This is a genomic window from Nocardia sp. NPDC004718 (genome assembly GCF_053601535.1).
In genome coordinates, this window is sequence record NZ_JBSGCA010000005.1 from 1 (window position 1) to 57,671 (window position 57,671).

At 69.0% G+C, this 57,671-nt stretch carries 44 protein-coding genes and 2 pseudogenes (1 of these 46 running past the window's edge); 20 read left to right on the forward strand and 26 right to left on the reverse strand.

Annotated elements, in window-relative coordinates; genetic code table 11:
- The 6 genes and pseudogenes from ACWEH3_RS05630 to ACWEH3_RS05655 form a co-directional block, all read right to left on the reverse strand.
- Window positions 1-5,594 (reverse strand): amino acid adenylation domain-containing protein (locus ACWEH3_RS05630; RefSeq protein WP_450023472.1); only part of this gene is annotated, 5,594 nt, incomplete at its 3' end.
- Window positions 5,595-6,003: 409 nt separating this feature from the next.
- Window positions 6,004-6,753, reverse strand: a complete 750-nt coding sequence (cobM, locus tag ACWEH3_RS05635) for a precorrin-4 C(11)-methyltransferase (protein WP_450023470.1) — start codon at window positions 6,751-6,753, stop codon at window positions 6,004-6,006.
- 24 nt (window positions 6,754-6,777) lie between these two features.
- Window positions 6,778-7,203, reverse strand: a complete 426-nt coding sequence (locus tag ACWEH3_RS05640; RefSeq protein ID WP_450023468.1) for a PPOX class F420-dependent oxidoreductase — start codon at window positions 7,201-7,203, stop codon at window positions 6,778-6,780.
- A gap of 170 nt (window positions 7,204-7,373) precedes the next feature.
- The gene (locus ACWEH3_RS05645; RefSeq protein WP_452358271.1) at window positions 7,374-7,715 is read right to left on the reverse strand and encodes a hypothetical protein; all 342 of its coding nucleotides are present in this window, start codon (window positions 7,713-7,715) and stop codon (window positions 7,374-7,376) included.
- A gap of 99 nt (window positions 7,716-7,814) precedes the next feature.
- On the reverse strand, window positions 7,815-8,432 hold the full coding sequence (locus ACWEH3_RS05650; protein WP_450023464.1) for a response regulator: 618 nt from the start codon (window positions 8,430-8,432) through the stop codon (window positions 7,815-7,817).
- Between the two features lie 215 nt (window positions 8,433-8,647).
- Window positions 8,648-9,805 (reverse strand): annotated as a pseudogene (locus ACWEH3_RS05655) (sensor histidine kinase); the annotation flags it as partial.
- Window positions 9,806-9,935: 130 nt separating this feature from the next.
- Here ACWEH3_RS05655 and ACWEH3_RS05660 point away from each other — a divergent pair.
- The 3 genes from ACWEH3_RS05660 (at window position 9,936) to ACWEH3_RS05670 (ending at window position 12,670) form a co-directional block, all read left to right on the forward strand.
- Window positions 9,936-10,982 carry an ABC transporter permease gene (locus tag ACWEH3_RS05660; protein ID WP_450023462.1) on the forward strand — a complete coding sequence of 349 codons (1,047 nt, stop codon included), beginning with the start codon at window positions 9,936-9,938 and terminating at the stop codon, window positions 10,980-10,982.
- Between the two features lie 96 nt (window positions 10,983-11,078).
- Window positions 11,079-11,822 carry an ABC transporter ATP-binding protein gene (locus ACWEH3_RS05665; RefSeq protein WP_450023460.1) on the forward strand — a complete coding sequence of 248 codons (744 nt, stop codon included), beginning with the start codon at window positions 11,079-11,081 and terminating at the stop codon, window positions 11,820-11,822.
- 371 nt (window positions 11,823-12,193) lie between these two features.
- Window positions 12,194-12,670, forward strand: coding sequence for a hypothetical protein (locus ACWEH3_RS05670; protein ID WP_450023458.1), 477 nt, complete (start codon window positions 12,194-12,196; stop codon window positions 12,668-12,670).
- 9 nt (window positions 12,671-12,679) lie between these two features.
- Here the strand turns inward: ACWEH3_RS05670 and ACWEH3_RS05675 are convergent, their stop codons facing one another.
- The 4 genes from ACWEH3_RS05675 to ACWEH3_RS05690 form a co-directional block, all read right to left on the reverse strand.
- Window positions 12,680-13,612 (reverse strand): hypothetical protein, encoded by a 933-nt coding sequence (locus ACWEH3_RS05675; protein WP_450023456.1) that lies wholly within the window; start codon window positions 13,610-13,612, stop codon window positions 12,680-12,682.
- Between the two features lie 41 nt (window positions 13,613-13,653).
- Window positions 13,654-14,016, reverse strand: coding sequence for a hypothetical protein (locus tag ACWEH3_RS05680; RefSeq protein WP_379250625.1), 363 nt, complete (start codon window positions 14,014-14,016; stop codon window positions 13,654-13,656).
- A 192-nt stretch (window positions 14,017-14,208) separates the two neighbouring features.
- Entirely contained in the window at window positions 14,209-14,385 is a 177-nt protein-coding gene (locus tag ACWEH3_RS05685; RefSeq protein WP_452358272.1) for a hypothetical protein, read from the reverse strand.
- Entirely contained in the window at window positions 14,382-14,579 is a 198-nt protein-coding gene (locus tag ACWEH3_RS05690; protein ID WP_450023452.1) for a hypothetical protein, read from the reverse strand. Before ACWEH3_RS05690 ends, ACWEH3_RS05685 begins: the two co-directional genes overlap by 4 nt.
- Window positions 14,580-14,837: 258 nt before the next feature.
- Here ACWEH3_RS05690 and ACWEH3_RS05695 point away from each other — a divergent pair, with 258 nt between their 5' ends.
- The 3 genes from ACWEH3_RS05695 to ACWEH3_RS05705 all read left to right on the forward strand — a co-directional run bounded on the left by ACWEH3_RS05695 (window position 14,838) and on the right by ACWEH3_RS05705 (window position 18,584).
- Complete coding sequence (locus ACWEH3_RS05695) at window positions 14,838-16,154, forward strand: helix-turn-helix domain-containing protein (protein ID WP_450023450.1); 1,317 nt, start codon at window positions 14,838-14,840, stop codon at window positions 16,152-16,154.
- Window positions 16,155-16,355: 201 nt separating this feature from the next.
- The gene (locus ACWEH3_RS05700) at window positions 16,356-17,660 is read left to right on the forward strand and encodes a helix-turn-helix domain-containing protein (protein ID WP_450023448.1); all 1,305 of its coding nucleotides are present in this window, start codon (window positions 16,356-16,358) and stop codon (window positions 17,658-17,660) included.
- A gap of 264 nt (window positions 17,661-17,924) precedes the next feature.
- Window positions 17,925-18,584 (forward strand): QsdR family transcriptional regulator, encoded by a 660-nt coding sequence (locus ACWEH3_RS05705; protein ID WP_450023446.1) that lies wholly within the window; start codon window positions 17,925-17,927, stop codon window positions 18,582-18,584.
- A gap of 368 nt (window positions 18,585-18,952) precedes the next feature.
- Here the strand turns inward: ACWEH3_RS05705 and ACWEH3_RS05710 are convergent, their stop codons facing one another.
- Window positions 18,953-19,273, reverse strand: coding sequence for a cupin domain-containing protein (locus tag ACWEH3_RS05710; protein ID WP_450023444.1), 321 nt, complete (start codon window positions 19,271-19,273; stop codon window positions 18,953-18,955).
- 72 nt (window positions 19,274-19,345) lie between these two features.
- Here ACWEH3_RS05710 and ACWEH3_RS05715 point away from each other — a divergent pair, with 72 nt between their 5' ends.
- Entirely contained in the window at window positions 19,346-20,746 is a 1,401-nt protein-coding gene (locus ACWEH3_RS05715) for an aminotransferase-like domain-containing protein (RefSeq protein ID WP_450023442.1), read from the forward strand.
- Between the two features lie 87 nt (window positions 20,747-20,833).
- On the opposite strand, the gene ACWEH3_RS05720 is transcribed toward ACWEH3_RS05715, so the two are convergent.
- From ACWEH3_RS05720 to ACWEH3_RS05765, 10 genes and pseudogenes are all read right to left on the reverse strand, one after another.
- Window positions 20,834-22,474, reverse strand: a complete 1,641-nt coding sequence (locus tag ACWEH3_RS05720) for an MFS transporter (RefSeq protein WP_450023440.1) — start codon at window positions 22,472-22,474, stop codon at window positions 20,834-20,836.
- A complete protein-coding gene (gene egtD / locus ACWEH3_RS05725; RefSeq protein WP_450023474.1) occupies window positions 22,471-23,445 on the reverse strand; it encodes an L-histidine N(alpha)-methyltransferase in 975 nt (324 codons plus the stop codon). The genes ACWEH3_RS05720 and egtD overlap by 4 nt, the downstream gene beginning before the upstream one ends.
- Window positions 23,446-23,484: 39 nt before the next feature.
- The gene (locus ACWEH3_RS05730; RefSeq protein ID WP_450023438.1) at window positions 23,485-24,672 is read right to left on the reverse strand and encodes an MFS transporter; all 1,188 of its coding nucleotides are present in this window, start codon (window positions 24,670-24,672) and stop codon (window positions 23,485-23,487) included.
- A 63-nt stretch (window positions 24,673-24,735) separates the two neighbouring features.
- Entirely contained in the window at window positions 24,736-25,800 is a 1,065-nt protein-coding gene (locus ACWEH3_RS05735) for an ATP-grasp domain-containing protein (RefSeq protein WP_450023436.1), read from the reverse strand.
- 642 nt (window positions 25,801-26,442) lie between these two features.
- A pseudogene (locus ACWEH3_RS05740) lies at window positions 26,443-26,604 on the reverse strand (LysR family transcriptional regulator); the annotation flags it as partial.
- Between the two features lie 95 nt (window positions 26,605-26,699).
- Window positions 26,700-27,512: a class I SAM-dependent methyltransferase gene (locus ACWEH3_RS05745; RefSeq protein WP_450023434.1), complete on the reverse strand. Its 813-nt coding sequence runs from the start codon at window positions 27,510-27,512 to the stop codon at window positions 26,700-26,702.
- A 10-nt stretch (window positions 27,513-27,522) separates the two neighbouring features.
- Entirely contained in the window at window positions 27,523-27,984 is a 462-nt protein-coding gene (locus ACWEH3_RS05750; RefSeq protein WP_450023432.1) for a GbsR/MarR family transcriptional regulator, read from the reverse strand.
- 31 nt (window positions 27,985-28,015) lie between these two features.
- On the reverse strand, window positions 28,016-28,159 hold the full coding sequence (locus ACWEH3_RS05755; RefSeq protein WP_450023430.1) for a hypothetical protein: 144 nt from the start codon (window positions 28,157-28,159) through the stop codon (window positions 28,016-28,018).
- 2 nt (window positions 28,160-28,161) lie between these two features.
- Window positions 28,162-28,956 (reverse strand): alpha/beta hydrolase, encoded by a 795-nt coding sequence (locus ACWEH3_RS05760; RefSeq protein ID WP_450023428.1) that lies wholly within the window; start codon window positions 28,954-28,956, stop codon window positions 28,162-28,164.
- A gap of 98 nt (window positions 28,957-29,054) precedes the next feature.
- Window positions 29,055-29,969, reverse strand: coding sequence for a LysR family transcriptional regulator (locus ACWEH3_RS05765; protein ID WP_450023426.1), 915 nt, complete (start codon window positions 29,967-29,969; stop codon window positions 29,055-29,057).
- A gap of 141 nt (window positions 29,970-30,110) precedes the next feature.
- On the opposite strand from ACWEH3_RS05765, the gene ACWEH3_RS05770 reads away from it, so the two are divergent.
- Together ACWEH3_RS05770 and ACWEH3_RS05775 are read left to right on the forward strand one after the other, a co-directional pair.
- Window positions 30,111-31,487, forward strand: a complete 1,377-nt coding sequence (locus ACWEH3_RS05770) for an MFS transporter (RefSeq protein WP_450023424.1) — start codon at window positions 30,111-30,113, stop codon at window positions 31,485-31,487.
- Entirely contained in the window at window positions 31,484-32,230 is a 747-nt protein-coding gene (locus tag ACWEH3_RS05775; protein WP_452358273.1) for a 3-hydroxybutyrate dehydrogenase, read from the forward strand. Before ACWEH3_RS05770 ends, ACWEH3_RS05775 begins: the two co-directional genes overlap by 4 nt.
- 8 nt (window positions 32,231-32,238) lie before the next feature.
- On the opposite strand, the gene ACWEH3_RS05780 is transcribed toward ACWEH3_RS05775, so the two are convergent.
- A complete protein-coding gene (locus tag ACWEH3_RS05780) occupies window positions 32,239-32,832 on the reverse strand; it encodes an SACE_7040 family transcriptional regulator (RefSeq protein WP_450023420.1) in 594 nt (197 codons plus the stop codon).
- 93 nt (window positions 32,833-32,925) lie between these two features.
- Here ACWEH3_RS05780 and ACWEH3_RS05785 point away from each other — a divergent pair, with 93 nt between their 5' ends.
- The 10 genes from ACWEH3_RS05785 (at window position 32,926) to ACWEH3_RS05830 (ending at window position 46,735) form a co-directional block, all read left to right on the forward strand.
- Complete coding sequence (locus tag ACWEH3_RS05785; RefSeq protein WP_450023418.1) at window positions 32,926-34,524, forward strand: carboxyl transferase domain-containing protein; 1,599 nt, start codon at window positions 32,926-32,928, stop codon at window positions 34,522-34,524.
- Between the two features lie 5 nt (window positions 34,525-34,529).
- Window positions 34,530-36,578: an ATP-binding protein gene (locus ACWEH3_RS05790; RefSeq protein WP_452358274.1), complete on the forward strand. Its 2,049-nt coding sequence runs from the start codon at window positions 34,530-34,532 to the stop codon at window positions 36,576-36,578.
- Window positions 36,575-37,735, forward strand: a complete 1,161-nt coding sequence (locus ACWEH3_RS05795) for an acyl-CoA dehydrogenase family protein (RefSeq protein WP_450025552.1) — start codon at window positions 36,575-36,577, stop codon at window positions 37,733-37,735. The genes ACWEH3_RS05790 and ACWEH3_RS05795 overlap by 4 nt, the downstream gene beginning before the upstream one ends.
- Entirely contained in the window at window positions 37,732-38,217 is a 486-nt protein-coding gene (locus tag ACWEH3_RS05800) for a MaoC family dehydratase (RefSeq protein WP_450025554.1), read from the forward strand. Before ACWEH3_RS05795 ends, ACWEH3_RS05800 begins: the two co-directional genes overlap by 4 nt.
- Before the next feature lie 52 nt (window positions 38,218-38,269).
- Entirely contained in the window at window positions 38,270-39,082 is an 813-nt protein-coding gene (locus ACWEH3_RS05805; RefSeq protein ID WP_450025556.1) for an HpcH/HpaI aldolase/citrate lyase family protein, read from the forward strand.
- Between the two features lie 31 nt (window positions 39,083-39,113).
- Entirely contained in the window at window positions 39,114-41,063 is a 1,950-nt protein-coding gene (locus tag ACWEH3_RS05810; protein WP_450025558.1) for an acetoacetate--CoA ligase, read from the forward strand.
- 154 nt (window positions 41,064-41,217) lie between these two features.
- A complete protein-coding gene (locus ACWEH3_RS05815; protein WP_450025560.1) occupies window positions 41,218-42,582 on the forward strand; it encodes a cytochrome P450 in 1,365 nt (454 codons plus the stop codon).
- 278 nt (window positions 42,583-42,860) lie between these two features.
- Entirely contained in the window at window positions 42,861-44,102 is a 1,242-nt protein-coding gene (locus ACWEH3_RS05820; RefSeq protein WP_450025562.1) for a TetR/AcrR family transcriptional regulator, read from the forward strand.
- Window positions 44,103-44,251: 149 nt separating this feature from the next.
- Window positions 44,252-45,496, forward strand: coding sequence for a TetR/AcrR family transcriptional regulator (locus tag ACWEH3_RS05825; protein WP_450025564.1), 1,245 nt, complete (start codon window positions 44,252-44,254; stop codon window positions 45,494-45,496).
- A gap of 351 nt (window positions 45,497-45,847) precedes the next feature.
- Window positions 45,848-46,735, forward strand: coding sequence for an aldo/keto reductase (locus ACWEH3_RS05830; RefSeq protein WP_450025566.1), 888 nt, complete (start codon window positions 45,848-45,850; stop codon window positions 46,733-46,735).
- Between the two features lie 211 nt (window positions 46,736-46,946).
- Here the strand turns inward: ACWEH3_RS05830 and ACWEH3_RS05835 are convergent, their stop codons facing one another.
- Together ACWEH3_RS05835 and ACWEH3_RS05840 are read right to left on the reverse strand one after the other, a co-directional pair.
- The gene (locus tag ACWEH3_RS05835) at window positions 46,947-47,213 is read right to left on the reverse strand and encodes a hypothetical protein (protein WP_450025568.1); all 267 of its coding nucleotides are present in this window, start codon (window positions 47,211-47,213) and stop codon (window positions 46,947-46,949) included.
- Between the two features lie 6 nt (window positions 47,214-47,219).
- Window positions 47,220-47,408: a hypothetical protein gene (locus tag ACWEH3_RS05840; RefSeq protein WP_450025570.1), complete on the reverse strand. Its 189-nt coding sequence runs from the start codon at window positions 47,406-47,408 to the stop codon at window positions 47,220-47,222.
- Between the two features lie 67 nt (window positions 47,409-47,475).
- Between ACWEH3_RS05840 and ACWEH3_RS05845 the strand changes: the two genes are divergently transcribed.
- The gene (locus ACWEH3_RS05845) at window positions 47,476-49,011 is read left to right on the forward strand and encodes a helix-turn-helix domain-containing protein (RefSeq protein WP_450025572.1); all 1,536 of its coding nucleotides are present in this window, start codon (window positions 47,476-47,478) and stop codon (window positions 49,009-49,011) included.
- Between the two features lie 71 nt (window positions 49,012-49,082).
- Here the strand turns inward: ACWEH3_RS05845 and ACWEH3_RS05850 are convergent, their stop codons facing one another.
- Together ACWEH3_RS05850 and ACWEH3_RS05855 are read right to left on the reverse strand one after the other, a co-directional pair.
- Window positions 49,083-49,301 carry an MbtH family protein gene (locus ACWEH3_RS05850; protein ID WP_355074840.1) on the reverse strand — a complete coding sequence of 73 codons (219 nt, stop codon included), beginning with the start codon at window positions 49,299-49,301 and terminating at the stop codon, window positions 49,083-49,085.
- A 38-nt stretch (window positions 49,302-49,339) separates the two neighbouring features.
- Window positions 49,340-57,671 carry the 3' end of a non-ribosomal peptide synthase/polyketide synthase gene (locus ACWEH3_RS05855; protein ID WP_452358275.1) on the reverse strand. It continues 16,904 nt past the right edge of the window, so the window shows 8,332 of its 25,236 coding nt (coding positions 16,905-25,236); the start codon falls outside the window, past its right edge; the stop codon is at window positions 49,340-49,342.

Here is a 57,671-nt window from a genome sequence, read left to right on the forward strand (position 1 = left end):
GCGGTGGAGAACTGCCGGAACGCGGTGACGGTCGCGGGCGGCAGCGCCTCACCGGCGACCAGAACCGCGCGCAGCGAGGCGCATTCGGCGGTGTCGGCGGATCCGGCGAACACCGAGAGCATGGACGGCACGAACGAGGTCATGGTGACCCGGTGCCGTCCGATGATCTCCGACAGGTAGATCGGATCGCGGTGGCCGTCGGGCGCGGCGATCAGCATGCGGGCGCCGACGGCCAGCGTGCCGAACAGCTCCCACACCGACACGTCGAAGGTGACCGGCGTCTTCTGCAGGATCACATCGGCCGGGCCGATCCGGTATTCGGCGGTGATCCAGGCGATCTGGTTGACCACCGACGCGTGGCTGACCGCGACGCCCTTGGGGCGGCCGGTCGAGCCGGAGGTGTAGAGCACGTAGGCGGTGTTCGCGGCGCGCAGCGGGGCGCGGCGCTCGGCGTCGGTGACGGGCTCGTCGCCGAATCCGCTCAGGTCCAGGGTGTCCAGCGTCAGCACCGGGATGTCGGCGGCGGTGACGTTGTCGCCGGTGGTGGTGAGCACGCACACCGGAGACGAGCTGTCGAGCACGTATTCGGTGCGCTCGGCCGGGTGGTCGGGGTCGATCGGCACGTAGCCGCCACCGGCGGTCAGCGTGGCGTAGATCGCCACCAGCATGTCCACCGAGCGGCGGATGCCGACCGCGACCAACGTCTCCGGGCCGACACCCGCCTCGATCAGCTTGCGCGCCAAGCGGTTCACCCGCGCGGCGAACTCGGCGTAGGTCAGCTCGATCGGCGCGCCGAACTCCTCCGCGCCGCGCGTGCCGCCGTCGAACAGGACGGCCGGGTCGTCCGGCCTGCCCCGCACCTGCTCCTCGAACAGCTCGAGCACGGTGGCGGCGGGCACGTCGTGCCCGGTGTGATTCCACTCGGTCAGCACCCGGGCGCGCTCGGCCCCGTCGAGGATCTCGATGTCGCGCACCGTGGTTCCCGGCGCGGCGACGGCGGCTTCCAGCACGCGCAGGTAGCGGCGGCCGAACTCGGCGACGGTGGGCGCGTCGAACAGGTCGGTGGCGAAGGAGATGACCGCGCCCATGCCGGCGGGCTCACCGTTCGCGCCGCGTTCCTCGGTGACCGTCCATTGCAGGTCGAACTTGGCGATGTCGACCTCGAGCTCGTCGGCGGTGACCGAGAGCCCGGGCAGTTCCAGGGTCGCGTGCGACATCTCCTGGAACGACAGCATCACCTGGAACAGCGGGTGCCGCGCCTGGGAACGAGTCGGGTTGAGCACCTCGACCAGCCGCTCGAACGGCACGTCCGCGAATGCGAACGCGGCGAGATCGGTTTCCCTGGTGCGGCCGAGGAATTCGGCGAAGGACTCGCTGCCGTCCACTTCCGAACGCAGCACGAGGGTGTTGACGAACATGCCGATCAGGTCGTCGAGCGCCTGCTCGCCACGCCCGGCCACCGGGGTGCCGATCGCGATGTCGCTGGTGCCGGACAACCGGGCCAGCAGCACGGCCAGCGAGGCGTGCATGACCATGAAGAGGCTGACGCCTTGGGCGCGGGCCAGCGCGACCAGCCGCCGGTGCAACTCGGCGTCGATGTCGAAACTCACCCGGCTGCCGTGGAAGCTCTGCACCGGCGGGCGCGGGCGGTCCGCGGGCAGGTCGAGCTGATCCGGCAGACCCGCCAATGCCCTGCGCCAATAGGCGATCTCGCGCGCCGCCATGGACGCGGGATCGGATTCCGCGCCGAGCAGCTCGCGCTGCCACACGCTGAAGTCCTGGTACTGCACCGGCAACGGCGCCCAGCTCGGCGCCTCGCCCGCGCTGCGGGACAGGTAGGCGGCGGCCACATCGCGCGCCAGCGGGCCGAAGGAGAAGCCGTCGGCCGCGATGTGGTGCACGACGAACGCCAACGCGTAGTCGGCCGCGCCGTTGCCACGCCCGCCGGTGACCGCGAAGACCCGCACCCGGATCGGCAGCTCGGTCGAGACGTCGAAGCCGCACGCGGCGAATTCGGCCAGCGCGCCGTGCAATTCGGCCTCGTCGATCGGCTGCACCTCGATGCCGAGATCGACCTGATCGACCGGAAGCACCTGCTGGTAGCCGCCGTCGCCGGACTCGGGGAAGATCGTGCGCAGCGACTGCTGCCGCTCGACCACGTCCAGCAGCGCCGACTGCAACGCGTCCAGGTCCACCTGGCCGCGCAACCGCACCACGAACGGCAGGTTGTAGGTCGGCACGGTCGGGTCGAACTGGTTGATGAACCACATACGCTGCTGTGCCAGCGACAGCGGCACCCGCTCCGGCAACTGCTGGGCCACCAGCGGCGGACGCGATTCGCCCACGGGCGCGGCGTTTTCCGCGCGCGCGGCGATACCGGCGACGGTCGGGGTCTCGAACAGCGCGCGCACCCCGATCTGGGCGCCGAACGCGGCGCCGATGCGCGCCACCACCTGGGTGGCGACCAGCGAGTTGCCGCCCAGGTCGAAGAAGTTGTCGTCGATGCCGATGCGGTCCTGGCCGAGCACGTCGGCGAAGATGCCCGCCACGATCTGCTCGGCCTGGGTGCGCGGCGCGCGGAAGTCGCCTGCGTCGGCGCTGAACACCGGCTCCGGCAGCGCCTTGCGGTCCAGCTTGCCGCTGGTGTTGAGCGGGAAGGCGTCCAGCACCATGATCGACGCGGGCACCATGTAGCTGGGCAGCTGCTCGGCGGCGAACCTGGTCAGCTCCACCGGTTCCACGCTGTGGCCGGGAGCGGGCACGACGTAGGCCACCAACTGCTGACCGGTCGCGGTGTCCACCACCAGCACGACGGCCTGGCTGACCGCGGGGTGGGCGAGCAGATCGGTCTCGATCTCCCCCAGCTCGATGCGCTGGCCGCGGAACTTCACCTGGAAGTCGGTGCGGCCGATGTATTCCAGCGTGCCCGCTTCGTTCCAGCGCACGAGGTCGCCGGTGCGATACATCCGCTCACCCGTGCTCGACAGCGGGTTCGCGACGAAGCGATCCGAGGTCAGGTCGGGACGTCCGCGGTAGCCGCGGGCGAGCTGACGCCCGCCCAGGTACAGCTCACCGGGCGCGCCGATCGCTGCCGGGCGCAACCGCGAATCCAGCACGTAGACCTGGACGTTCCACTCCGGGATACCGATCGGCACGGTCACCGTGTCGGCGGCCGTGGCCTCCCAGTAGGTCACCGAGACCGCGGCCTCGGTCGGGCCGTACAGGTTGTGCAGCCCCGCGTCGGTGATGGCGCGGAAGCCCGCGGCGGTCTCCGGCGGCAACGCCTCGCCGATCACGAAAACCGCGCGCAGCGTCGCGCATTGGGCCTGCGTGGCGTGCGCGACGAACACCGTCAGCATGGACGGGACGAAGTCGGTCACGGTGACGCCGTGCCGTTCGATCATCTCCGCCACATACAGCGGGTCGCGGTGCCCGTCCGGCGACGCGATGACCAGCTTCGCGCCCACCATCAGCGGCAGGAAGTAACCCCACAGCGACACGTCGAACGTGGTCGCGGTCTTCTGCAGGTACACGTCTTCCGCAGTCAGCCGGTACTCGTCGAGCATCCACAGCTGCTGGTTGACGATCGCGTGGTGGGTGACCGCCACGCCCTTGGGGCGGCCGGTCGAACCCGAGGTGTAGATGACGTAGGCGGTGTTGTCCGGACGCAGCGGCGCCAGGCGGTCGGCGTCGGTCACCGGGTCGGCGGAGTACGCCGAGGTGTCCAGGGTGTCGATCTCCACCCGCCGCACCGCCTGCGGCAGCTCCAGCTCGTCGGCCGAGTGCGTCAGCACGCACACCGGCGCGGCGCTGTCGAGGATGTAGGAGGTGCGCTCGGCCGGATGATCCGGATCGATCGGCACGTACGCGCCACCGGCCTTCAGCACCGCGTGCATGCCGATCACCAGCTCCAGCGAGCGGCGCATGCCCAGCGCGACCAGCGACTCCGGGCCCACACCGTCGGCGATCAGGAAACGGGCCAGCCGGTTGACCCGCGCGTCGAACTCCCGATACGTCAGCGTCGCGGAGCGACTCGATGAGGGGTGGTGGTCGGGCGACGGGTGGGCCAGGGTCGCGCCCTCGAAATCGAGCGCGATGTTGTCCGGCGTCCGCGACATCTGCGCGTCCAGCAGCGCCGCGAGCGTGGTCTGCGGAACGTCCTGCTCCGAGTCGTTCCACTCCAGCAGCGTCCGCTCGCGCTCCTCGGCGGTGGCGACCGGAAGGCCCCACACGGTGTCGTCCGCCTCGGCGGCCAGGAAACGATCGAAGAACTCCAGGAAGCGGCCGTGGTGGCTGCGCGCCTCGTCCTCGGTATAGAGGTTGGGATTGGTCTCGAAGTCGATATGCGAACGCGTGCCCGCGACCGATTGATAGAAGTTGACGCCCAGATCCTCGATGCTGCCGGTCGACAGCACGCTGAGCTGGCCGACCATCGGGCCGAGCACGATCTCGTCACCGAACAGCATGATGTTGACCCACGGTCCGAAGAACTCCGTGGTCACCACACCGTCACCGGCCGCGTCGCGGCGGATGTCCTCGTGCCGGTACCGCTGGTGCCGCAACGCGCCCGACACCTCGACCGCTACCTGCTTGAGCAGCTCCGACACCGTCGTGTCGTGGCCGACGTGCAGCCGCAGCGGCACGATGTTCGACGACACACCACCCGAGCGGCGCATCGCCGCGGTGGTGCGCGCGGTCACCGGCAGGCTCAGGATGACGTCCTCGACGCCGTTCCACTGCGCCAGGTACGCGGCGAAACCGGCCAGCAGCAGACCGGCGGGCGAGGAATCGTGCCGCGCGACCGCCGCGTCCAGCAAACTGTTCTGCTCATCCGACAGCGCGGCGCTGGCGATGCCGTTGATCGCCGCGGGCGGCGCGGAACGGCCGGTCAGGCTGGTGCCTTCCTCCAGCCCCGCCACCCGCTGCGCCCAATACTCCTTGTCGGAGGCGAAGCGGGAACTCTCCCGATAGGCGATCTCCTGCTCGTACAGCGTGTGCAGGTCGGTGGCTTTGGAAACAGCCGGTTCGGTGCCGTTGACGTAGGCGGTGTAGAGCTCCGCGATGCGGTTGAGGTTGGTCATCGCGCCGAAGCCGTCGAGCGCGATGTGGTGAGCGCGGGAGTACCAGTACCAATGATCGTCGGCCAACTGCAGCGCCGCGACCTTGATCAATCGGTCGTTCAGCAGGTCGAACGGACGGCTGTACTCCGCGCGCATCCACGCCATCGCTGCGGCGGCCGGATCGGCCTCGCCGCGCAGATCGACGTACACGACCTTGTCGTAATCGGCGATCGAATGGTCGACGAACTGCAGCGGCTCGCCATCGCGCTCGACGATCCGCAGGAACCCGGAACCCAACTCGTGCGACGCGTCGATGCTGGCCCGCTCGAGCACATCGACATCCAGCTCACCGTGCAGGTCGACGTACTGCGCGATCGTGACCGGCACCTGCGGGTCGACGTGCTGCGCGTACCAGATGCCCAGCTGAGCGGGAGACAACGGGAACGCACCCGACAGGTCGGGTGCTACCCCAGACGCAGCGTGTGCCCGTTCGCCACCAGTTTCGCCGTTTCCGCCGAAATCCAGCCGGTCCAACCGTAACCTCGCTTCCGGAACACCACGCAAGCGCTCCCCGACCACACCCGGAGAGGGCGCTCCACCTATCCGAGCGTGGCGCCTGCGTCTCCAGGTTCAGTTCTCACATCAAATCAGGCAAAAATGTTCAATTGAACTATCTGTCCAACCGGCCGGGCACGTTACATGGGCCCGCCCGTGCCCAGAACCCACCGACCGGCTCCGCCGGGACCTTCTTTGCGAATCACCGGATCAATCTACCGTCGCCCCCGGCAGCCGACCAACCAATCGTCATAGCGGACGAACATCAACGCAGGTAGTGGAGCCGTAAGCGGTTTGCCAGGAGGATGTTGCGGTTCTCACATGCGTCACCCCCGCCCCAAACCGGCGCTTTCGCGCCGCAGGAGGCGGGCGCCTATGGCACCCGCCGTCACGACCCGCGCACCCGCGCCGGGTCATAGAGGTGGGATTCCGCGCACGACACCGCCGGCGTGAGCGCGCGGCCCACCAGGATCACCGCGGCATGCCGCAGTCCGGCGGCCTCGACCTGGTCGGCGATGTCGGCCAGGGTCCCACGCAGGATCAATTGCTCGGGCTGGCTGGCGCGGTAGACGACAGCGACCGGGCAGTCCGGGCCGTACTCGGCGGCCAGTTCGGCGGCCGATGCGCGGGTGCGGGTGACGGCCAGGTGCAGCGCGAGAGTGGCGCCGGTGGCGGCGAAGTTCGCCAGCGCTTCCGACTCGGGCATCGCGGTGGAGCGGGCCTGCGTCCGGGTCAGCACGACCGACTGGACCAGCTCCGGCACGGTCAACTCCGCACCGAGCACCGCCGCCGCGGCGGCATAGGCGGGCACGCCCGGTGTGACATCCCACGGCACCCCGTGCGCGTCCAACCTGCGGGTCTGCTCGGTCAGCGCCGAATACAGCGACGGGTCGCCCGAGCACAGGCGGGCCACGTCCTGTCCGGCCCGGTCCGCGCGCACCAGACGCTCGGTGATCTGGTCGAGGTCCAAGCGCTGGGTATCGACCAGTTCGGCGTCCGGCGCGCAGTACGCCAGCACGCCGGGATCCAGATAGGTCCCCGCGTACAGGCACACCGGCGACGCGCGGAGCAACTCGACCGCGCGCACCGTCAACAAATCGGCCGCGCCCGGCCCGGCCCCGATGAAGTGCACGGTCATGCGCGCGAGTGTATTGACCGCCGCTCAGGCGGTGGCGTCGAAGTGGGCGATCACCTTCTCGGGGCGGAGGCGGACGACGAGTTCGCCGGGGACGCCGTTGCGCTTGCCGAATTCCTCTGCACGGTCGGCGCCCATGTAACGGCCGGCGATCTCGGTGGCGGTGCGCAGCAGTTCGTCCGGGTCTTCCGAGAGCGTCACCGTGCCGCGCAGCTGGACCGACGCGTAGGGCGGTTCCTCCAAGTCGACGCACACCGAGACGCGGCCGTCCCGGGCGAACGCCTTGCCCTTCGCGGTGGACTTGCCGGTGTTGAATACCAGTTCGTCGCCGTCGACGATGAACCACACCGGCGTCACCATCGGCCTGCCGTCAGCCGTCACGAACGCCACCTTGCCGGTGCGGGTGCCATGGGTCAGAAACTCGCGCACTTCGGGATCGGAAAGAGAGGCCATCCGCTCACCCTAGGTCGTGACTACCGACAACTCGGCTCGGTTGGTTCGATCGGCTCCGTTCGGCTGAGTTCGGCCGCGCGATGCGCTCGTTGCGTCGGTATCGATCGCGGTGGAAGGCGATCGGCGCGCACCGTGCCGGACTGCCGACCCACTGGCTGTCTCCGGTGGACTCAGCGCTGCCAGTTGGTGTCGTGGTTGGGAGCGGGCTGCTGGGGCCACTGGGCGTTGGGGCCGCCCGCGGCAGGCTGCTGGTACTGGGCGGGGCCCATGGTCTCGGCGTTCGCGCGGGCGAGGAGGTCGGGCACCTGCGGTCCGGCGACCGGTGACGATGCGCCGCACCACGTGCACTCCAGGTGATGCTTGGTGCTGAGCGGGAAGAGCGGAATGAAGAAGAGCGTGAACTTGGTGACGAGCTTGCGCAGCGCGTGCGCGGCGGGATTGCCGCAGCGGCCGCAGATCAAGGTGATCATGGCGAGCGTGTGGATACGCTTCTGCCAGCCCCAGATCAGCATGTGAGACCCCCGAAGATAGAAAATCCGATGTCGGTCACAGTAGTCGATCGGCGCAGCGTCGGCTCCAGTGAAGAACGGCCGTTCCCGCGCGCGTCCGCGTCACAGCATGCCGCGCTCGCGGGCCCGCGCCACCGCGGAGGTGCGCGAGCGCACGCCGAGTTTTCCGTAGATATGCACCAAGTGGGACTTGACGGTGGTCTCGCTGAGGAACAACTGTTTGGCGATCTCGCGGTTGGACCGGCCGTCGGACACCAGCCGCAACACCTCGATCTCGCGCCTGCTCAGCGTGGTGTCGGCGCGGCGCACCCTGGTCATCAACTTGGACGCGACCGCGGGCGAGAGCACGCTGTCGCCCGCCGCGGCCGACCGCACCGCGGAGAGCAATTCGCCGGGCGGTGTGTCCTTGAGGATGTAGCCGCACGCGCCGGCCTCGACCGCGCCGAGGATGTCGGCGTCGGTGTCGTAGTTGGTGACCACCAGGACGTTCGGCGGGCTCGGCAACTCACGCAGCCGCGCGGTCGCCTCGACTCCCGACCGGCCGGACCCGAAACTCAGGTCCATCAGCACGAGGTCGAGCGGCGTGGTCGCGCAGAACGCGACGGCGGCCTCCGCGGTGGCCGCCTCGCCCACGACGGTGATGTCGTCGGCGACGTCCAGCAGCGCGCGCAATCCGGCGCGGACGATCGCGTGGTCATCGGCGAGCAGCAGGCGGATCACTCGGAACCCTCCGCGCCGAGGTCGCGCGAGTCCGTGCCTCGGGTGTCCGTTCTGCCCTGGTCGGGGGGACCGGTCTCGGGCCCGCCGTGACTGCCGGAGACCGGCCCGACCGGGTCCGAGGCAGTCGATTCCGTCCGGGCCGGTTCCGTGCGCGGCGGATGCGCCATGGCGAGCGGCGCCGCGCCGCGTTCGCCCGCTTCGAGTTCGGCGCAACCTGAGGCAGTGTCGAGCGGAAAGGACACGGTGACTGCCGTGTGCCCCGGCTCGGACTCGACCGCCATGACGCCACCCTGCTCGTGTACCCGCGACCGCATGGCGGCCAGCCCGAACGATCCCGACGGGCTTCGCTCCAGCAGTTCGGGAGCGATGCCGACGCCGTCGTCCACCACGTCGAGATGAATCGCGTCGTCCGCATAGGTGAGCGTCACGCGCATCCGGCCAGCACCGGCGTGCCGGATCACGTTCGAGACCGCGCCCTGCGCGATCCGGACCAGCGCGGCCTCGATCGGCATGGGCAGTCGCTCCGGCGGACCCTCCACCACAAACCTGGCATTCAACCCGGGCGCGGCGGCGCGCTGAGTGATCCGCTCCAGCGCCTCGGCCAGTGACTGTCCCTCCAGCGCGGCGGGAGCCAGTTCGGCGATGAGTCGCCTGGTTTCGGCGAGGTTCTCCGCGGCCGCCTCCCTGGCCAGCCGGATCCGTTGCAGCGCGGGGTGATCCGGCGCTTCCCGCTCGGCCGCGTGCAGCAGCAGTTGAATGGAACTCAGCCCCTGCGCGACCGTGTCGTGGATCTCGGCGGCCAGCCGCTCTCGCTCGGCGAGCTTGCCCGCCGTGCGTTCCTGTTCGGCCAGTATCGCTCTGGTACTCAGCAATTCGTCGATCAGTCGCTGTCGTTCCGCGGCCTCGCGGAACAACGCCTGATAACCGAGCCCGATCCCGACCGCGACGGCGGCTCCGATGACCGGGCCGACCACACCGGCTACCGACCAGCCCCGATGCAGGCCGAAGCCGACTACCGCCACGGCGGTCGCGGCGGCCACGGCGCAGAGGTTCCATGGACGCGGCAGCAGGTGCAGGTACAGGAAGAACAGGCCGAACGCGAGATAACCCGCGTCTGGCGCGAGTACGACCAGCCCGAGCCACAGGACCGTCAGCGCACCGAGCCACACCGGAATCGCGCGCCGTTTCCCCGCGAACCCCGCGCCCGCGAAATAGGCCACGAGGAAGGCCGCGGCGAGACCGACGGTCGCGGCCGGATGTGCCGCGCCGGGCAGCACCGCGCGCACGGCGACTACCACCGCCAGACCGGTCATCAGCACGTGCAGGCCGAGCCGCAACGTGGTGAAAACCGGGGTCAACGGGGACGAGTGCACGGTGCCAGCTTATGTACGGCTATCGCCGGGGCATCCATCGAAAGGTGGAAAACCACCGCCGACTTTCGCTCATCCGCGCTTCCTCCTCCGGCGCGATGGAAACGGCCCGGCGCGGCACGAGGGTGGAGACATGTTCGTCGCACTCCGAGACCTGCGCGCCGCCCGCGGCCGGTTCGCACTGATCACACTCGTCGTCACGCTGGTGGCGGTTTTGGTGAGCTTCCTCAGCGGGCTCACGGCCGGGCTCGCGCACCAGAACGTCTCGGCCGTCGAGTCGTTGCCCGGCGACACTGTCGTCTTCGCCGACACCGGCGGCGCTCCCTCGTTCGACGGATCCATGCTGACCGGAGAGCAGATCGCGACTTGGCGCGCCGCCGCCCGCGGCGTGACACCGGTGGGCATCGCCCGCGGCAAAGCGAAAGGTGACGGCTCCGCCCCCGCGCAGGTCGCCTTATTCGGCACGGACACGGCATTCGGCAACCGCCCGGCGACCGATGCGGGCACGGTGCTGCTCAGTACCGGCGCGGCCGCCGATCTCGGTGCCGCGCCCGGCGGTTCCGTGGTGATCGGCGGCCGCGCGTTCGTCGTGTCCGCCGTGCGCGGCGACGACTGGTACAGCCATACGCCCGTGGTCTGGATGACGCTCGCCGACTGGCAGGCGCTCAACCCTCGGTCCGGCGCGGCCACCGTGCTCGCGGTATCGGGGGCGACCGATCCGGAAGCGGTGAACGCCACCGCGCACACCCGGACCACCGACTTGTCGGGAGCGCGCTCGGCGATCGCCTCCTACCAGGCCGAAAACGGCTCGCTCACCCTGATGACCGCCCTGCTGTTCGCCATCTCCGCGCTGGTGATCGGCGCGTTCTTCACCGTGTGGACGATTCAGCGGATGCCCGACATCGCCACGCTCAAAGCGCTGGGGGCGACTTCGGGGTCGCTCATCCGCGACGCACTCGTCCAAGCCGCCACCGTGCTCACGGCCGGTATCGCGACCGGCCTCGGGATCACCGTCGCCGCGGCGACATCGCTCGGCGATGCGGTGCCGTTCGTGCTGAGCCCGGCCACCACGCTGCTCCCCTCGCTCGCGCTGATCCTGCTCGGCTTGCTCGGCGCGGCTTTCGCCCTGCGCTTCCTGTTCACCGCCGACCCGCTCACCGCGCTCGGCGCGGGCCGCTGAACGCAGGCCTGCGCACGGCACGATCGCCAACCGCCGCACCCGGATCGCCTCATCAGCGCACCCGAACCGCCCGACCGCCCTCAGCACGGAGTTTCGATGACACCCACCACCACGCTCACCCTCGCGGACGTGACGCTCACCTACCCCGACGGCACCGGCCGGCTCACCGCCCTGGACCGAGTGAACCTGCGGGTCTCCGGCGGCGAGATCGCCGCCATCACCGGCCCGTCCGGCTCCGGCAAGTCCAGCCTGCTAGCTGTGACAGCCACCCTGATCCGCCCGGAATCCGGGCACATCCGTCTCGTAACCTCCCAGGGCACAACCGATCTCGCTGACGTGACCCGTCGCGAAGCCGCCGCACTACGTCGCTCGTCGATCGGCATCGTCTTCCAACAACCGAACCTGATCCCGGCACTCACCGCCGTCGAGCAACTCGAGGCGATGGCGCATCTCGGACAGCGGATCATCACGTCACGCCGACACCGCCGAACGACCCGCGACCGCGCACTGGCACTACTGGACTCGGTCGGGCTCGCCGACCAGCGAGACAAGCGCCCCGCGCAACTGTCCGGCGGTCAACGGCAACGAGTGAACATCGCCCGCGCCCTGATGAACGCACCGTCCCTTCTGGTGATCGACGAACCCACCAGCGCACTGGACACCGAACGCGGCGCCGCGATGATCGACCTGATCCTGTCCGTCGCCCACGAACACGAGGCCGCCACCCTCCTGGTCACCCACGACCGCTCCCACCTACACCGCATGAACGCCGTCTACCGCATGGTCGACGGACGCCTCACTCCGGAGACCGCAACGGCCGCGGCCCCAGTGACGCCATAGGTCGACAGCTGACGGACCGCCCGGGTTGGCAACAGGACGCAGCGGACTCCTCGCGCCTCTGACCCTTTCGAGTTCGGCGGACACCTGTCGCGGTTAGTCCGTCGACCAGGTACAGCTCGACGGCGGATAGCAACTCCATTGGTGTACAGCCAGTTTCGCGAGTGGCTGCCGCATGGCTCGCCGCGGTGCCGACTCCGACCGACTACAGCAAGACGCCCGCTGTGCAACCACTCGGATCCAGTCGATCGATACGACAAATCGGAGCACTGCCGGTGGTAGGCGCGGGATGGTGCGGGTTCGATGTACCGCCGGCCGCGAAGACCAGAAGGTGAGGGTTGGCGATTCGATAAGCTTGTGCATATCATCTACTCATGCTTACCAACTCTAGCGAGAACCGTTCCGGCGACCCGCACAGCGGCACGGATGAACAGCCGTTTTCCGACGGAACCATGCTCATGCCCTGGCAGGCCGGGCCGCTGCACGACAGCCGGGGCCCGGTGTTCGTCAGCGTGACCGACTTTCTGGCCGCCTCCGAAGAGGATGTTCAGGCGATCTACAAGACGGGAATGCGGCTGGGCCGGAACTGGCCGGTGATGCACGGCGCGGTCGGCCTGTGGCTGTGGGCTCGGCCGTCGGAGTCACGCGGCGGCTCGATCTCGGTGTGGGAAACCGAGCAGGACATGCGGCGGTTCGTGCGCTGGCCGGTGCATGCCGACATCATGCGGAAGTGGCGCGGTCGAGTCGGTCTCGCCACCGACTCGTGGCAGGCCGCCACGTTCGAGAAACAAGAAGTGTGGGCACGGGCGCGCGACACGATCGAGCGGCGCCCGCACCCGCAGGCCGGATGACTCAGCGGATCAGGGTGGCAGCACGTTGGCGTCGGCCGGGATCATGCCGAGCTCACGTATCTTCTCCAGCCGGGTCACCGCGCCGCTGATGGCATTGTCGTGCAGACCGGCGTCGCCGAGCGCCGCCCGAAAGCGGTCCATGTCCACATTCTGCACCGCGCGAAAGACGTCGTCTTCGAGACGTTCACCCTTCTGCGCCGTGACGAAGTCGGAATCGATCTCGATTTCGAGCGGCCGAGGCGACAGCGGGAACGATCGACCGTGATCGATGGCCACCACTTCCAACTGCCCACCGCGTTCGACAGTGCGGTAGTTGCCGGGATGGCGATCCATGGCCCCGATGATGTAGTCGAGTACCCCGACTTGCTGCTGCTGAGTTCTCGAATACTCGCCCACCGGCCTGAACGGCTCGGACTCGACGAATTGCTGAATCATGCCCGGCCTGGGGCGGCCGTCCGGTCCCATCACACCGTCGGTCCGTGCCGTCGGCGGCACTCTGCCGAAGCCGAGCAGTTCGTCCACACGGTATGCCGCGATCTCCCGGCTCGTGAGCGCACCGGGCGCGTGCACGAAAGGTAATCCCGCGTCATATTTCTCGCCATCGATCGGTTTGTAGACGTTCAATTGCCCGTCGTCGGAGAGCATCTTCCGCACTGTGGTGGAGCTTTTCGCCACGGCTTCTCTCATATCGCCGTCGAAGCCGACATCGGTCGTCAACCGGCGCGCACGCATGGCGGATTCGGCGGCACTGGGCTGATAATTCCACCTCTGCCGAGCCGCCTGCGCCGGGTGCGACCGCACCTGGGTGCGCGCTTCTTCCACCAGACGCGCGGACCGCTCGTCGACTGCCCGGAACTCGCGAGCACCGAGATCCAGCGTGCTGCTGGTGCGCCGGTAGGTGCCCGCCGCGGTCCGGGTCCCCAGATCGAGGGTTCTGGTCAAGCGCCGGGTGATATTGCGAAGTAGAGGGGTGACAGCGTCTCTCACCGAGCGGGCGGCGGGGCCGCGCCGTCCGAGCCCGGTGCCGGGATCGCGGACCAAGGCGTGCGCACGCCGGGCCGCTCCGGCTCGTCCGGGGTTTCATCGATGACGCGGTAATAGCTCATCGCCTGCGCATCGAGCAGCGCGCGCAGGAAACGCGGACCTTCGTCCGGCGTTATTCGCGCGGGCGAATCGAAGACTTTGATACCGCGCTCGTACAGCCTTTCAGCGAGCGGGCATCCGTTCCGATCGGTCACCGCGAGCGTCACGCCACCGCCGGGATCCAACCTGAACTCGGCTACGCGGCGCGTCCGCGAATAACCGACGTCGTAGATCGCGACCAGAGTCGGCGTGTACTCGGCCATGAACCCTCACCTTCACCTGCGACGAACCGCCCGGCAGCGGTCCAACATCCGACCGGAGCAAGCTTCCGGACCGGAATGTTGACGTCTCACGAAGGCAACCTACTACCGAACGGTCTGTTTATCCCAGCAAGGTCCCGCACGCTCAGCGCGATCGAACGGCGGCCGTGCCCACGGGCCGCGTGAGTTCGCGGATCAGCGCTGCCAGGGCAGGCAGCCCGGGCCCGGGAAACCCGGGTGCGGCGAGGCGGCCGGACGCCGACCGGCGATGCCGGGCGGCGGGAGGTGCCGGGAATCGAGCGTGATCAGCGCGCACACCGCCATGATCTCGTCCGCGCGGAATTGCACATGGTCGAGCGCGGGCGTTATCACCGCGACCGCGCCGACGCGGCCGACCACGGTGAGCAGCGCCGCGAGCGAAGCGGCGCGGTCGGACCGGCGACCAGCGTTCGTGCCAGATCGAAACCCGACGACTTCGCCATAGCGCGAATTTCCATCTCGTGCCTGCGCGTGCGCTGCCCGGAGATGTCGCGGCGCAGGTACCCGACCACTTTCGGCTTCATCATCACCTCTCGTTCGATGGGAACGCCCGCCGCCGGGGGCTTTCGCCACCGTTCGCGGCTCACCGCGTCCGGAGTGCCGTGCCCGGCACGGCATCACCCCGACGGCGCGCGCATCCCGAGCCTCGAGGAACGGGAGGCGCATCGCCACGCTGTCAAGTGCACGAGACCAAGTGCGCGATATCTGCGCTTGTCGCTCCCCACCTGCGCGATCGTGCTTAAAGTCCGCTCATAACATCGGATTTCGGGGTCAGGGGGACGAAAGTGACGGACAACGAGATCGACGGCATATGGAAGTCGCCGCGCTTCCGCAAGTTGCTCGCCGAGGGACGCCCCGGGCAGGCCCTCGCCCTCGTCCGCAAAGAAATGGGGCTATCCCAAGCCGATTTCGGCGCGCTGCTGCACTGGGACCGCACCCACGCCGGACGGGTCGAGCGCGGAGAAGTGGGAACCATCTTCGACATCCGCGAACTGGTCCGCGCCGCCGACGCGCTGGGCGTACCGCGCAACGCGTTGCTGCCAATCTTGCTCGCCACCCCCGACACGGGGACCATCGACAACGGGGCCTGTGAAGGAGTCGATGACGTGGACCGCAGACAATTCGGCCTGGCAGCGACAATGACGGCGGTGGCGGGTGTCTCCATACCGCCGACCAGGAACGCAGAACCGGTTCGCGTCGGCACCGGGCATATCACGTACATCCGTATGCTCACAGAGCGACTGTGGCAGCACGACCATCATCGCGGTGGCGGCGCGATATTCCTCTATGCAACAGGGCAATACGCCTCCGTACGGCGGCTACTGGACTCCAGGTCCTACGGCCACCGCATAGGTGCCGAATTGGTCAGTGCGACGGGATGGCTGTCGAATACCGTTGCATGGTTGGCTCGCGACAGTAATCGCCCCGGCACGGCCCGGCGGCACCTCACGGAATCGGTCTTGCTCGCCGAACAGTGCGGTGACAATGCCTTATTGGCCGCCGCCCTCGGTGATCTCGCGAATCTCGCCGCGTCCTCGCCCGCTTCATTCGCCGAGCCCGTGCGCCTCGCACGACGTTCGACGGAACTCGTCAGGGGAATACCGTCGGCTCGTATGAACGCGCTGAAGGCCGCCGAGGAGGCGACAGCCTACGCGGCCGTCGGCGACGAGCAGGAGTTCAGCCGGGCGATGGCGCGAGTCTGGCGCGAAGCCGATCGGGGGCTCGACAGCCCGGACGACCCGGCATGGCTGGAGCACGTCACCGAAGCCGAACTGCGCGCCCACGAGGCGCGAGGACTCGGCATGCTCGGACACCACAGCCGGGCGGTGCAGCTGTACCGCGAGAGCGTCGGCCATGAGAACTGTTTCCCACGCGACGAAGCGTCGTACCGCGCCTACTACGCCGCAGCCCTCGCCGGCCTCGGTGACACCGCCTCCGCCATCACCGAAGCACACACCGCCCTCACCCTCCTCGAAGGCCCCGTCAACTCCCCACGCCTCCTGGCCGAGCTACGCCCCGTCCGCGCCGCCGCCACCCACACCCACGGCGACAAAGCCGAACACCTCCGCCACCGCTTCGACACACTCGCCCGCACGGCGTGACGTGACATGTGACTTCGCAGCGCAGCCACCATAATGGCCCGAAGTCGACTGCATCGACCGAGTGAAGCCACATGGAGCCCCTCCAGAGATTGTCAACTGCGAGGGAACAGCCGTGCGATATCTGCGATTGTCCCTCCCGACCTGCGCGATCGTGCTTAAAGTCGCGCCATCACAGCAAATTTCGGGGTCAGGGGGACGAAAGTGACGGACAACGAGATCGACGGCGTATGGAAGTCGTCGCGCTTCCGCAAGTTGCTCGCCGAGGGACGCCCCGGGCAGGCCCTCGCCCTCGTCCGCAAAGAAATGGGGCTATCCCAAGCCGATTTCGGCGCGCTGCTGCACTGGGACCGCACCCACGCCGGACGGGTCGAGCGCGGAGAAGTGGGAACCATCTTCGACATCCGCGAACTGGTCCGCGCCGCCGACGCGCTGGGCGTACCGCGCACCGCGTTGCTGCCAATCTTGCTGGGTCCGGCCGATCCGAGGACCATCGAAGATGGGGGTAAAGGAGCCGACGACATGGACCGCAGACAATTCGGCCTCGCTGCGACGATCACCACCTTGGCGGCAACAGCTCCGGCGGCCACGGTGCCGACGCGAGTCGGGTCCAGCCATGTCGACTACTTGCAGACGCTGACGCAACGCATGTGGCAGCACGACAATCACTTCGGAGGCGGGGACATCGCCGAATTCGCGCTTCGCCAATACGGTTTGGCTCGTCGCCTGCTCGACCACGGCACCTACGGCCGGGAAACCGGCGTGCGGCTGTTGGCCGAGACGAGCCGACTCGCTCGATGCGCGGGCTGGCTTTGTCTGGACGCCGGTCGCCCAGCCGTCGCCCGGCGGTGCTACGTCGAAGCGGTGCTGATGGCCGAGCAGGCCGACAACGACGAACTGCTCGCCAATGCGCTGGCCAGCTTGACGTTTCTGACCACAGACCGGCCGACCAGCCGAGAACCGGTGCGGCTGGCACAGCGGGCCAGTCACCTTGCTCGCCGGATCCCATCGGCTCGGCTGAATGCCGTTCGCTCCGCGCGGGAGGCCGTGGCGCATGCGGCGATCGGCGAACGACAGGACTTCGATCGGGCGATGACGCGCGCCTGGCGCGAGGTCGATCGAGGGCTCGACGATGTCGACGAGCCGGTATGGCTGCACCACGTGACGCCGTTCGAGATTCGATCCATCGAGGCCAGGGGCCGGGTCTATCTGGGCCAGCACGACCGGGCGGTGGGCATCTACCGGGAAACTATCGGCACCCGCGGCACTCAGCGTCCACGCGACGAAGCGTCGTACCGCGCCTACTACGCCGCAGCCCTCGCCGGCCTCGGCGACACCGCCTCCGCCATCACCGAAGCACACACTGCAATCAGCCTGCTCGAAGGCCCCGTCAACTCCCCACGCCTCTTGGCCGAACTACGCCCTGTCCGCGCCGCCGCCACCCACACCCACGGCGACAACGCCGAACACCTCCGCCACCGCTTCGACACACTCGCCCGCAGGGCGTGACCTGGGCTCGACAAGACATGTGACTGCGCAGCGCAGCCGCCGAGACCGAATGCGTCAGATCGGCGGTTGTCCCTGCGCACCTGCACGATTGTGCTTAAAGACCGCTCATGCCACCGGGTTCGGGTCAGGAGGCCGAAGTGGCGGATAGTGGTTCAGTTTTGCACCAAAATAATCATCCGTGGCTGTATTGCAATGTTTCTCCGAAATGTAGCATACTGTGCCGGTCGGCATGTATTCCGAGACAACCGCAGGGAGGTGCGCAGGATGGCAAGGCAGGACCCCCGCTCCGCCGACACACCGTTGCGGCGCCATCTCGACGGCACCGCGACGTCGCGTCCGACCGCTCTCGACGCCTTCCGCGAAGCCCGCAAAACCTTCCTCGCCGGCGACCGGGTGGACATGCAAGCGCTGGCCAAGGGTCTCGACGTGGACCGCGCCACCCTGTATCGCTGGGTCGGCTCCCGCGACCAATTGCTCACCGAGATTCTCTGGTCACTGATCGAACCGACCCTCGCCCGCTCGCGGAAGGCCCACTGCCACTCCGGACCCCCCGCCGCGCCCGGTCAGTCCCCGGCCGCAGCCGTCATGAACGAGGCCATGCGCGCCGTCAACACGAATCCGGGCATGCAGCGCTTCATCGACCGCGAGGGCGACCTGGCCCTGCGCCTGCTGACAACCAAGGCGTCCGGTTTCGAGGCTCGACTGATCGAGCTGATCGCCGAGATCGTCCGCGAGGAGACCGCCGCTGGTCGCCTGCGGTCGTCGATTCCTTCCGAAGATCTGCCGTACGTACTGGTCCGCGTCATGGAGTCCTATACCTACCTAGGGCTCATCACCGGCCAGCAGCCCGACCATGATCGTTCCGCCAGGGTTGTCAACGCACTCCTACCCTGCGGGAAGACCAGCGGTCCGGATGCGGAGTAGGCCACCGGAAGCTGCGTGACGACAGGTGTACACCTCTTCAGCGGAATCCCCGCTTCCCCGCGAACCCGACGTCCACATCAGGTTTACCGGACCTGCCGGCGTATTCGACTACATAGCTTGCCGAACAGCAGTCCGAAACCTGTTGCGAAAGTGGTCCGAGAGTCACTGTCCGGAAGTATCGGCATTCGAAGTCGGCGATCAAAGCACTGAATATGATCGGCTGCCTTGTGAACGACTGTGGCTACTTCCCTGACTGCCACGGATATGCAGTCTGATCCTCGCCGGGCGCTCAGGTCATGCCGTGCGGGCGAGTGTGTCGAAGCCATTCAGCGCGTCGCAGCTTCTACCGCTGTCGCGTGCGTCCTCGGCTAGTTGCCGTATTGCCTGGTTTCCGGCCGTTCGATCATGATCGCGTGAGCTGGTTCCTCGGCCACCGGCCGGTGCTCGACTCCGCGAGGAACCACGAAGATCTCGCCGGGACCGAGTGTTACCGCCGCATGGTCCTGCAATTCGATGCGGAAGGTGCCGTTCCAGCAGAGGAACAGCTCGTCTTCGTCGTGGTGATGCCAGGGGAACGCGCCGTGCAGGCGAGCGATGCGCACCACGGCGTCGTTGGCGGTGGCCAGGTCGCGCGGCTGCCAAGGACCGCTCAGGTCGTCGACGACATCGGTAATGGAGATCTTGCTCATGGGTTCATCGTCGCCGTGGCGAGGTCGGGACCCTAGAGCCAATCAGGCAGAATTGGTTTGTATATGGAGCCAATGGAACTCGCTGATCGGCTCGGTCGCTGGTCGACCGACCGAGGTCCGCTCTATGTCCTGCTGGCGCGGCGACTGCGGGCGTTGATCGATGACGGTGAGCTGCGGTCGGGCATGCGGCTGCCGCCCGAGCGCAAATTGGCGAAGGCTCTCGCGGTCGGGCGCAGTACGGTGGTAGCGGCATACGATCTGCTCGGCGCGGAAGGTCGCGTAGTGCGCCGGCAGGGCAGTGGCACCCGGGTCGCGGGACCCGAGACGGTCCCGGCTCGCGAGACCACCCATTCCCCAGCCTTTCTGCAACTGCTCGAGCCGAGCGCCGATGTCATCGCGCTCGCTTGTGCCGCTCCGGGGAAACCGCCGCCCGAGCTGGCCCAGGCATATCGGCACATCGCGCCCGAACTCGCCGCGGTCGCGGGCGACATCGGTTACCACCCGACCGGACATCCGCTGTTGCGCCGGGCGATTGCCGACCGATACCGAGCACGTGGCGTGCCGACCGATCCGGAGCAGATTCTCGTCACCGGCGGCGGACAACACGCGCTGTCGCTACTCGCCCGCGCACTGCTCCGGCCCGGTGACCACGTCCTGGTCGAGGCGCCGACGTACCCCGGCGCGCTCGAGGCGTTTCGCGAGGCCGCGACGGTACTGCGGACAGGCCCGGTCGGCTTGGGCACGGTAACCTCGGCAGCGCTCGCGTATGTCGTCGCGACATGCCACAACCCCACAGGTGCGGTGCTTCCCGCGCCGAGGCGGCGGGCCCTGGTCGAGTCGGCGAGAAGGGCCGCGGTGCCTTTGGTCGATGACGAGGTGCTGGCCGATCTCGGATTCCCTGGCACCGATCCGCCACCACCGCCGTTGGCCCACTACGACAAATCGGTGATATCGATCGGTTCGCTCAGCAAGGTCGTCTGGGGCGGGTTGCGTGTCGGTTGGGTGCGGGCACCGGTCCCGGTGATCGCCCGGTTGTCTCGGCTGCGCGCGGTGCACGATCTCGGCGGCAACATCCCAGCACAGTTGGCCGCCACCTGGCTGCTCCGCGATCTCGACCGATTGCGGGAACGAATCTCGCAGCAGCGCAGAGAAGGTCACGACCTGCTGGTGGCCGAACTGGCCGCGCGTCTACCGGAATGGGAGATCCCCACGGTGTCCGGTGGCCAGACGCTGTGGATCCGACTGCCCGGTGGGGACGGCGCCTCCTTCGCTCAGCGCGCACTGCGACACGGGGTCGCGATCTTGCCCGGTGCCGGGCTGGACGCCTCCGGCGGCAGCATCGACCGCATACGGATCAGTTTCGTCGCCGAGCCCCACGATTTGCGCGAAGCCGCACGCCGATTAGCCGAGGCATGGCGGACCTACGAACCACCTGACCAGCCCGTCGCGGTGTCACCCCCGCTTGCTATTTGAACGGACTTCCGTTCCGGCTGCGCTGCACCGTCCGAGTGGCGCGAACGCGTGCCGACTCGCACGCACGGCGTAAGCGCCGCCCCGCACTCACTCGTTCCGCATACGTTGACCGGAGCGATTTTCCGGCCGCGCGGTCGGGTGGGCAGGTCGCGGGCGGCGAGCGTCGTGGTCCGAAGGGCCGCCGCCCGGTTGCCGACGCGGACCCCGGCCGCGGCCCAGCCGACGACCTCGCGACGGGGTCGTCCGCGACTCGCCGATGCCCACCGCGTCCGCCGAAAAGGGAAGCATGTCGCTCGGCCATCGCGCCGCAGGTGGGGCGGCCACCGTGTCCCTTGCCGGTCTGGGCATGAGGGTCGCGGCGAGTGTGGCGCCCGAGGCGAACAGGGCCGAGCAGATCCACATGGCCGCGCGATAGCCCGCGCCGAAGGCGATGCTGTCGGTGAGCGGCGTGCGGGATATGCCGACCAGGCCGGGGATCGCGGCGATGGCGAGCAACTGGGCGATGCGGGCGATCGCGTTGTTGACGCCGGAGGCGATACCCGCCTCCTCGGTCGGCACCGACACGAACACGGATTCGGTCAGCGGAGCCACGAACACCGCCATGCCCGCGCCGAGCAGGACGACGCCGGGCAGCACCGTGGTCGCATATGAACCGTTCGCATCGATTCCGGCCAGTGACACCGATCCGGCAGCCGACAGCAGCAGCCCGATCGTCATCGGCAGGCGCGCACCGTGCCGCTGCGCCCACCGCCCGACGCAGCCCGACGACAGCAACATGATCGCGGTGATCGGGATCGTGGCGGTCCCGGCGACGAGAGGGGAATACCCCGCGACGATCTGCAACTGGAGCAGCAACAGGAACAGCACACACCCCAAGGCGGCATACACCGGCAACGTCACCAGATTGACCGCGGTGAATTGCCGCGACCGGAACAGCGCGGGCGGCACCAGCGGGTTGCGGACGCGGGTCTGCACGATCACGAAGACGGCCACCAGCACCGCGCCAGCCGCCTGCATCCCCGCCTGCCCCGCGATGAAGCCGTAGGTCAGCACCACCAAGCCCGTGGCGACCACCGCCGTGCCGAGCAGATCCGGCCGCCGCGGCGCGTACGGATCTCGGGACTCCGGGACGCGGCGCATCGACACGACGGCCACGGCCACGGCCAACGGAACATTGATCAGGAACACCGAGCGCCATCCGGCCAGTTCCACCAGCCAGCCGCCGACGATCGGCCCCACCGCGCCCGCCACGCCCCCGAGACCGGACCACATGCCGATCGCCGCGCCTTGATCACGCGGATCCAGCGACGCCGCGATCAGCGCGAGACTGCCGGGCGTGATCAGCGCACCCGCGACCCCCTGCACCACCCGCGCCGCCACGAGCGTCACGACGTCCGGCGCGACTCCGCACCACGCCGAGGCCAGCGCGAAGACCACACTGCCCCAGACGAATACCGCGCGACGGCCGTACCTGTCACCCAACGCCCCGCCCACCAGGATCAGCGACGCCAAGGCGAGGGTGTAGCCGCTCACCACCCATTGGAGATCCACCATGTCGGCGCCGAGGTCCGCCCCGATCCGCGGCACGACGAGGTTGACCACGGTGGTGTCGAGGGAGACCAGCGCCGAACCGAGCACGGCGGCGGCCATGATCCACCGGCCCGTGCCGGACCGCAGCCGGGGACGTTCGGCGAACGTCGCCCCGGCCGCCGCGATGACGTCGCTCATCTGCCCGCGAGCACCACGGCGAAGCGCTCGGCGGGATCGGTCCAGGATCGCTGCGCCGGGAGCCCGGCCGCGGCCAGCTCGGCGTGGAAGTCCGTCAGCCGGAACTTCGCCGAGATCTCGGTGCGCATCTGCTCACCGGCGGCGAACTCGATCACCAGATCCAGGTCCGCGACGGTGACCGTCATGTCGGCGGTGGCCTCCAAGCGCATCTCGATCCACCGGTTGCCGGGATCCCACACGGCGACGTGCGCGAACCGCTCGGGTTCGAAGTCCGCGCCGAGCCGGTTGTTCACCACGTGCAGGATGTTCCGGTTGAACTCGGCCGTCACGCCCGCGGCGTCGTCGTAGGCGGGCACCATGACGGCCGGATCGGTCACCAGGCCCACGCCCAGCAGCAACTGTTCCCCCGGCTCGAGCATGTCGTGCAGGCGCCCGAAGAACTCGGCCCGCTCCGCCGGGACGAGGTTGCCCAGCGTGCCGCCGAGCAGCGCGACGATCCTCCGCCCGCGGCGGGGCAGCCAGTCGAGCCCGTTGGTGAAATCACTGACCAGGCCGTGGACCTCGATCCGGGGGAACTCCGCGTTGATCCACCCGACCGCGTCCCGCAGAGCGGACTCGGAGACGTCCAAGGGCACATACGAGCGCGACGAGCCGTGTTCACTGAACGAACGCAGCAGCAGACCGGTCTTCTCCGAGGATCCGGAACCGAGTTCGATCAGCTCCGTCGCGTCGGAGGCCCCGACCGCGATCTCCTGAGCACAAGCGTGCAGCAGCGCGCGCTCGGTGCGGGTCGGATAGTACTCGGGCAAGTCGGTGATCGCCTCGAACAGTTTGCTGCCACGGGTGTCGTAGAACCACTTGGGCGGCAGCCATTTCCGCGGTCCGGACAGTCCGGTCAGGACATCCGTGCGCAGTGCTTCGGCCAGATCCGCCGCGGTGATCCGGATGTCGATCGTCGCTTCCATCGGGATGGTCCTTCCAATGCCAGTACAAGGGTTTCGCGTCCGGTGTCACGACGCCGGAGCGAGCGCGTACCTGTCGCGGGTCGATTCGGCCCAAGCGACGACGAGGGGGGACAGCAGCCCGGCGGCCAGCAGGACGAATCCCGTGATGTACCAGCCGACGACGCCGACATCGACGCACAACCAGGCGAGCAGCGCCGGGCCGACGGTGTCGGCCATCCGTAAGCCGATGCTGAAAACACCCAGATACGCGCCGATTTCCCGCGGCGGGGCGAGCAGGTTCGACGCTTCGAAGCCGCCCGCCGTCTGCCACAGCTCCCCCACGCTCAGGATCGCGCCGCCCGCGACCAGGATGAGCACCGCGATCCAGCCGCCGTGGCCGCGCGTGGACGCGAACAGGACGCAGGCGACCAGGAACGCCCAGCCGCAGCGCCGCAGCGCCGCGCCCGCCGCTGGGACGTCGAGGACGCGCCTGCTGGCGCGGACCTGGAACAACACGACGATGGCGATGTTGAGCATGTCGAGCGTGGCGATCGACCAGCGCGGCGCCGTGGTCGCGCCGATGATCCACAAGGGAATGGCGACCGACTGGACGCGGTATTGCAGCGACAGCACACCGTCGAGCGCCGTCAATGCCAGATACGGCCGGTCGCGTAATGCCGCCCACCGGCTGCGGCCGCCGGGCGACTCGGCATCGACGGGTCGCAGCGCGGGCAGTCGGCCGACCAGCAGCGCCGCCATGGCGAGAAATATCGCGCCGACGACGATCGCCGCGCGATAGAGCAGAGCGGAGTCGAATTGCACCGCCAGCGCGGACATCCCGATGCCGACGGCGATGCCCACGTTGAGCACCGACCGCGTGTACGCCCGGAACTCGTTGGCCCGGTCGGTGACGATCTTGGTGATGATCGCCGTGGTCAGCAATTGCACGCAGGCCTGCCCCGCGGCCGCCGCGGGGACGACGAGCAAATACATCGCGAATCCGTCGACCGCGAGGAATCCGAGCGTGGCGAGGGCGGCGACGATCAGACTGCGACGCAATACCAGCAGCGGATCATGCCGATCCGAGAGTTTGCCGACGAGTACTCCGCCGACAACGCAGGCGGCGCCGGCGATGCTGAGCCCCACACCGACACGCATCGGCGAAATACGCACGATCCTGGTGAAATACAAGACCACGGTGGACAAATAGATTCCGCTGGAGACAGCGGATGCCGCGGTGATCAGGGTCAGCATGCGCTGCGGACCCGGCGGCGGTAGAGCTACGGAGAGCCGAGACACGAGAGAAGTCCGAGCAGATCAGGCGACCGCCGCCGCGACAGGTGAATCGAGCGCCGTGCACACCATTCGGAACCCGGCCACGGTGCGCCGCACCGATTCCAGGACTTCCGCGGTCGATTTTCCGCGGATCCGGAATGCCGCACCGATATCGGCATAGCCGAACGTTTCGGTGATCACCGACCCCACCTGCGGAATCGAGCAGTGGTACGGGGCGTGGGCCTCCGGGACCGCCCAGTGCACGTCCACTACCCGGCACGGCGGCGTCACCGGCGGGTGGACGAGCAGTTCGGCGACCACCTCGCCGTCGGTGAGCGGCGCCGTGGCGGGCGTCCGGCCGAGCTGGATGTCGACCGCCGCGCCGAGCAGGTCGTATCGGTGCACCTCGCGCCACATGTGGGTGGTTTGCCCGCCGCACGCGCGCGCCGCGACCTCCAGAAACTGGACACGGGGAGAATCGCCGTCGCCGCCGACGAAGAATTCGAGATGGAAGACAGTCGGGACACCGGAGCTGAGTGCGGAAAGAACCGATTCGGCGAACTCGGTCAATTTACCGGTCAATGCGGGATCGTCGACCTCGATATAGCCCAGGCTTTCCGCATCGTTGGCGAAATCGAGGCATGTTCCGAGATATTTCGAAGCGCGCCACGGTCCGAGTTCGGAACCCGTCCACACGCCGTCGATGGCGCCGACTTCATCCGGGCAGAATTCTTGCACCAGAAATGGTTCGGACGCGAGGTCCGGCAATGCGGCGAAATCCGCTTCCGAATTCAGCTTGACCACATCCCGGCTGCCGGCGCCGAATCTCGGCTTGACGATGATCGGGAAACCGGACTCCGCGGCGAATTCGGCGACCGAGGACAGGTCGGGTGCGGCGCGGAATGCGGGAACGGAGACGTTCCGCGCGGCGACCGCCTGGGCCATCGTCAGCTTGTCGCGGAACCGGGTGACGTATTCCGCCCGGTCGCCGGGGATGCCGAATTCCGCGCGCAACTCCGCCGCCGCGAGGAGGTCGAACTCGTGCAGTGCGACAATGCGTTCCGGCGTGCCGAACCGTGCCGCGAGATCGCGCACCGTGTCGTGCACCGGAGTCGCTCCATCGAGGACTCTGACCGCCACTGATTGCCCTGGTATGCCGTCGAGCAGGCCGCCCGCGCAAACATAGGTGACGAGATTGTGAACGTGATCAATACGCTCGGCATACGGAACATCGACACCACGTACACGGTGAATTACAGTTACATGCGGTAGCACAGATTTCTCCATTTCGAAGTCTAATCACTGAACCCGAATAAGGTGCCGGAAACGAGGTCGAGTTGGAATTGAACCAACACCGATGGCGCGGCGACGAATTATTCGACCATGCGGTTATGTAGCACGTGAACTATCGTTCATATCTTCAATGATACACATTCCCAATAGTGGCAACTCTTCCCTGAAATGAGAAATGGCCACGCGCGCGGCCTAGTCGTACGCTAGCCGTTTGCCCCCACTCGTTCATTAAGTCACATGATCCAGAGAAGATCAGCTGACAGGGCTACTGTGAGTTCTCTTCGAAATAGCGGTGCGCCATTCCAAACCGTCGAGCTAAGTGTAATTTGTGTCACAGCACGTCGACGCCGGATGCGGCCCACCATGAGCTATGTAGCCGCGCGAGCGGGAACGAGGCCGCCGATGCAGCCAGGAGGGACGACGAGTCGCATCGCCCTCCGGGGGCCGAGTCGACCGTCAGTGCCGACGACCGAGAAGGATGTCGCGCTGATCGGCGACCACGGCGCGGATCGCGGCGACGACGGCGGCCACTTCCGGGCGGCGAAGGGTTTCGGTGCGCGCGACGAGCCAGTAGCCGAGGGTGACGGTCACCGAATCGGCCAGCACGCGAACGAGGTCCGCGCAGACAATTCGGCCTGGCAGCGACGATTACGACATTGGCGGCGAGCGCTCCGGCAGCTATGACGCCCAGCGCTGAACAACGACTCGAGACGTTAGAAGGCGTATCGGAGTATTCGGTTGGCTTGCCGGGACAGTGTGGGGCTGAGGGCTGTGGCGCGGGTTATGGCGCGGAGCGGTTGTGGGAAGAGGGCGACTTCGGGGGCTCGGGTGAGGAGTTGTTCTTCGATCAATGTCAGGTGGGCGCCCCAGGTTTCGGGTTCGCGGGGGTCGTCGAATCCTTGAGCGGCGCTGATGCCGAGGGCTTTGATCGAGGGGTGGTATTTCATGGCCCAGGCGGCGAAACGGGTGTAGCCGTTGAGGGCGAGTTCACCGGCCGGGAAGTGCGTGGTCGCCTCGCGGATCAGGGTATGGAAGGTGTCGCCGGGCAGGAAAGGCAGCAGGCCCTCGGCGACGAGCATGGCTGGTCGATCGGCGGGCAGCTGCTCGGTCCAGCCCGGTTGGGTGAGATCGACGCCCAGCAGATGGGAGCTGTGCGGAAGCAATTGCCCGCGCATTTCGATGACTTCCGGGTAATCGATGTCGTACCAGTCGACACCGGCGGATGGATCGCATCGGAGCATGCGGGTGTCCAGGCCGCAGCCGAGATCGAGTACCACCGCATTGCGGTGCGTCGCGGTGAACGCGCGCACCGCGTCGTCGAGTTTCTTGGCGCGTAGCGCCGTTCCGCAGATGAGGCTGGGTTTCAGCTTCAGTTTGGCGAAGTCGTAGTCGATTCGGTCGGCCAGCTCGGCTTGGCGGTTGTCGCCCAGGATCGGGGTGCGCGTGGTCGCGTCAAGTGCTCGGGCTCGCAGGGTGAGGAGCAGGGTTTCCTGAATCGGGTCCAGGTCGGGTCGGATTCGATGCACGATCGGTCCTTCATGTGGTGGTGTCCTTGGACCGGGCGGCGATGTCGCGCAGCCAGGTCAATGCCTGCTGAGCAGCCCGGATGCGTTCGGTGAGCGCGGGATCGGCGCCGCCGACCAAGGCGAGTCCGTCCTCGGCGATGTCGCCGAAGGCGCCGAGGCCTGCGATCTTGCGATGGATGACCTTCTCCCAGGCGTCGTCCTCGATGCGGTAGTAGGCGGTACGGTCACCGGGGATCCGCACCTTGCGGACGAGGCCGATGGTGGTCAGCAGGCGCATGTTGGAGGTCAGCGAGGCGCGGCTGGCGTGGATCGCCTCGGCGATCCGGCCTGCGGATTGCTCCGGCGGATCGCAGATCATCAGTAGGCCGAGGATTCGTCCGGTGATGGGGGGCAGTCCCCATTCCTCGACGCAGAAGGCAGCGACTCGCTCCACCCACTTCAGCGTGGCGTCCTGTCGGTCCGTGTCCGGCATGCTGTGTCCTCCTGCGCAGTATTCGGCTCGATTACTGTGGCACAGCGGTCACCGACTCCCAGGTCGGCGCCGGGGTGGGAGTGATGAGGCGGGTACGGCGCAGGTGCCGGTCGAACCACTCGACGGCCAGAGCCATGGCCTCCTCGAGCCCGGGACCGGTGTAGAGGCCGAGCACGTCTAAGGCAGCACCTCGAGTCGTTTCGGCTCGCCTGCCTTGGCGAAGGCGCTCTGCGCCTCCTCGAGCATGTGGTATGGATCCCAGCCGCCGTTGGCGATCATCAGCAGCGGGGTCGGCGCCAGGCGATGAATGAGGTCCTCCGGCGCGAAAGTCAGGAGATGTTCCGCGGAGTCGAGGGTCTTCTCGTTCCGATAGTTCGGGAACATCTCGGCGGCGAGATCCGGTGTGCTCTCGACGTTTTCCCCCTGCAACGTCAGGTGCGGCACCCGAGCGCTGTCGTGGCCGGCATATCGGCGCTGCCAGTCCTCGTCCAACCGGTCCCGCAGCGCGCCGACGCCCTCCCTGCCGAGCAACCGCTCCAGATACCGCCATCCGTTCCACACGCTCGGGCTCTGCACCACAACACATTTCACGCGCCGGTCCAATACCGCGGCCTGCGTCGCCACCGAGCCCCCGATGCTGACTCCCCAGACTCCGATCCGATCCGGGTCTACCTCCGGGCGGGTTTGCAGGTACGACACCGCGCTACGGAAATCTTCTGCCTGTCGCTGTGGGTAGTCCTGGCCGCGAGGTTGCCCCGCGCTGGCTCCGACCGTGCGATAGTCGATCGCCAAAACCGCGAACCCCGCCCGCACGAAATACGGCGCGAAAACCCGCAACGCCTCCTTCACCATCACCCCGGAGTGCCCCAGCACCAGACCGGGGACCGGGCCGTCCGCCGCGGGCAGATACAGATCGCCCGCACACGCGGTGCCGAGGCTGTTGAACGTCACGTGCTCGATCTCGAGATCCATCTAAACTCCCTTCATTGCTAGTTATTTCAGTCTCCACTGAACTGACTAGCAATGTCAAGATTGCGGCTCGAATCCCGAGTCAGCCGAAGCAACTCGGATCATTGACGACCGAGGAGGATGTCGCGCTGATCGGCGACCACGGCGCGGATCGCGGCGACGACGGCGGCCACTTCCGGGCGGCGAAGGGTTTCGGTGCGCGCGACGAGCCAGTAGCCGAGGGTGACGGTCACCGAATCGGCCAGCACGCGAACGAGGTCCGCGTGGCGATCGGCCATGAAGCAAGGCAGCAGGCCCAGGCCCGCGGATGCGCGCGTGGCCTCGACGTGCACGAAAACATTTGTGGACGTGACCGATTCGCGCATCGCGGGCACGAAGCTGGAGGCCAAGTCGAGATCGTCGACTTGCAGCATGGAATCGATGAAGTAGACCAGCGGGTACCGGGACAGGTCGTCGATCGTCGCGGGTGCGCCGTTCTCGTACAGGTATTCGCGGGAACCGTAGAGGCCGAGACAGTAGTCGGCCAGATGCGTGGCGGTGGCGCGGTGCACTTGCGGCTCGCCCACCACGATCTCCAGATCCAGCCCCGAACGCTGTTGCGAGGCGCGCCGGGTGATCGCCACGATCTCCACCGAGATCTTGGGGTGCCGCCGCTGTACCTCCGCCGCCGCGGGCGCGGCGATGTATGCGCTGAAGCCGTCGGTCGCCGAGAGCCGGACCACCCCCTCCAGCACCCGGTTGCCGTCGGCGTCCGCGGCCAGCGACTTCACCGCCGACTCCACCGCCTCGGCCGCGGCCAGGGCTTCCCTGCCGAGATCGGTCAGCTCCCAGCCACCGGTCACTCGGGTGAGCACCCGGCCGCCGAGGGTGTGCTCCAGCGCGGCGATGCGCCGGGAGATGGTGGTGTGGTTGATGCCGAGTTCGTCTGCCGCCGTCACGAATCGGCCGGAGCGCCCGACAGCCAGGAGGACGAGGAGGTCGTCCGCGCTGGGACGACCAGGAGTGGCCGGGCGCATATCTGCATCTTTGCAGAGACGCACTGCACAAATGGTCATTGCGGCGTAATTCCTCTGCACCAATACTCGGTGCAGCCAAAGCATTGTGGGGGCCGTCACATCGAGAACGAAGTGTGGCCCCGGGCACGAAGGAGAAGTGCGATGAGGGAGCACAACGCCGTAGCGGCGGATTCGGGCGGCATGACCAGCGGCCTGCGCCGCGTGGTCGCCGCGTCGATGGCGGGCACGGTGGTGGAATGGTACGAGTTCTTCCTGTACGGCACCGCCGCCACGCTGGTGTTCAGCAAGGTGTTCTTCGCCAAGGGCACCAGCGACCTGGATGCCATCCTCGCCGCGTTCATCACCTACGCGGTCGGTTTCGCGGCGCGGCCGCTGGGCGGCGTGGTGTTCGGGCACTTCGGCGACAAGTACGGCCGCAAGAAGCTGCTGCAGTTCAGCCTGGTGCTGGTGGGCAGCGCGACATTCCTGATGGGCTGCCTGCCTACCTTCGGGCAGATCGGCTACTGGGCGCCCGCGCTGCTGGTGGCCCTGCGCTTCATCCAGGGCTTCGCGGTCGGCGGAGAGTGGGGCGGCGCGGTGCTGCTGGTCGCCGAGCACAGTCCTAGCCGCAGCCGCGGATTCTGGGCGAGCTGGCCACAGGCGGGCGTACCCGCGGGCAACCTGCTGGCGACGGTGGTGCTGCTGGTGCTCAGCTCCACGCTGTCGGACGAGGCGTTCCTCGGCTGGGGCTGGCGGGTCGCGTTCTGGTTGTCGGCGGTCGTGGTGCTGATCGGCTACTACATCCGCACCAAGATCACCGACGCGCCCATCTTCGTCGCGGCGCAGCGGGAGGCCGAGCAGATCAAGGCGACCTCGCTGAGTGTGGTGGAGGTGCTGCGCCGCTACCCGCGCGGCGTGCTCACCGCGATGGGGCTGCGTTTCGGCGAGAACGTCATGTACTACCTGGTGGTCACGTTCACCATCACCTATCTGAAGACGCAGGTGCACGCCGACACCCAAGTGATCCTGTGGTGGCTGCTGGCCGCGCACGCGGTGCACTTCGTGGCGATCCCGCTGGTGGGCAATCTGTCCGACCGCATCGGCAGGCGGCCGGTCTACCTGATCGGCGCGCTCACCGCGGGCACCTGGGGCTTCTTCGCCTTCCCCATGATGGACAGCGGCCACAACGTGGTCATCATGTCCGCCATCGTCATCGGCTTGATCTTCCACGCCTTCATGTACGCCGGGCAGCCCGCGATCATGGCCGAGATGTTCCCCACCCGGATGCGCTATTCCGGCGTGTCCCTCGGCTACCAGGTGACCTCGATCGTGGCCGGTTCGCTGGCGCCGATCATCGCCGTCCGGCTGCTGAACACCTACCACTCCGCGGTGCCGATCGCCTGGTACCTGGCGGGCGCGGCGGCGGTGAGCGCGATCGCCGTGCTCGTCGCACGAGAGACGAAGGGACTGACCTTGGAGAGCATCGATCACGCCGACGCCGAGACCCTCGGCGCGCGCACCGAAGTGACCGTGCGGTGAGCGATCTGGCGGGGCGCAGCGCCCTGGTCACCGGCGGCGCGAGCGGCATCGGCGCGGCGTGCGCCCGCGCGCTCGCGGCGCGGGGGGCCACGGTCACGGTGGCCGACGTCGACGACGTCGGCGCGAAGACCGTGGCCAGGGAGCTGGGCGGCAAGTCGTGGGCGGTGGACCTGCTCGACGTCGCGGCGCTGGAGGAGCTGGAACTCGACGTCGACATCCTGGTCAACAACGCCGGGGTGCAACACGTCAGCCCGATCCAGGACTTCGCGCCGCAGCGCTTCCGCGATCTGCTCACGCTGATGGTCGAGGCTCCGTTCCTGCTGGTGCGCGCGGCGCTGCCGCACATGTACCGGCAGGGCTGGGGACGGATCGTCAACATCTCCTCGGTCCACGGCCTGCGTGCCTCCGAATACAAGGTCGCGTACGTGACGGCCAAGCACGGCCTGGAGGGGCTGTCCAAGGTCACCGCGCTGGAGGGCGGCCCGCACGGCGTCACCAGCAATTGCGTGAACCCGGGCTATGTGCGGACTCCGCTGGTGGACAAGCAGATCGCGGATCAGGCGAAGGCGCACGGCGTGCCCGAGCAGGAGGTGGTGGAGAAGATCCTGCTCACCGAGAGCGCGATCAAGCGGCTCGTCGAGCCGGAGGAGGTCGCGTCGCTGGTGGCCTGGCTGGTGTCGCCGGAGGCGGGCATGGTCACCGGCGCGGCCTACACGATGGATGGCGGGTGGAGCGCGCGATGAGGGCGCGCTCACCCGAGCGCGGTCAGCGCCATCCCGCGCAGCACCGGCCGGGCGCGTGCCGCGGTCGCCTCGCTCGCGCTGTGCGGGGTGGAGTTGATCAGACCGAAGACGGCGTGGGCCTGTACCCGCGCCGCCTCCTCGGGTAGTTCGGGATGCAGCTCGCGCAACACGCTCACCCAGATCTCGACGTACTGGCGCTGAGTGCGGCGGATCTCGCGGCGGGCCGCAGCGGGCACGTTGTCCAGGTCGCGGTCCTGGATGCGGATCAGTTCCGGCTCGCCGAGTGCGAAGTCCAGATGGTGATCGACCAGCCCGGCGAGCGCCTCCTCTGGGGAATTCGTGCCCGCGACCACCTTCTTGCCGCCGTCGAGCAGGCGCTGGCTCACCCCGACCAGCAGCTCGATCAGCAGCGCTTCCTTGTTCGGGAAGTGCCGGTAGACCGCGGGGCCGCTGATGCCGACGGCGGCGCCCAGGTCGTCCAGGCGCATGCCGAGGAAGCCGCGATCGGCGATCAACCGCGCTCCCGCTTCCAGCAGTTGCACCCTGCGCTGCGCCTTCAATTGCTCACGACGCGTCGGCGCGACGGATTCGGCACTGGTCACACGCGGTCCTTTCGGCCGATCTGGACAACTCGGTTAATCAAGACTAACCTGAATTTCAGTTATCGTCGACTAACTGGACGACAGGATTACGTGATGACCGTTACCGAAGAGGCCGTCGGGAACCGCGCCGCGCACGCGGCGCTGGTCGACGATCTGCGCGCCCGGCTGGCCGCCGCGGCGCTGGGCGGGCCCCAGAAGGCACGCGATCGCCACGTCGCGCGGGGCAAACTGCTGCCCAGGCAGCGCGTGGACCAGCTGCTGGACCCGGGGAGCCCGTTCCTCGAGCTGTCCCCGCTGGCCGCGACCGGAATGTACGGCGACGACTCCCCCGGCGCCGGGATCATCACCGGGATCGGCCGGGTGTCCGGCCGGGAATGCGTGATCGTGGCCAACGACGCGACGGTCAAGGGCGGCACCTACTACCCCATGACGGTGAAGAAGCATCTGCGCGCGCAGGAGATCGCGTTGCAGAACCAGCTGCCGTGCGTCTACCTGGTCGATTCCGGTGGCGCGTACCTGCCGCACCAGGACGAGGTGTTCCCCGACCGGGAGCATTTCGGGCGCATCTTCTACAACCAGGCGACCATGAGCGCCAAAGGGATTCCGCAGATCGCCGCGGTGCTCGGCTCCTGCACCGCGGGCGGCGCCTACGTGCCCGCGATGAGCGACGAGGCCGTGATCGTGCGCAACCAGGGCACCATCTTCCTCGGTGGCCCGCCGCTGGTGAAGGCCGCGACCGGTGAGGTGGTCACGGCCGAGGAACTCGGCGGCGGCGAGCTGCACTCGCGCACCTCCGGCGTCACCGACCACTTGGCCGAGGACGACCAGGACGCGCTGCGCATCGTGCGCCGCATCGTGGCCACGCTCGGCCCGCGCACGCCGGTCCCGTGGGACGTGCGGCCCGTCATCGCGCCCGCCGCGCCGGAATCCGAGCTCTACGACGTGGTGCCGACCGACCTGCGCACTCCCTACGACGTGCGCGAGGTGATCCATCGCCTCGTCGACGGGACCGTCGAGGGCGAGAGCGGGTTCCACGAGTTCAAGGCCGAATACGGCAAGACCTTGGTCACCGGGTTCGCGCACATCCACGGCCATCCGGTGGGCATCGTCGCCAACAACGGCGTGCTGTTCAGCGAATCCGCCATGAAGGGCGCGCATTTCATCGAGCTGTGCGACAAGCGCAGCATCCCGCTGCTGTTCCTGCAGAACATCACCGGCTTCATGGTCGGCCGCGACTACGAGGCGGGCGGCATCGCCAAGCACGGCGCGAAGATGGTCACCGCGGTGGCCTGCGCCCGCGTGCCGAAGCTCACCGTCGTCATCGGCGGTTCCTACGGCGCGGGCAACTACTCGATGTGCGGGCGCGCGTATTCGCCGCGGTTCCTGTGGATGTGGCCGAACGCCCGGATCTCGGTGATGGGCGGCGAGCAGGCGGCGTCGGTGCTGGCGACGGTGCGCGGCGACCAGCTCGACAGCAGCGGGCAGCCCTGGTCGGCGGCGGACGAGGAGGCGTTCAAGGCCCCGATCCGAGACCAGTACGAGAGCCAGGGCAACCCCTATTACTCGACGGCCAGGTTGTGGGACGACGGCGTGATCGATCCCGCCGACACCAGAACCGTGCTCGGGCTGGCGCTGTCGGTGTGCGCGCAGGCCCCGCTCGAACCCGTCTCCTACGGCGTTTTCCGGATGTGATGACGATGCTGAACAGCTCCGTTCCCGTCGGATTCGACACCGTGCTCGTCGCCAACCGCGGCGAGATCGCGGTGCGGGTGATCCGCACGCTGCGCGCCTTGGGGATTCGCTCGGTGGCCGTCTACAGCGACGCCGACGCCGACGCCCGCCACGTCCACGAAGCCGACACGGCGGTGCGTCTCGGGCCGGCCCCCGCCCGGGAGAGCTACCTCGCCATCGACCGCGTGGTGGCCGCCGCCGTGCGCACCGGTGCGCAAGCGGTCCACCCCGGCTACGGGTTCCTCTCGGAGAACGCCGCTTTCGCCGCCGCGCTGGCGGAAGCGGACATCGTCTTCCTCGGACCGCCGGCCCGCGCCATCGAGGTGATGGGCGACAAGATCACCGCGAAGAACACCGTGGCCGCCTTCGGGGTCCCCGTGGTGCCCGGCATCGCCACGCCCGGCCTGACCGATGACGAGCTGATCGCCGCGGCCGCCGAAGTCGGCTATCCGGTGCTGGTCAAGCCGTCCGCGGGCGGTGGAGGCAAGGGCATGCGCCGGGTGGACGATCCGGCCCGCCTGCCGGAGGCGCTGCGCAGCGCCCGGCGCGAGGCCGCCGCCGCGTTCGGCGACGACACGCTGTTCCTGGAACGGTTCGTCACCCGGCCGCGGCACATCGAGGTGCAAGTGCTCGCCGACCAGTTCGGCAACGTGCTGCATCTGGGTGAGCGCGAATGCAGTTTGCAGCGCCGCCACCAGAAGGTGATCGAGGAGGCGCCCTCACCGCTGCTGGACGCGGCCACCAGGGCCAGGATCGGCGCGGCGGCCTGCAACACCGCGCGCAGCGTGGACTATGTGGGCGCGGGCACGGTGGAGTTCATCGTCTCCGCCGACCAGCCCGACGAGTTCTTCTTCATGGAGATGAACACCCGCCTGCAGGTGGAGCATCCGGTCACCGAGCTGGTCACCGGCGTCGACTTGGTGGAATGCCAGGTCCGGGTGGCGGCCGGGCAGAAGCTGGCGGTGGCGCAGGACGACATCCGCATGGTCGGGCACGCGATCGAGGCCAGGGTGTACGCCGAGGATCCCGGGCGCGGGTTCCTGCCCACCGGCGGCACGGTGCTCGACCTCGACGAGCCGGAGGGCCCCGGTGTCCGGGTCGACTCGGGCCTGCGGGTCGGCACGCGCGTCGGCAGCGACTACGACCCGATGCTGTCGAAGGTCATCGCGCACGCCGGTGATCGCCCCGCCGCGCTCGCGAAACTCGATCGCGCGCTGGCCGGCACCGTGCTGCTCGGCGTGACCAGCAATATCGAATTCCTGCGCTTCCTGCTCGCCGACCCGGACGTGGCCGAAGGACGGCTGGACACCGCCCTGCTGGACCGGCGGGTCGCCGACTTCCGGCCCGCCGCCGTCGGCGACGACGAGTTCGTCGCCGCGGCGGCCTGGCACTGGGTGCGGCGGTGGCCCGCCGCGCCGCGCGACCCCTGGGAGGTGCCCTCCGGCTGGCGGATCGGGGCCGACGCGCCAACGCCGATCCGGCTCGCGGGCGGCGAGCGGGTCGAGCACGTCTACCTGTCCGGCACGCCGGACGACGGCACGGTGCGGGTCGACGGAGGCGAAAGCCGCGCACTGACCGCGGTATTCACCGCCTCCGGCGATCGATGCGCGGGCGAACTCGCCCTCACCCTGGACGGCCTGCGCCGCACCTACCGGGTCGCCGAGCAGGACGGCTTGTTGTGGGTGGCCGGACCGTCCGGCATCGCGGTGCTGCGCGAAGTGGCCGAGGTCGACGTGCGCGGCGGCGACGAGCACGTGGGCGACGCCGAGATCCGCTCGCCCATGCCCGGCTCGGTGATCGCGGTGCCGGTCGCCTCCGGCGCCGCCGTCGCCGCGGGCGATCCGGTGGTCATCGTGGAGGCGATGAAGATGGAGCACTCGCTCACCGCGCCGGTCGCCGGAACCGTCGAACTACTGGTCGAGCCCGGCGCACAGGTACGCCTGGACCAAGTGCTGGCGCGCGTCGTCGCGCAGGACGTAACGAATCCCACCGAACGAGAAGGAATCCCCGCATGACCGACTTCCTGTCCACCGGCACGCTGCCGGAGGAGTACCGCGATCTCGCGCTGACCGTGCGCGACTTCGCGCGGTCGGTGGTCGCTCCGGTGGCGGCCGAGCACGACGCGAACCACACCTTCCCGTACGAAGTGGTCGCGGGGATGGCCGAGATGGGCCTGTTCGGCCTGCCGTTCCCGGAGGAGTACGGCGGCATGGGCGGCGACTACTTCGCGCTGTGCCTGGCGCTCGAGGAACTGGGCAAGGTCGACCAGAGCGTGGCGATCACGCTGGAGGCGGGCGTCTCGCTGGGCGCGATGCCGATCTACCGCTTCGGCGACGACAAGCAGAAGCAGGAATGGCTGCCGCAGCTGACCAGCGGCCGCAACCTCGCCGCGTTCGGGCTCACCGAACCGGGCGCGGGCAGCGACGCGGGCGGCACCAGGACCACCGCGGTCATCGACGGCGGCGAATGGATCATCAACGGCAGCAAGCAGTTCATCACCAATTCCGGCACCGACATCACCAAGCTCGTCACGGTGACCGCGGTGACCGGGAACACCGGCGGCAAGAAGGAGATCTCGACGATCCTGGTGCCGACCGACACGCCCGGTTTCGTCGCCGAGCCCGCGTACAACAAGGTCGGCTGGAACGCTTCCGACACCCATCCGCTCAGCTTCACCGACGTCCGCGTCCCCGAGGAGAATCTGCTCGGCGAGCGCGGGCGCGGTTACGCGAACTTCCTGCGCATCCTCGACGAGGGCCGCATCGCCATCGCCGCGCTCGCGGTCGGCGCCGCGCAGGGCTGTGTGGAGGAGAGCGTGCGCTACGCCAAGGAGCGCGAGGCGTTCGGCCAGGCGATCGGGCGCAATCAGGCCATCGCGTTCAAGATCGCCAGGATGGAGACGCGGGCGCACGCCGCGCGCACGGCCTACTACGACGCGGCGGCGCTGATGCTGGCGGGCAAGCCGTTCAAGAAGCAGGCGTCCATCGCCAAGCTGGTGGCCAGCGAGGCCGCCATGGACAACGCTCGCGACGCGACACAGATCTTCGGCGGCTACGGCTTCATGAACGAGTACGCCGTCGCCCGGCACTATCGCGACAGCAAGATCCTGGAAATCGGCGAGGGGACGACGGAGGTGCAGCTCATGCTGATCGGACGGGAGCTGGGCCTGTGACCCGGCGGACGGTCGTGCAGCGCGGCCTGTGGTTCGAGGAGTTCGACACCGAGGTGGTCTACGAGCACCGCCCCGGCCGCACGATCACCGAGGCGGACAACGTCCTGTTCACCACGCTCACCATGAACACCCAGGCGCTGCACCTGGACGCGGCGTTCAGCGAACAATTGCCTCCGTTCAATCAGCGGTTGGTGAACTCGATGTTCACCCTGTCCACGTTGATCGGACTGTCGGTGGCGCAGCTGACCCAGGGCACCATCGTGGCCAACCTCGGCTTCTCGGAGGTCGCTTTCCCCAAGCCGCTGTTCCACGGCGACACCATGTACGCCGAAACCGTGGTCACCGACAAGCGTGAATCGAAGAGCCGTCCGGGCGAGGGCATCGTGACCTTCGCGCACACGGCGCGCAATCAGCACGGCGAGGTCGTCGCGACGGCGGTGCGCAAGACGCTGGTGCGCAAGGCTCCGGAGGGCGTGGCATGAGGCGTCCGGCCCGGAGTCGGCGGGGTCGCGCTCATGCCGGAGGCGATGCCGCATGAATTGGCAGATGGCAGGGCCGGCCTGGTTGTTCTGCCCGGCCGATCGTCCCGAGCGCTTCGCGAAGGCGGCGGCCGCGGGCGACGTCGTGATTCTCGACCTCGAGGACGGCGTCGCCGCGCACGACAAAGCGGCGGCGCGCAAGGCGCTGCTGGATACACCGCTCGATCCGGCGACCACGGTGGTGCGCGTCAACGCGGCGGGTACCGAGGACCACGCGCTCGATCTCGCGGCGCTGAAAGCGACCGCCTACCGCAGGCTCATGCTGCCGAAATGCGAGTCGGCCGAACAGCTCACGGCTCTGGCGGACTACGAGGTGATCGCGCTGATCGAGTCGCCGCTCGGCGCGCTCACCGTCGGCGCGGCGATGACGGCGCGCAACGCGATCGGCGTCATGTGGGGGGCGGAGGATCTGGTCGCCGGGCTCGGCGGCACCGCGAGCAGGCACGCCGACGGCGGCTATCGCGACGTGGCCCGCCACGTCCGCTCCACAGCGCTGCTGGCCGCCAAGGCCTACGGCAAGTTCGCGCTCGACTCGGTGTACCTGGACATTCGCGATCTGGACGGGCTGCGGGCCGAGGCCGAGGACGCGGTCGCGGTGGGTTTCGACGCCAAGGTGGCGATCCACCCCAGCCAGGTGCCGGTGCTGCGCGCCGCCTACGCGCCCTCGGAGGTAGAGCTCACCTGGGCGCGGCGGGTGCTGGCGGAAGCGCCGAACCACCGCGGCGTCTTCGCCTTCGAGGGCAGGATGGTCGATGGCCCCGTGTTCCGGCACGCCGAGCAGATCGTGCGGCGCGCCGACCGCGCCTGAACGCAGAGTTCCCAGAGTCGAGAGGACCGCGATGCAACCACAATGGGTGCCGACCGAAGAAGACATCGCCGAGGCGAGGATCACCGACTTCGCCCGATTCGTCGCGGAACGCACCGGTGTGCACGCGACCGACTATCACGCGCTGTGGCAGTGGTCGGTCGACGATTTCGCCGGGTTCTGGCACGCGGTCTGGGACTACTTCGAACTCGGTGACATCGCGGGCGAAGTGTTGGCGAGCGCGGAGATGCCGGGCGCGCAGTGGTTCCCCGGCACCCGGTTGAACTATGTGGACCAGGTGATCCGGCAGCTGCGCACCGACCGGCCCGCGATCAAGGCGGTCAGTGAGGACGCTCCGATCCGCGAGGTGTCCTGGGCCGAACTGATCGACCACACCGCCGCTTTCGCACAGACGCTGCGATCGCTGGGTGTGCGGCCCGGCGACCGGGTGGCCGGGTATCTGCCGAACATCCCGGAAGCGGTGATCGCGTTCCTGGCCACCGCGAGCATCGGCGCGATCTGGAGCGCCTGCGGACAGGACTACTCGCCGAAAGCCGCGCTGGACCGGCTCGGGCAACTGGAGCCGACTGTCCTGGTCACCGCCGACGGCTACCGCTTCGGCGGCAAGGCGCACGACAAGCGCGACGACATCGCCGCGTTGCGTGCGGGCCTGGACTCGCTGAAGGGCACGATCGCGATCTCCCGGCTCGGGCTGGACGTGCCGGACGCGACCTCGTGGGACGAGGCGGTGACCACCACCGACGCGCTGCCTCCGGTGATCACCACGGAGTCGGTGGATTTCGACCATCCGCTGTGGATCGTGTTCTCTTCCGGCACCACCGGCCTGCCCAAGGGCATCGTGCACGGCCACGGCGGCGTGCTGCTCGAACACCTCAAAGCCGTTGCCCTGCAATCGGACATCGGACCCGAGGACACCTTCTTCTGGTACACCAGCCCGAGCTGGATGATGTGGAACTTCCAGATCGCGGGCCTGCTGGCCGGGGCGACCATCGTCACCTACGACGGCAGCCCTACCGCGCCGACCCCCGACGCGCTGTGGCGGATCGCCGCCGAGGTCGGCGCCACCGTGCTGGGCGCCAGCCCCGGCTATGTGCTGGCCTGCATCAAAGCGGGCTCGGTGCCGCGCACCGAGCACGACCTGTCGGCCCTGCGCACCGTCGGCATCACCGGCTCCTCGCTGCCCACCTCCTCGGCGCTGTGGCTGGGCGAGAACGTCGGCGAGCACGTCCAGGTCTCCTCGATCAGCGGCGGCACCGACGTGGTGTCCGCGTTCATCGGAGGCGCGCGCACCGTGCCCGTGTGGCCGGGTGAGCTGTCGGCGCCCTTCCTCGGCGTCGCGCTGGACGCCTACGACCCGGCGGGACAGCCGGTGCGTGGCGAAGTCGGCGAGCTCGTCATCACCGCGCCGATGCCGTCCATGCCGGTCTACTTCTGGCGCGACGAGGACGGGAAGCGTTATCACGATGCGTATTTCGACATGTTCCCCGGCGTGTGGCGGCACGGCGACTGGATCACCATCACCGACCACCACAGCGTGGTCGTGCACGGGCGGTCGGACTCCACGCTCAACCGGCACGGCATCCGGATGGGCAGCGCCGACATCTACCAATCCGTCGAACGGCTCCCGGAGATCGCCGAAGCGCTGGTGATCGGCGCCGAGCAGCCCGACGGCGGATACTGGATGCCGCTGTTCGTGACCCTCGCGCCCGGCGCGGAACTCACCGACGAGCTGAAAGCGCGCGTCAACAGCACCATCCGCACCGAGGTATCCCCCCGCCACGTGCCCGACGAGATCATCCTGGCCCCCGGCATCCCGCACACCCGCACCGGGAAGAAGCTCGAGGTACCGATCAAGAAGCTGTTCCAGGGCGCCGACCCGAGCCGCGTCGTCGAACGCAGCGCCGTGGACAACCCGGACCTGCTCGACTGGTACGGCACGATCCGGCCCGGCGGGCGAGGCTGAGGGAAGACGCACGGGTACAGTCGGTTTCGGGCAATCGGAGTGCCGAATGGCGATCCGGTTTCCGTGGGCGGCCGCGATTCGTCGTGGACCGGCGTCCGGGTTTCTCCTAGCGTGGAGGCGACAGCCGGTTCGACATGCACGTGGAGGTGGCATCGTGGCCGCACAGGACGTCCGAGAACGTACCGAGCCCGTGGGTTTTCCGCCTGGGCCCGCGCTGCCGCCGCTCGTGCAGAGCGCGTTGTTCCAGCGGGACCGGGCCCGGTTCCTCACCGCGATGGCGCGCCGTTACGGTGACGTCTTCACCCTGCGGATCCCGCCGTTCGCCGACCGCGTCGTGGTGTACTCCCGCCCCGAGCACATCAAGGAGATCTTCGCGGGCGATCCACACGACCTGCACGCGGGCGAGGGCAACCAGATCCTCGGTGCGATCATGGGCCCGCACTCGCTGCTGCTGACCGACGAGGCCGAGCACGCGCGGGCGCGCAGGCTGCTCATGCCCGCGTTCAACGGCGCCGCGCTGCGCGGCTACCGGGCGCTGATCTCCGAGATCGCGGCCGCGGAGATCGGCGGTTGGGCGCCCGGATCCACCGTGCGCATGCTGGACCGGATGAACGCGCTCACCCTCGAGGTGATCACGCGGGTGGTCTTCGGCGTCACCGATACGCGGACCAGGGCCGAGCTGAACCCGCGCCTGAATCGGATCGTCCACCTGAATCCGCTGGTCTTCCTAGGTTTGAAGAGCGGCCGATTGCGGCGGGTCGGCCCGTGGAAGAGCTTCGCCGAGAACCTCGCCGCGGTCGACGCCTTGCTCTACGCGGAGATCGCCGAGCGGCGGCGGGCGACCGATCTGGCCGGGCGCACCGACGTGCTGTCGCGCCTGCTGGAGGTCGGCGCGGGCGACGGCGACGCGCCGCTCACCGATGCCGAACTGCGCGACCAGCTCATCACGCTGCTGCTGGCCGGGCACGAGACCACCGCCTCGGCGCTGTCCTGGGCACTCTACGAACTCGCCGCCGACCCCGAGATCCAGCGGCAGGCCGCGGAGGCCGCGCGCACCGGCGACGACCGATACCTGGACGCGGTGCTCAAGGAGGCCATGCGGTTGCACACCATCATCTCCGGCACCAATATCATCTCCGGCACCAATCGAAAACTGACCAGGGACATGACGATCGGCGGGCAGCGGCTGCCCGCGGGCACCGTGGTCGCCACGTCGATCGTCCTCGCACACCGCCGTACCGAGGCCTACCCCGACGTCGCCGTGTTCCGCCCGGCCCGCTTCCTCGACGGCGAAGTGGCGCCGAACACCTGGCTGCCGTTCGGCGGCGGTATGCGGCGATGCATCGGCGCGGGGTTCTCACTGCTCGAGGGCACCACGGTGCTGCGCGAAATCCTCGTCCGCGACGCCCTTTCGCTCCCGGCGGGCAGCGCGCCCGAGCGCGGCAAGATCCGCAACATCACCACGGTGCCGCGCGGCCGGGCGCGGGTGGTGGTCGACCGGCGGTCAACCAGTATGTGAACAATGATTCTGTGTTCGATTAGCTCTTGTACTGGATTTATATTGGTGTAAGTTTGTCTCTGTTCGACAGCTAATCTCGGCACGGCGCGCATGGTGCCCCGCGCTTCGGCCGAGTCCGGTTGTCGACTTCCGGACGCACCGGCGCGCACATCCCGCCTCGTCGCATGCCGGCGCGCACCGGAGAACAGGTACGGCTCCCGGGGGCCGCTCATCCCCGGGAGCCGTATCCCCTGACACGGCCAGCCAGGCCATACGGCCAGGTCGTTACGATGTTCGTCATGAGTGTCGACAATCGCCGTACGGCGCGGAAGGCGAGCAGCGGCGACTCGGCACCTCGCGAGATCCGGCGCAGACCGAAGAACCGCCGTGCCCAGATCGCCGCCGCGTCGGCCGCCGCGTTCGGCGCGCTCGGCTACCACGGCGTCAGCATGGACGACATCGCCTCCGGGCTCGGCATCAGCTCGGCGGCGCTGTACCGCCACTATCCGAGCAAATACGCGCTGTTCCGGGAGGAACTGCTGCGCGTCGGCCAGGCGATGACCGAATCGGTCGAGCTGCCCGATGAAGCGGCCGACTGGCCCGCCGAGCAGCGGCTGCGGCACGTGCTGGACGCGCTCATCGCGGTCACCATCGACAACCGCCCCACCGTCACGCTGGTGCGCTGGGAAGTCAGGTACCTCGAGCCCGACGACCAGACCACGCTCAACGACCAGCAGGCCACGGTACTCGGCGCGCTGGGCAGCCAGCTGGCCGCGCTGCGACCGGAACTCATCGAGGAGGACGTGCGCGTGCTGCGCGCCGCCTTGCTCAGCACGATCACCAGCATCGCCGACCATCACGCCACCCTCCCGGCGAAACCCCTTGCCCGCCTGCTGCATTCGGCGTGCTGGTCGGTCGCCCACGCGAAGCTGCCCGCGATGCGCGCGGTCGAGCCGGTCGCGGTGGTGGAGATCCCGGATTCGTTCAAACACGAACTGCTGCTGCGCAAAGCGGTCGAGCTGTTCCACGAGCGCGGCTACCCCAACGTCAGCGTGGAGGACATCGCCACCGCCGCAGGGCTTTCGGCGGCCTCGGCGGTGTACCGCTTCTACCGCGGCAAGAGCGACATCCTGGCCGCCGCGTTCCGCCGTGCCGCCGAACGGGTTTCCGGCGCCGTCGGCCCGGCCGTGGCGGCGGCCGGCGATTCCGAGGACGCGCTCACCGCGTTGATCACGCAGTACGTCGCCGGATCGTTCGCCGAACGCGCCCTCACCTTCGTGTACTACACCGAGTTCCAGCATGTCCCCACCGAGGACCGCACGGTACTGCGCAATATCCAGCGACTCAGCGTCGAGGAGTGGGCCCGGCTGCTGCGCGAGGTGCGTCCGGAACTCGCTCCGGCGGAGGCGCGCATCCTCGTCCACGCGGCTTTCGCGGTGGTCGTCGACCTGGGCCGCGCCTTCGGCAACGAACCGCTGGCCGCCCAGGACCGGGTGCGCCTGCTGATGCAGCTGGTGCTCTTCGGACGGCCCGCGCGATAGCCAGATAAGTTATCCGAAATTCTCGTTTCGATGGGCGCATAGTGCGACATGCAAGGCTGATCACCAGATTTTTGTGATCTACCATTCATTTCTTCCCGGGACCGGGTAGCGTTGCTGTACCGAACGTTGTATTGGACTACCATCGCGGCATGGGTGCCCAGGACCGCCATGCCGCGGACAAGGCGGCCGACGGGACACCGGCACGGGTGATCCGGCGCCGACCACGTGACCGCCGCGCCCAGATCGCGGCGGCGTCGGCCGAGGCGTTCGGGGCGCTCGGCTACCACGGCGTCAGCATGGACGACATCGCCTCTCGGCTCGACATCAGCTCCGCGGCGCTGTATCGCCACTATCCGAGCAAATACGCGCTGTTCCGCGAGGAAGTGTTGCGGTTGGGCGCGGTCAGCGCCGAAGCGGTCCGGCTGCCCGACGCCACGGACCTGTCCGCCGAGCAACGGCTCGCGCGTGTGCTCGACGCCTTGATCGAGGCCGCCATCGTCAACCGGCGCAGCGCGGCGCTGTTGCGCTGGCAGCGGCGCTACCTGGAGAAAGACGACGCGGCCACGCTGGCCGATCAGCTCGCGGGCGTGAACGCGACGCTCACCGCACTGCTTGCCGAGACCAGGCCCGCGCTGTCGAAGGCCGATCGCGCCGTGCTGGCCGCGGCGGAACTGAGCGTGCTCAGCAGCGTCGGTGATCACCACGTGTCGATCCCGGTGCGGACGCTCACCGCGCGCCTCACCGCGGCCTGCCACGCACTCGCCGCGTGCGAGCTGCCGCCGCCCGGCAACGCCGAGGCCGAGAACTTCACCGCGACCGAGATCCCGCTGACCTTCAAACACGAGTTGCTGCTGATGCGCGCGGTCGAACTGTTCCACCAGCGCGGATACCCGAACGTCAGCGTGGAGGACATCGCCAACGCCGCCGGACTGCCCGCATCCTCGGCGGTCTACCGGTTCTACCGCGGCAAGGGCGACATCCTCACAGCGGCGTTCCGCCGGGCCGCGGACCGGGTGTCGGCCGCCATCGGGCCTGCCGTCGCCGCGGCCGAGACACCCGAACAAGCGCTCCACACCCTGATCGAGTTGTATGTGGCCGGCTCGTTCGCCGAGCGCGAATTGACCTTCGTCTACTACGCCGAGATCAGCAACGTGCCGCCGGAGGAGCGCACGGTACTGCGCAATATCCAGCGCCTCAACGTCGAGGAATGGGCCAAACTGCTGGCCTGCGTGCGGCCCGAGCTGTCCGCCGCCGAAGCGCGGCTGCTGGTCCACGCCGCCTTCGCCCTGGTAGTCGACCTGGGCGAACGCTTCGGCTCCGCCGACCCGGCCTGCTCCCCCCGGCGCGTCATCCGCCTCATGCAAGTCATCCTCTTCGGCCGCCCAACGAACTAGCCCGCCACCACCACCGCCGCCGCACCACACGGACATCATGTGCCCGAGTGGCACATGGTTGCGGCATTTCGCGAGTACACCCCTCGGTGGTGTGCCACTCACGGACTTCGTCGCGGTGGTGGCGGGTCCGGGTACGGTGGGTGGCGTGCCAGTTGCCTGGGCATTGCCGATGCGCCGGGGCCTCGGGAGTAAGTCGTGGGTCGATTCGAGGGGCACGGCCGGGTTTACGCCACCGGCGAACAGCGCGGCGGGAATCGACCTCGGGGCAGCGCTGTTGCGGCAGGAAGAGCCCGCGCAGCGCGACGCTTGTGGAGCATTGGCACGGTTTCCGACTTCGGAAGGACGATTCTCATGAGCACAGATCTCGACGCGCAACCCGCCGCGGCATCCGGAACCTTCACCATCGGCGGCGATCTTCCGGTGCATCGGCTGGGATACGGCGCGATGCAGTTGACCGGCCCCGGCGTCTGGGGTGACCCCAAGGACCCGGACGAGGCGGTACGGGTGCTGCGCCGGGCGGTAGAGCTCGGCGTGAACTTCATCGATACCGCCGACTCCTACGGTCCGTTCGTCAGCGAGAAACTGATCCGCAAGGCCCTGCACCCGTATCCGGAGGGCCTGGTCATCGCCACCAAGGCCGGTCTCACGCGGCAGGGCCCCAACGAGTGGAGTGCGGTCGGCCGGCCCGAATACCTGCGCCAGCAAGCCGAACTCAGCCTGCGCCATCTCGGCCTCGACCGGATCGATTTGTACCAGCTGCATCGCATCGACCCGAAGGTGCCGCTGGCCGACCAGATCGGCGAGCTGGTCGCGCTCCAGCAGGAGGGCAAGATCCGGCACATCGGCGTCTCGCAGGTGACCGTCGAGCAGCTGCGCCAAGTGCGCGAACTCGCCACCATCGTCTCGGTGCAGAACCTGTACAACCTCGCCAACCGCGCCGACGAGGACGTGCTGAACTACGCCGAGCAGGAGAACATCGGCTTCATCCCGTGGTTCCCCATCGCCACAGGTGAACTCGCCGCCCCCGGCGGTCCGCTGGCGTCCATCTCCGCCGAGCACGGCGCGAGCCCCGCCCAGCTCGCCCTGGCCTGGCTGCTGCGCCGCTCCCCGGTCATGCTGCCGATCCCGGGCACCTCCAGCGTCGCGCACGTCGAGGAGAACATCGCCGCCGCGCGAATCGAGCTGACGGACAAGGAATTCGAGGAACTGTCGGACGCCGCCGGGTCGACCGGAAACTGACCGTTACGGCTGTCGGCTGAGCGCCCCGCGGCGGCGACCGATCGAACGCGACGCGTGAGCGGACGCCGGGAAGTCCTCGTACCTCCGTCGTACGGAGATACGAGGACTTCAGCGCTGCCGGGGCTCCCTCGCCGTAGTCCCGTGCAGGGGGTGAACGTCGTTGGCGGGCGGATCGCGCTGCCGGCAACGAGTTCGGTGCGCTGACAGTCGGTCAGCGCGAGTATCCGTCGGCCCTGCTGTCGGGGACGACGCGGCCGGATGCGACCAAGGTGCGGAAGGCCGCTTGTTTGCGGGGGCAGACGTCGGCGCGGCAGGGGCGGTGGCCCTGCATCACGCGGTGCGCCTGCTCGACGGTGAACGGCTCATCGGGCGGTCGGTGCGCGTCCTCCGCGCCGCCGTACGGCAGGCAGGAGCCGACGCCGACGATCGCGGCCACCAGCAAGGTGCACGCGCCGAGCATGCTCAGCAGCGGATTCACGGCCGCTCACTGGTCGGCGGCCTGCCGGGAACAGAACGCCGACGCGGCTAGGTATTGCCTGCAGCGCGCGCCGTGCCCGCCATGGACGGCGCACAGGAACCGCGCGCGGTCATAGGTCAGGCCGAGCGGTTCCTGCGTGCAGTCGCGGCTCTGAATCAACCACAGCTCTCGGACATCCGAGTGCAACACGTCCATCGTTCACCTCCATAAGCGCAGTGCACCCGGCACCGAGAAGGCGCCGCCGGAGCCGCGCTCGACACGGATGGATCGGGCCGTGTCGGGACCGTGCGCCGGGTTCCGGACAACGGGCGCCCTCGACAGGGTTTGGGCGGACCCCCGATGCCGGGTGCGATTCAACAGTGCGCGTTGCGATTCGGTAGATAACAGACCCGAATGCGGTAATTGCGAGTACTTTCCGTTTGTAGCGGCCTGGAGTGAGGAAGAGAGACCTATGGTGGAGGTCGACTGGACGGGCGAAGCTGTACATGCGCTTCGCACGGCGATGAAGCGAAGCCGTTACGAATTCGCGCGTCTGGTGGGCGTCACACCGCGCACCGTGGTCCTGTGGGAGAACGGCCGGACAACCCGGATGCACGCCGCTAGCCAGCGTCTCCTGGACAGGGTCTTGTCGGGCGTCGATTCAGTCGTCGCCGAACGATTCGAGCGCGCTGTCACCACGCGCCAGGAGCCGACCCCCGACTACGAACGCGCCGATTCGGCGCCCGAAAGGCACACCAAGCTCGGTAGGGAAATCGGGCTCGACAAGGAAGTCGAGGAAGACGACGTGAGAAGGCGAGAACTGCTGGCCTGCATCGGCGCGGGCATGGCAGGCCAGGCGGCGGACCTGGTGGCGAGCGAACCGGAGAGGATGCTGGCAACCCTCGACGCGGGGTCGATCAGCGAACGGCGACTGGCGTTCCTGGAGCAGTCGGCCGAGGTCCTGGGCACGCGGGTGGTCCAGGTTCCGCCCCACGAACTGTTGCAGACGGGGCTCGAGCAATTCCGGCTGGTGCGTGGCTGTCTCGGCGAACGGCAGCCCACCCATCAGCAGGTCCGATTGGTGCGCACGGCCGGACGGCTGGCGAACGTGGTCGGCGAGATCCTCTTCAACGAGGGGCATTTCGGTCAGGCGCGCATGTGGTATGCCACCGCGATCCACGCCGCGCAGGACATCGGCGACCGCTATTCGGAGGACATCGCCCTGGCCGGGCTCGCGTATTTGCCGACGTATAGCGATAAACCGAAGGAAGTTTTGCAGTTACTCGACGGCCGCTTGCAAGAAAATCCGTCATACGGCCCGGCCGCCGCATGGTTATGGGGAATGGCGGCGCGTGCGCACGCCAGTCTCGGGCACGCCGATGAATTCGCGCGGTGTATCGCACGATCGGCATCGGCTTTGGAAGACGTCGGATCGGAAGACCTTTCGGTCGGTATTTTTTCTTTCCGCCCGGAGAAACTCGCTTTTTATCAGGCCATCGGATATTCCCGGCTCGGCCGCGCCGAGGAGACCGCCGTGGCGGCCGCCCGCGCGATGGCGTTGTACGACCCGTCGGAGACCATGGAGCCCGCCTTGGTCCGCTTCGAGCACGCCACGGCGCTGCTGGCCTCGGGCGAGGTCGAGGAGGCCTGCGCGGTGGCGACCAGCGCCATCACGAACGCGCACACCTACGTGGGACTCACGGTCACCAAGCGCGCGAAACAGTTCGACTCGGCGCTCGGCGGCCTGCGCACCAGAGCCGTCGCGGAATGGCGGCAGCACGCGCACGCGGTGATCGACGCGGCGCACGCCGAGGTCTGAGCCCGCAGACGAGGCGGGGCGCACCGGTCGGCAGGGGGATGTGGACCGGCGCGCCCCGCGTATTCAAATGGTCAGTTCGCCTCGGTGGACATGGCTTCGATGAGCGACTTGGGACGCATGTCCACCCAGTGCGTCTCGACGTACTCCAGGCAGGACTTGCGGTTGGCGGCGCCGTAGGCGATGGACCAGCCGCCGGGAACGGCGGCGAAGACCGGCCAGAGGGAGTGTTCGCCCTCCTGGTTGATCAGGACGTAGAACTTGGCGTTGTCGTCGTCGAACGGGTTGGTCATTTCGGATTTCCTTCTTCCTGGTCAGATCAGGTCGGGGTCTAAGGGCGGTCGGTGTCGGCCAGCGCCGCGGTGAGGACGTGGCCGATCCGTGCCAGCGCGGATTCGGAGGTCATCCGCCAGTGCGAGGCGTGCACCGCGTGGTTGTGTACGGTGCCGTCCACGGCGTCCGCCCAGCTCGCGGCGCCCGCGGCGCCACTCGGATCGTCCAGCGCGGCGGTGAAGTACACGAGGTTGCCTTTGTAGGGACGGGGGCGGTAGCGCCGGATCAACTCCAGTGACCTGGCGCCCGCGCCGAGCACCCGGTCGATGCGGTCGGCGCCGAACGAGGCGAACGGCTCGGGCAGGTCCGCGAGCAGGCGCGCGAGCCGGGGCGGGTCGAGTTCGGCGTCCTCGTCGTCGGCCGCTTCGCCGAGCAACCCGCCGAGCAGATCGGCGACCGGCAACGCGACGGCCGCGTGCGCGGCGACCCGCAGCGAGCTGTCCATCATGGCCAGTACCGCGACCCGCTGGCCCTGCTCCTGGAGCCGCACCGCGACCGCGTGCGCGAGTACGCCGCCGAGCGACCAGCCGAGCAGGTGATACGGGCCCTCGGGCTGCACGGCGCGGATCTCGCGCACATAGCGGCTCGCCCAGTCATCGATGGACTCCGGCATGGCCTCCGAGTTGAGCACCGGCGACTGGATGCCGTACACGTCGCGCTCCGGGTCCAAGTGCGCCGCTAGGCCCGCGAACGACCACGCGACGCCGCCGGCCGGGTGGAGGCAGAACAGCGGCTCCCGCGCGCCGCCGGTGCGCAGCGGAAGCACGACGTCGAACGCGGCGGTCGCGTCCACCCGGCCGCGACCGGACCGGTGCTGCTCCAGCTGGGCGATCAGGCGGGCCGGTGTCGGCGCGGCGAACAGCCACAACACGGGAATCTGTTCGCCGAGCGCCGCGCTCAGCCGGGCGGCCAGGCGGGTGGCCAGCAGCGAGTTGCCGCCGCGCTCGAAGAAATTGTCGTCCAGGCCGACCCGCTCGGCGGCGAGTATCTCGGCGAAATCGGCGCACACAGCATGCTCCAAGTCGGTGCCGGGGGCCCGGAATTCCCGGGTCTGTGTCTCGGGTCGGGGCAAGGCCGCGCGGTCGACCTTGCCGTTCGCGGTGAGCGGCAACGTCGCCAACTGCCGCAGCTCGGCGGGCACCATATAGCTCGGCAGGATCTCGGCCAGCCCGGCGCGCAACGCGCCGGGATCGAGCCGCTCGGCGGCGGTGAAATAGCCCGCCAGCACGGCCTTCGCGCCGTCGGTGTCGTAGGCGACGACGATCGCCTCGCCGATCTCGGGCCGCGAGCGCAGGGCATGCTCGATCTCGGCGAGTTCGATGCGGTAGCCGCGGATCTTCACCTGGAAGTCGCGCCGCTCGACGTACTCGAGGTGGCCCCCCGCGGACCAGCGCACCATGTCGCCGGTGCGGTACAGGCGAGTGCCCGCGGGTCCGAACGGGTCGGCCACGAACCGCTCCGCGGTGAGCTCGGCGCTGCCGTGATAGCCGCGGGCCAGCTGCGCGCCACCGAGATACAGCTCGCCGGTCACCCCGGCGGGCACCGGGTGCAGACGGTCGTCGAGCACGTAGACCCGATTGCCGGATTCGGGTGTGCCGATGGGCACCAGCGCTTGCCGGGCGCCCGCGACGGTGCGGAAGCGGGTCACCGACACCGCGGCTTCGGTGGGTCCGTAGAGGTTGTCGATCCTGGCCGTGGTGAGCGCCTCGACCCGCCGCACCGTCGCGGCGGGCAACGCCTCGCCGATGACCAGCAGCCGGCGCAGCGAACGCGGCAGGCGGCGCTCGCCGGACGCTTCGGCCAGCATCGCCAGCAGCGACGGCACCAGCGTCAGCGTCGTCACCGAGGCACGGCGCACCAGGTCGAGTAGCCCCGCCGGGTCGCGCTGCGCGTCCCGGGGGGCGAGCACGAGCCGGGCTCCGGTCCGCGGCGCCCACCAGTACTCCCACACCGACAGGTCGAACGCGGCCGAGGTCAGCGCCAGCACCGCGTCGTCCTGGCCGAGCGCGTATTCCGACTGCATCCAATCCAACTGGTGCGCGACAGCCGCGTGCGGCATCGCCACACCCTTCGGCGCGCCGGTGGAACCGGAGGTGAAGATGACATACGCGGTGTTCGTGGGCGAGAGCGCGGCGATCCGTTCGTCGTCGCGGACCGGACCGTCGGCCACCGTGTCGGCGATGGTCGAGATATCCAGCACCACGCTGTGTTCCGACGCCGTCGCGGGCAGCATCGGCTCCCGCGCCGAAGTGAGCACCAGCCGCGGCCCTGCGGCGGCCAGTACGCTCGCGGTGCGTTCCAGCGGATGCGCCGGGTCGAGCGGCACGTAGGCGCCACCGGCCGTCACCACCGCGTACATCGCGACGAGCAGGTCGACGCTGCGCGGAATAGCCAGCGCCACCAGCTTTTCCGGGCCGATGCCGCGCGCGATGAGCACCCGGGCCAGGCGATTGACCCGCGCGCCGAACTCCTGGTACGTGACCGTCGTGGCGTCGTCGACGATCGCGATGGCCTGCGGCGTCCTGGCCACCCGCGCCTCGAACGCGGCGGCCAGCGTGGCAGGCGGGAAGGCGCGCCCGGACTGGTTCCAGGTGACCAGCACACGCTCGGTCTCCGCCGGATCCAGCAGCGCGAGATCCCCGACCGGCAGTCGCGGGTCCGTGCACACCGCGCCCAGCAGCCGTTGCAGGCGAGTGGCGAAACCGGCCACCGTCGACTCGTCGAACAGGGCGGTGGCATAGGTGATCGAAGCCGCCATGCCAGCCGGGATCCCGTCGGGGCCGTAGCGATCGGTGACGATCAAATGCAGGTCGAACTGGGCGACTTCGGATTCGAAATCGGCGGCGGTAGCGGTCAATCCGTCCAGCGAGAAATCGGCCTCCGCCTGGTTGTGGAAGGAGAAGCCGACCTGGAACAGCGGGTGACGGGCGGTGGAGCGCTCCGGGTTGAGCACCTCGACCAGACGCTCGAACGGCACGTCGGCGTGCGCGAAGGCCGCGACGTCGGCGGCGCGCACGCGCGCGAGCAGGTCGGTGAAGCCCTCGCCCGCGTCCACCCGCGCGCGCAGCACCAGCGTGTTGACGAACATGCCGACGACGTCGTCGAGTTCGGCGGCGCCGCGCCCGGCCACCGGGGTGCCCACCGCGATGTCCGAGGTGCCCGACAGGCGGGCCAGCAGCACCGTGAACGCCGCGTGCAGCACCATGAACAGCGTGGCGCCGCAGGACCGGCCCAGATCGGCCAACCGCCTCTGCACGTCCGGGGTGATCGCGAAATCGACGTGCCTGCCGCGCGTGGAGACGACGGCGGGACGCGGGCGATCGGTGGGCAGGCTCAGCTGCGCGGGCAGCTCGGCCAGCGTCTCGGTCCAGAATCGGATCTGCCGCGCCAGCGGCGAGGCGGGATCGTCCTCCGCGCCGAGCAGTTCACGCTGCCACACGCTGAAATCGGTGTACTGCACGGGAAGCGGTGGCCAGTCCGGTGCGACGCCGCGTTTGCGTGCGGCGTAGGCGGACATGACGTCACGCGCCAGCGGCGCCAGCGACGAGCCGTCCGCGGCGATGTGGTGCACCACCACCACGAGCACGTGTTCGGTCCCCGCCGCGTCGTCGCCGTCGACCGGCGCGAACAACCGGGCGCGGACCGGGACGGTCTCGGCGACGTCGAAGCCGCCGCCGACGAAATCGGCCACCGCCGCGGCCAGGTCGTCGGCCGGGACGGCGATGGGCGCGAGCACCGGGGTGGTGTCCGCGACGGGCAACACGACCTGCACCGGTCCGGACGCGTGCAGCGGGTAGACGGTGCGCAGCACGTCGTGGCGAGCCACCACGTCCCCGATCGCGGCGTTCAACGCCGCCACGTCCAGCTCGCCGGTCAGGCGCACCGCCAGCGGGATGTTGTAGGCGGTGGACTGGCGATCGAGGCGGTTGAGGAACCACATGCGCTGCTGCGCGAGCGAGAGCGGCACGGGACCGGTCACCGCGCGCCGGGTGAGCGCGGGACGCGCGGACCCACCTGAGGCGTCGTCCAGCGCGCGGGCCAGCGCGGCGACGGTCGAGTGCTCGAACACCGCGCGGACGCCGACGGCGACCGAAAGCCGGTCACCGAGCCGCGCGGCCAGCTGGGTCGCGGTCAGCGAGTTGCCGCCTCGGGCGAAGAAATCGTCGTCCAGGCCCACGCCGCCGTCGAGTCCGAGCACCTCCGCGACCGTGTGCGCCACCGCCCGCTCGGTCTCGGTACGCGGTGCACGGAACGGAGCAGCGTGAAACTCGGGCTGCGGCAATGCTCTACGGTCCAGCTTGCCGACCGGGGTCAGGGGCAGCTCGTCGAGCGCCAGCACGCAGCTCGGCACCATGTACGCGGCGAGCGAGCGCGCGGCATGAGCCAGCAGGGCGGCGGCGTCGATCGTGTGGCCCGCCGCCGCGACCACGTAGGCGACCAGCGATACCGCGCCCGAGGCATCGGTGTGGGCGACGGTGACGGCCGTGCGCACCGTGTCGTGCGCCGCGAGCACGGCGTCGATCTCACCGAGTTCGATGCGCAGGCCGCGCACCTTCACCTGATGGTCGGAACGCCCGACATAGCGCAGTGCGCCGGATCCGGTCCAGCGCACCAGATCACCGGTCCGGTACAGCCGTCCACCCTCGGGACCGTAAGGGTCGGCGACGAACCGTGCGGCCGAAAGCCCCGGTCGCGCATGGTATCCCCGGGCCAGACCTGGACCCCGCAGGTACAGCTCGCCGGTGACGCCGACCGGCACGGGCCGCAGCCTGCCGTCCAGCACCGCCGCCGACATGCCGTGGATCGGCGTGCCCAGGTCGAGCGGATCGCCGGGCCGCAGCGCGGCGCTGATCGTCGCGATGACGGTGGTCTCGGTCGGGCCGTAGGTGTTGTGGAACGACCGGCCGGGGGCCCAGCGGCGCACCGTATCCGGGCCGTAGGACTCGCCGCCGACGGTGAGTTGCCGTAGACAGTCCAGCTCGGCCGGGTCGAGCGTGGGCAGGACGGCCGGGGTGAGGAACGCGTGCGTCACCCGCTGGTCACGGATGAGCGCGGTGAGTTCCGCGCCGCCGTAGACGCCAGGGGGCGCGATCACCAACGCCGCGCCGGCGGACAGAGCCAGCAGCAGTTCCAGCATGGACGCGTCGAAGCTGGGCGAGGCCACGTGCAGCACGCGCGCGTCCGCGGTGACCAGGTACCGGTCCCGCTGGGCGAGGGCCACTCCGGCGAGGCCACCGTGCGTGGCGACCACGCCCTTGGGCGTCCCGGTCGAGCCGGAGGTGTAGATCATCCAGGCCGGGTTCTCGCACCGCACGGGACGGACGAGTTCGGCGGGGTCGATCGGCGCCGTGCTGTTGCGGCGCATCCGCGCGGCCGTGGACGGGGCGTCCAGCACCAGCCAGTCGACGTCACCGGGCAGCGCCGCGCGGCAGGTGGCGATCGTCAGGCCCAGCACCGCACCGGAATCGGTCAGCATGTGCGCGATCCGCTCGGCCGGATAGGTCGGGTCGACCGGAACGAACGCGGCGCCGGTCTTGGCCACCGCCCACACCGCGAGCACGGAGGTGATCGAGCGCGGCGCCGCGACGGCCACCACGTCCTCCGCGCCGAGACCGTGGCCGATGAGCATGCGCGCCAGCCGCGACGACTGGTCGTCCAGCATCCGGTAGGTCAGCTGCCGTTCGCCGCCGACCAGCGCGACCGCGCCGGGGTCGAACGCGACGGCGGCGGCCATCAGTTCGGCAAGCGTGCGCGGCGGCACCGGCGCGTCGCCCCGGCGGCCGAGCAGGCCGGCGCGTTCGGCGGGGGCGAGTAGATCGGCGGCGGCGATCGGCGCGTCCGGTCGCGAGGTGAGCGTGCCGAGCAGCCTGCCGAAGCGGCGCAGCAGAGCGCGCGCGGTGGCGGCGTCGAAGAGGTCTGTGGCGTAATCCAGTTCGACCGCGAGGTGGCCGTCGGCGTCGGGCTCGGCGGCGACGGTGAATTGCAGGTCGAAACGCGCCACCTGTTCGTCGAATGCGACGGCGGTGAGTTCGAGGCCGGGCACGGTGAAGGCGTCGGCGGCGGCGTTCAAGTAGCTCAGCGCCACGGTGAACAGCGGATGCCGATCCTGGGAACGCTCGACGCCGAGTTCGTCGACCACCCGATCGAACGGCACGCTCGCGTGCTCGAATGCCGCGAGATCGACGGCCCTGATCCGGGTGAGCAGATCGGTGAAGGACTCGTCGGCGCGCACGTCGGCGCGCAGCACCACGGTGTTGACGAACATGCCGACCAGGTCGTCCAGGGCCGCCGCGCCGCGTCCGGCCACCGGGGTGCCGATCGGGACGTCGCCGGAACCCGACAACCGGGACAGCAGGACGGCGAGGGCGGCGTGCACCACCATGAACGGCGTCGCGTCGTGACGCAGCGCCAGTTCGCGGACCCGCGCCGCGACACCGTCGCCGATCCTGGCCCGCACGTTCGCGCCGCGCTTGCTCGCGACGGCGGGACGCGAACGGTCGGCGGGCAGCTCCAGCTCGCCCGGCAGGTCGCGCAGCGTCTCGGCCCAATACGAGAGATGTTGCACGGCAGCGTTTTCCAGCTGGGCATCCTGCCACAGGGCGTAGTCGGCGTACTGGGCGGCGAGCGCGGGCCAGACCGGTTCGGCGCCGAGTACGCGGGAGAGATAGGCCGTCAGCAGATCGCGCAGCAACGGGCTCATCGAGTAACCGTCGGCCGCGATGTGGTGCACCACCGCGACCAGCACGTGGCTGGTGGCGTGCTCCCGCAGCAGCGCCGCGCGCACCGGAACGGCGGCGGTGACGTCGAAGCCGGCGGCGAGGAACTCGGCGATCCGGTCGTCGGCGGCGCGACCGTCCAGCGCTTCGACCGTCAAGCGCACCGAAGCGCCGTCCGCGGGCAGGATCACCTGATGACCCGCGCCGGTCGCGTCGGCCGGATACACCGTGCGCAAGGTCTCGTGCCTGGCCACGACGTCGGCGAACGCGGCGATCATGGCGTCGGTGTTCAGCTCGCCCTCGATGCGCAGCGCGACCGGGATGTTGTGCGCGGCAGACGCCGGATCGAGCCGGTTGAGGAACCACATGCCGCGCTGGACCGGCGCGAGCGGAATCCGTTCCGGTCGCGGTCCGGCGACCAGGGGCACCGCCTGTTGGGTCGCGGCGGCGTCCCCGGTGAGCAGCGCGGCCAGCGCGCCTACCGTCGGCGCTTCGAACAGCAGCCGCACCGGGACGCGGCGACCGAGCCGGTCGGCCAGCCGGGCCGCGACCCGGGTGGCGCTGAGCGAGTTGCCGCCGAGGGCGAAGAAGTGGTCGTCGACGCCGATCGGCCCATCGCCCAGCACCGTTTCGAAGGCCTCGACCACTACGCGCTCGGCCAGGGTGACGGGGGCGAGATAGGCGGCGCGGTCGAAAACCGGATCCGGCAACGCTTTCCGGTCCAGCTTGCCGGAGGCGTTGAGCGGGAAGGTGTCGAGCGTGACCAGAGCCGAGGGGAGCATGTACGACGGCAGCGTGCGCGCGGCGGCGCGCAGCACCTCGGCATCCGCAGGCACCGTGCCCGGCTCGGTGGTGACGTAACCAACCAGGTGATCGTCGCCGGTGACGGTGGTGACCACCCGGGCCGCCGCCTGCGCCACCCCGGGCGCGGCCGCGAGCGCGGCCTCGATCTCGCCGAGCTCGACGCGCTGGCCACGGAACTTCACCTGGAAGTCGGTGCGGCCCAGATACACCAATTCGGCGGTGGCCCCTCGGGTCTCCCAGCGCACCAGGTCGCCGGTGCGGTACATCCGCTTCCCTGGCGCGCCGAACGGGTTGGCCACGAACCGGTCCGCGGTGAGGTCCGGCCTGCCGTGGTAGCCGCGCGCGAGCTGGACGCCCGCGAGATACAGTTCGCCCGCGACGCCGGGCAGCGTCGGGCGCAGCCGCGAATCCAGCACGTAGACCCGGCTGTTCCATGCCGGATTGCCGATCGGCAGCGCGGTGCGGTCGCTCTCGCCCGTCACGTCGCGGTGGGTGATGCTCACCGCCGCTTCGGTGGGGCCGTACAGGTTGTGCACCCGTGCGGCGCTCACCGCGCCGAATGCCCGCACGGTCCCGGCGGGCAGCGCCTCGCCGATCACGAACACCGTGCGCAGCGACGCGAGTGCGGCGCCGCGCCCTGCGGCGGCGACGTGCCCGGCGAAGACGCTCAGCATCGACGGCACGAAATCGGTGACGGTCACTTGTCTTTCGGTGATCACGCCGGTGAGATAGGCCGGGTCGCGATGGCCGTCCGGAGCCGCCAGCACGAGGGTGGCGCCGACCCGCAGCGGCAGGAAGTAGCCCCACAGC

Coding starts and splice junctions, on each gene's coding strand:
- cobM (WP_450023470.1), bottom strand. CDS start 6,753: ATGACCGTGCACTTCATCGGGGCCGGGCCGGGCGCGGCCGATTTGTTG.
- ACWEH3_RS05640 (WP_450023468.1), bottom strand. CDS start 7,203: ATGGCCTCTCTTTCCGATCCCGAAGTGCGCGAGTTTCTGACCCATGGC.
- ACWEH3_RS05645 (WP_452358271.1), bottom strand. CDS start 7,715: ATGCTGATCTGGGGCTGGCAGAAGCGTATCCACACGCTCGCCATGATC.
- ACWEH3_RS05660 (WP_450023462.1), top strand. CDS start 9,936: ATGTTCGTCGCACTCCGAGACCTGCGCGCCGCCCGCGGCCGGTTCGCA.
- ACWEH3_RS05665 (WP_450023460.1), top strand. CDS start 11,079: ATGACACCCACCACCACGCTCACCCTCGCGGACGTGACGCTCACCTAC.
- ACWEH3_RS05670 (WP_450023458.1), top strand. CDS start 12,194: ATGCTTACCAACTCTAGCGAGAACCGTTCCGGCGACCCGCACAGCGGC.
- ACWEH3_RS05680 (WP_379250625.1), bottom strand. CDS start 14,016: ATGGCCGAGTACACGCCGACTCTGGTCGCGATCTACGACGTCGGTTAT.
- ACWEH3_RS05690 (WP_450023452.1), bottom strand. CDS start 14,579: ATGATGAAGCCGAAAGTGGTCGGGTACCTGCGCCGCGACATCTCCGGG.
- ACWEH3_RS05705 (WP_450023446.1), top strand. CDS start 17,925: ATGGCAAGGCAGGACCCCCGCTCCGCCGACACACCGTTGCGGCGCCAT.
- ACWEH3_RS05710 (WP_450023444.1), bottom strand. CDS start 19,273: ATGAGCAAGATCTCCATTACCGATGTCGTCGACGACCTGAGCGGTCCT.
- ACWEH3_RS05715 (WP_450023442.1), top strand. CDS start 19,346: ATGGAACTCGCTGATCGGCTCGGTCGCTGGTCGACCGACCGAGGTCCG.
- ACWEH3_RS05720 (WP_450023440.1), bottom strand. CDS start 22,474: ATGAGCGACGTCATCGCGGCGGCCGGGGCGACGTTCGCCGAACGTCCC.
- ACWEH3_RS05730 (WP_450023438.1), bottom strand. CDS start 24,672: ATGCTGACCCTGATCACCGCGGCATCCGCTGTCTCCAGCGGAATCTAT.
- ACWEH3_RS05750 (WP_450023432.1), bottom strand. CDS start 27,984: ATGCCGGACACGGACCGACAGGACGCCACGCTGAAGTGGGTGGAGCGA.
- ACWEH3_RS05760 (WP_450023428.1), bottom strand. CDS start 28,956: ATGGATCTCGAGATCGAGCACGTGACGTTCAACAGCCTCGGCACCGCG.
- ACWEH3_RS05765 (WP_450023426.1), bottom strand. CDS start 29,969: ATGCGCCCGGCCACTCCTGGTCGTCCCAGCGCGGACGACCTCCTCGTC.
- ACWEH3_RS05770 (WP_450023424.1), top strand. CDS start 30,111: ATGAGGGAGCACAACGCCGTAGCGGCGGATTCGGGCGGCATGACCAGC.
- ACWEH3_RS05785 (WP_450023418.1), top strand. CDS start 32,926: ATGACCGTTACCGAAGAGGCCGTCGGGAACCGCGCCGCGCACGCGGCG.
- ACWEH3_RS05790 (WP_452358274.1), top strand. CDS start 34,530: ATGCTGAACAGCTCCGTTCCCGTCGGATTCGACACCGTGCTCGTCGCC.
- ACWEH3_RS05795 (WP_450025552.1), top strand. CDS start 36,575: ATGACCGACTTCCTGTCCACCGGCACGCTGCCGGAGGAGTACCGCGAT.
- ACWEH3_RS05805 (WP_450025556.1), top strand. CDS start 38,270: ATGAATTGGCAGATGGCAGGGCCGGCCTGGTTGTTCTGCCCGGCCGAT.
- ACWEH3_RS05810 (WP_450025558.1), top strand. CDS start 39,114: ATGCAACCACAATGGGTGCCGACCGAAGAAGACATCGCCGAGGCGAGG.
- ACWEH3_RS05820 (WP_450025562.1), top strand. CDS start 42,861: ATGAGTGTCGACAATCGCCGTACGGCGCGGAAGGCGAGCAGCGGCGAC.
- ACWEH3_RS05825 (WP_450025564.1), top strand. CDS start 44,252: ATGGGTGCCCAGGACCGCCATGCCGCGGACAAGGCGGCCGACGGGACA.
- ACWEH3_RS05830 (WP_450025566.1), top strand. CDS start 45,848: ATGAGCACAGATCTCGACGCGCAACCCGCCGCGGCATCCGGAACCTTC.
- ACWEH3_RS05840 (WP_450025570.1), bottom strand. CDS start 47,408: ATGGACGTGTTGCACTCGGATGTCCGAGAGCTGTGGTTGATTCAGAGC.
- ACWEH3_RS05845 (WP_450025572.1), top strand. CDS start 47,476: ATGGATCGGGCCGTGTCGGGACCGTGCGCCGGGTTCCGGACAACGGGC.
- ACWEH3_RS05850 (WP_355074840.1), bottom strand. CDS start 49,301: ATGACCAACCCGTTCGACGACGACAACGCCAAGTTCTACGTCCTGATC.